We start from the raw sequence: 56,323 nt of genomic DNA, 5'->3' as shown, positions 1-56,323 counted from the left end.
TCGTCATCACCGATCGGGGTTTCCATGGAGATCGGCTCTTTAGCGATCTTCAATACCTTGCGGATCTTGTCCTCAGGCATTTCCATGCGTTCGCCCAGCTCTTCCGGGGTCGGTTCGCGACCCATTTCCTGCAGCATCTGGCGGGAAATGCGGTTGAGCTTGTTGATCGTCTCGATCATGTGCACCGGAATACGGATGGTGCGGGCCTGGTCGGCGATCGAGCGAGTGATCGCCTGACGGATCCACCAGGTGGCATAAGTCGAGAACTTGTAGCCGCGACGGTATTCGAACTTGTCCACCGCTTTCATCAAGCCGATGTTGCCTTCCTGGATCAGATCGAGGAATTGCAGACCACGGTTGGTGTACTTCTTGGCGATCGAGATCACCAGACGCAAGTTGGCTTCAACCATCTCTTTCTTCGCGCGGCGGGCCTTGGCCTCACCGATCGACATGCGACGGTTGATGTCCTTGATTTCAGCGATGGTCAAGCCGGTTTCGGTTTCCAGCGCGGTCAGCTTCTGCTGGCAACGGATGATGTCCGGCTGCAGACGACCAATGGCTTCAGCGTATTTGCCTTTGCCTTTGGCCAGGGCGTCACTCCAGCTTTCGTCGACTTCGTTGCCCGGGAACTGGCGCAGGAAGTCGGCACGCGGCATGCGTGCATCACGAACGCAGAGCTGCATGATTGCGCGCTCTTGCTGACGCAGGCGATCCAGGGCACTGCGAACACGCTCGACCAGGCCTTCGAATTGCTTCGGAACCAGTTTGATCGGCATGAACAGCTCGGCCAGGGCCAACAGCTCGGCAATCGTTGCCTTGTTGTTGCGGCCGTGCTTTTTCAGCGCCTTGCGGGTGATTTCCATCTGATCGGCCACAGCACCGAAGCGCTGTGCAGCGATGATCGGATCCGGACCGCTTTCGGCTTCTTCCTCGTCATCGGAGGCTTCGGCGTCATCGTCCTCGGAGTCGTCATCCGCTTTAGCGGCTTTCGCGTCGATCGGCGGCGGCACTTCTGCCGCAGGCGGCGCGATGCCGTCGTCCGGGTCGATATAACCGCTCAGGACGTCGGACAGGCGGCCACCTTCGGTGGTGACGCGGGTGTACTCGGAGAGAATATGATCAACCGTGCCGGGGAAGTGCGCGATTGCGCTCATCACCTCACGGATGCCCTCTTCAATACGCTTGGCGATTTCGATTTCGCCTTCACGCGTGAGGAGCTCCACCGTACCCATTTCGCGCATGTACATGCGCACCGGGTCGGTAGTGCGACCAATGTCGGTCTCGACCGCAGCCAACGCTGCAGCGGCCTCTTCGGCTGCGGCTTCGTCGGTATCGGCGTCGGCCAGCATAAGGGAATCCTTATCTGGCGCAACCTCGAATACGTTGATCCCCATGTCATTGATCATGCGGATGATGTCTTCCACCTGTTCCGGATCTGAAATATCCTCCGGCAGGTGGTCGTTGACCTCCGCGTAAGTCAGGTAGCCCTGCTCACGACCAAGTGTGATCAACTCTTTGATACGAGACTGCTGTTGCGCTTTTCCGGACATAACACCCTATCCACTGAAGGTCTTGGCGGGCAAAAAACAAGCCGAGGATTATACCTGAGCTATGACCTCACGCGCCAGTTGAGGTCGGGTTTGATGCGGAAACATTGCGACTCAAGAGGTCGCGCAGTTGATTTTTCTCTTCGCTGGTCAATTCGCTTTGACGCGCTTTTCGCAGAAGTTGTTCCAGGTTTCGCTCGCGTTGGCGGGCTGACAAGCTAGTAATGGTGTCGAAAAACTGTTGTTCAAGGTTATCTCCATCAATCAGCCATTCCTTTTCCGCCAGGGCTTTGAGCAAGCGGCCTTGTTCTGTGCCGTGCCAACGCGCAATCAATTGAATTGAGTTTAGCTTGGGATTCTTCTGCACAGCTTCGAGCAGCGCCACCAGCAATTGCGTGTTGGTGTGATCCTCGGCGGCGAAGTGCCCGGCATCCTCGACTTTTTCGGCCAGTTGCGGGTGATGCAGCAACGTGCGCAAGGCGGCGAGGGTCGGCGGTTCTACGGCGGCGGGCACCCGTGGCGCGCGGGGTTGATCACGATCACCGCCCCGTTTGCCATTCTTGTCCCACGGTTTCTTGTCCCATTTCTTGCCTCCTGCACCGGGTTTCTTCGGCGTCCATTCCTGCTGCGGCACATACATTTCCTGTGCCTGCGGCTGATGATAGTCGCTGTAATCGGGCATCGCGTCGTAATCGATGCTCGGGTCGTAGGCGGGCGGTGCTTCTTGCGGGGCGCTTTGTGCCAACTGGCTCACCGCTTCACCGCTCAGGCCGGTGATTTCGCTCAGGCGTTGACGCATCAATATGCGCAGGTTGGCGCCCGGGACTTTGTCGATCAACGGCGCGGCGAGGGTGGCCATGTGAGCCTTGCCCTCAAGCGAACGCGGGTCGGCTTCTTCCGTCAGTTGCTGGAAGAAGTAATCGGCCAGTGGCTGCGCGTGCTGGTTGATGCGTGCGCGGAAGGCATCGGTGCCTTCGGAACGGACCAGGGTGTCCGGGTCCTCGCCTTCGGGCAGGAACAGAAAGCGTGCGCGACGACCGTCCTGCAGGCTAGAAAGTGTCGCCTCCAGCGCCCGCCATGCTGCATTGCGGCCGGCCTGGTCGCCGTCGAAGCAGAACAGCACGTTGGGCACGACGCGAAACAGCCGCTTGAGGTGTTCCTCGCTGGTGGCTGTGCCCAGGGTTGCGACGGCATTGCGCAGGCCTTGCTGGGCCAGGGCAATGACGTCCATGTAGCCCTCGACGACGATGATCTCGTCGAGGTTGCGGTTGGTCTTGCGCGCTTCGTACAGGCCGTAGAGTTCCTGGCCTTTATGGAAAACCGGGGTTTCCGGGGAGTTCAGGTACTTCGGCTTGTCGTCGCCCAATACCCGGCCGCCGAAGGCGATGACGCGCCCACGACTGTCGCGGATCGGAAACATCACGCGGTCGCGGAAGCGGTCGTAGCGTTTGCCGCTTTCGGCGTTTTCGATCAACAGGCCGGCATCGATCATGGCTTTTTGTTGCAGGGTATCGCTGCTCAAGTGCTTGAACAGGTTGTCCCAGCCGGGCGGAGCAAAGCCCAGGCCGAAGTCCCGGGCGATTTCGCCGGTCAGCCCGCGACCTTTCAGGTATTCCACGGCGGCTTTACGTGATGGGTGGCTTTTCAGGGCCTGGCGATAAAAATCGGCAGCGGCACTCAGTAGCGGATACAGCGGCGAATCGGTCGGCTGTCGCGGTTTGTGCGGTCGGCCGCTTTCTTCGCGGGGGATTTCCATGCCGGCGGCTTTGGCCAGTTCTTCGACGGCCTGGACGAAATCCAGGTTGTCGTGGTCCATGATGAAGCCGAGGGCGTTGCCGCCAGCGCCGCAGCCGAAGCAGTAATAGAACTGCTTGTCGGGGCTGACGCTGAACGACGGAGTCTTTTCCTTGTGGAACGGGCAGCAGGCGGTGTGGTTCTTGCCGGCCTTTTTCAATTGCAGGCGCGAGCTGACCACATCGACGATGTCGGTGCGGTTCAGAAGGTCGTCAATGAAGCTCTGGGGAATTAGCCCGGCCATGGCGTTCTCGTCATCTGCGCTGAAAGGATCCCGTAACGTACGGCGACCGAACGGCGGTCATTGTTTGAGGCGCGCAAAGTGTGCGGCTCGACCAGTGTCGTCTGCGTATTCGTTGTCGGGAAGTGTATCTGCCGAAAATCCACTGACGTTAATGCCAATCAGTATCCGACTGTTTGAATGTGTTGCGCTGAATCCGCTACGGCCAATCATAGGCCCCGGATAGCTCATCATCTGGCACGCAAGCAGGTGCCTTGGGCTGATCGTCGTGAGAGGAATCAGTGGGTGTGCTCGTCAGTAGCCTTGAAAGGCTCGTCAGAAAAGACGTGCACCGCTGGCAAAAGAGCCAGGTCTGACGCGGTGAAGCAGATTTGTCTCGGTCGCGTCTGCGGCTTTGACAGTGAAGCATCAAGCGTTTTACGCAAATGCCATAAGCCCGGCTGAGGGCCGGGCTTGGCAGAAGCTTGCTACGATCGTCTGTGTATTAGTACAGACGAACGGCGCGGCGCTGTTCGCGCTGAACTTTCTTGGCGTGACGCTTAACAGCGGCTGCTGCTTTGCGCTTACGCTCAGAAGTTGGCTTCTCGTAAAATTCGCGGCTACGAACTTCAGCCAGTACACCGGCTTTTTCGCAGGAGCGCTTGAAACGACGCAGAGCTACGTCGAAGGGTTCGTTCTCTTTTACTTTGACGGCTGGCATCCAGAGCTACCTTCATTCATTACCGGGGTCAACATCCTCGCGGCAAAAGAGCACTTGAAGACGTCGGTTTTTAAGGGTTGCGGATGTTAACCCCTCATCGCTCGGAATGCAAAGCCTCTGATCGAAAACCGCTGGTCGGGGCATCACGCGACGACTATTATGCGCGCCTTCGAATTCAGCCTAAACAAGGCGCAAACCCATGCTAGTACTGGGATTAGAAACCTCCTGCGACGAAACCGGTGTCGCATTATATGACAGTGAGCGCGGCCTGCTGGCCGACGCGCTGTTCAGTCAGATCGACCTGCATCGCGCCTATGGCGGCGTTGTGCCCGAGCTGGCTTCGCGCGATCACGTCAAACGCATGCTGCCCTTGATTCGTCAGGTGTTGGCCGAGGCCGGCTGCGTGCCGACCGAGATCGATGCGATCGCCTACACCGCGGGTCCTGGCCTGGTCGGTGCCCTGCTGGTAGGGGCTTCCTGCGCCCAGGCGCTGGCCTTTGCCTGGGGCATCCCGGCCCTCGGCGTGCATCACATGGAAGGCCATTTGCTGGCGCCGATGCTGGAGTCGCAACCGCCGGAATTTCCGTTCGTCGCTTTGTTGGTGTCGGGTGGTCATACGCAACTGGTTCAGGTCGACGGAATCGGTCAGTACACGCTCCTGGGCGAGACCCTGGATGATGCCGCCGGCGAAGCTTTCGACAAGACAGCCAAGATGATGGGCCTCAATTATCCGGGCGGGCCGGAGATCGCTCGCCTTGCAGGGCAGGGCGTTGCAGGACGTTTCGTGTTCCCGCGGCCTATGTGCGACCGCCCTGGCCTGGATTTCAGTTTCAGCGGCTTGAAAACCTTCGCCTTGAATACCTGGCAGCAGTGCGTCAGCGCCGGGGACGACAGCGAGCAAGCCCGTTGCGACATCTCGCTGGCGTTCCAGCAGGCCGTGGTGGAGACTTTGACCATCAAGTGCAAGCGTGCCCTCAAGCAGGCAGGAATGAAGCGCCTGGTGATAGCAGGGGGCGTCAGTGCCAACAAGGCGTTGCGCACTTCCCTGGAAAAAATGCTCGGCGACATGAAAGGCGATGTGTTTTATGCGCGCCCTGAGTTCTGCACCGATAATGGCGCAATGATTGCGTTCGCCGGTTGCCAGCGCTTGCAGGCCGGTCAGCAGGAAAGCCTGGCTATCAGCGTGCAGGCACGCTGGCCGATGGAGCAGTTGACCGCATTGTGATGAACGGTGCTTATGTCCGGCCGCTAGAAGTGCCGTTCGCGCCCGGCAAACAGGTCGCGTAGATTGCCGCGATGGCGCCAGACGATCAGGCCTGTGAGTACGCTCATGGGCAACAGGGCGGCCGGTTCCTGCCAAGCCAGCAGCGGCAGGGTCAGTGGTGTGGCGATGAGGGCGGCCAGGGAGCTGGTGCGGGTCAGGTAGAACGTCAAGAGCCAGGCGCAGACCGCCAGAAAGGCTGCGGGCGGGTATAGTCCCAGCAACATGCCGGCTGCGGTGGCGACACCCTTGCCGCCACGAAAGCGGAAGTACAACGGAAACAGATGGCCGATCACGGCATAGACGCCGATCCAGGCCTGATCCTGTAGTGAAAGGCCCGCGATACCGGCGATCAGCACGGGCAGCAGGCCTTTGCAAAGGTCGCCGAGCAGGGTCAGGATGGCGAGTTTCTTGCCGGCCAGGCGCAACATGTTGGTGGCGCCGGCATTACCCGAGCCACTCATTCGCGGATCGGGGTTACCGGTCAGGCGGCTGAGCAAAATGGCAAAGGACAGAGAGCCGAGCAGGTAGGCGAGGATCGCCAATAACCAAAACATGCTAACTATTCCGGGCGAGGAAGCCCTGATTCTAACGGCGCATTGCGCCCTTGTCGTGTAGCGGAGAGAAGTGCTTGGACAGAGTGTTTATCGAGGGCCTGGAAGTCGACACGGTGATTGGTGCCTACGACTGGGAACGAGGCATCCGACAGTGCTTGCGTCTTGATCTGAGCTTCGCCTGGGATAATCGCCCGGCTGCAGCCGGTGATGACCTGACCCTGGCGCTCGACTACGCCAGTGTTTCCTCGCGTATCCAGGCGTTTGCCGAGCAGGCGCAATTCCAGCTGGTGGAAACCTTTGCCGAGCGGCTGGTTGAAGTACTGATGAGCGAATTCAAGATCACCTGGATGCGCCTGAAGCTGACCAAGCCCGGCGCTGTCCCGGCTGCCATCGGCGGTGTGGGCGTGGAGATCGAGCGCGGATGTCGCTGACACAGGTGTACCTCGGGCTCGGTAGCAATATCGAGCGTGAAGCCCATTTGCGGGCGGGGCTCGATGCTTTGGCGGCGTTTCTTGTCGATATCCGCTGTTCGGCGGTGTTCGAAAGTCAGCCGGTGGGCATCAAGAGTGGGCCATTCTTCAATTTCGTGGTGTCGGCGTATACCGATCTGCCGCTTATTGAACTTGATCGTCGATTGAAATTCATCGAGGCGGATAACGGTCGTTACGCACCGGATCGCCGAGGTTTGCCACTGGATATCGACGTGTTGTTGTTCGGTGACCTGGTGGGCAACTTCGACGGCCTGATCTTGCCGCGGGCAGAAATTCTGAAGAATGCGTTTGTTCTGTGGCCGTTGTCGTTGATAGCACCGGATCGCGTGCACCCGGGCGCAGGCAAGAGCTTTGCGACCTTGTGGGCTGAAGCGCAGATTGATCAGGTGTTGGCGCCAGTGGCTTTCGAATGGCGTGGTGGGCAGCTGACACCCTCTGATTTACTGTAAAGCAAAAAGATCGCAGTCTTCGGCAGCTCCTACAAGGATTGATGCGTCCTGTAGGAGCTGCCGAAGGCTGCGATCTTTTATCCTGTTCAGGCTTTTTCTTTGTAGGCCTTCAGCGCCTTGAGTCGCTCACGCTTGATCGCCTCCCCCAGTTCCGGCCCCTTGAAGCCTTTCTCCAGCAGCGGCTGAACCGCCACGCTACGAGCCGCGGTTGCCGCGCCGCGCAAATAATCCGCCTGTGGATAACTTCTTTCTTCCAGCCCTTCGCGCCCACGCGCATCCATCTCACATGCCGCGATGAACTCCTCGAACCGCTGTGGCCGGCGGTAAATGTCGAAGCTTTGCAGCACCTCCAGCAACGTTGATGGCTTCAGCTCAAGGGCGCGATGCCCATGGGTGTGATACTCGCCCACCAGCAGTGCCAGTTCCTGGCAGTCCCTCGGTACCTTGAAGCGTTCATTGATCGCTTTGATCAGCTTCAGGCCTTTGAACTCGTGGGCAATGTGTCGCGGCCATTCTTCCTCGGGCGTCAGGCCCTTGCCCAGGTCGTGCAGCAGGCAGGCCCAGCGCACGGTCAACGGCTGTTTGTGCAGCGCCGCTTGCTGCAACACGCTCAGGGTATGTATGCCTGTATCGATTTCCGGGTGGTGGGCGGGTGGTTGCGGTACGCCAAACAGCGCGTCGACCTCGGGCATCAGGACCTGGAGTGCGCCGCATGCGCGCAAAACCTCCACAAACACCTGTGGCTGATCTTCCATCAGGGCGCGGGAAATTTCCTTCCAGCTGCGTTCCGGGGTCAGTGCTTCAAGTTCGCCTGACTCGCTGAGTTGGCGCATCAGTGCCAGGGTTTCCGGGGCAACGGTAAAACCCAGCGTCGCGTAGCGTGCCGCGAAGCGGGCAACACGCAGGACCCGGAGCGGATCTTCGGCAAATGCCGGGGAAACATGGCGAAGCAGGCGCGCTTCGAGATCGCGCTGGCCGTGGTACGGGTCGGTCAGGTTCTGCTGGTCGTCTTCGGCCATGGCATTGATGGTCAGGTCGCGACGGATCAAGTCTTCTTCGAGGGTGACTTCAGGGCTTGCGTGAAAAGTGAACCCGCCGTAACCGCGCCCGCTTTTGCGCTCGGTGCGGGCCAGGGCGTATTCCTCACCGCTTTTTGGGTGAAGAAACACCGGGAAGTCCGCACCCACCGGGCGAAAGCCCTTGGCGAGCATTTCTTCGGTGGTGGCGCCGACCACGACCCAGTCGATATCGGTTACCGGTTTGCCCAGCAGGCGATCGCGTACCGCGCCGCCGACTTTATAAATACGCATAAAAAACCTCCGTTAGCTCGACAGGATAACCGTTGCATCGAGCTTTCGGAGGCGCAAACCGGATCAAAGATGGATGACGGCCAGGTCCAGGCGGCCGTAATCACCTTCGCTGTGCTCGCTTCTGGGCGGCACATGGTGGGTTTTCATGACCTGATCGCCTTGCAGGGTTTCCAGGTGAATATCGAAGCCCCAGAGGCGGTGCAGGTGTTTGAGCACTTCTTCAGTCGAGTCCCCGAGTGGTTTGCGGTCGTGCTGCTGGTGACGCAGGGTCAGGGATCGATCGCCACGCCGGTCGATGCTGTAGATCTGCACGTTGGGCTCGCGATTACCCAGGTTGTACTGTGCCGCGAGGGTTTCACGGATGATGCGGTAGCCTCCTTCGTCGTGAATGGCGGGCACCAGCAGGTCGTCCTTCTGGTCGTCATCGAGAATGCTGAACAGCTTCAGGTCGCGGATCACCTTGGGCGACAGGTACTGCAGGATGAAGCTCTCGTCCTTGAAGCTGCTCATGGCGAATTTGATGGCTGCCAGCCAGTCGGTACCGGCGATGTCCGGGAACCAGCGGTAATCTTCTTCCGTAGGTTCTTCGCACATGCGACGGATGTCGCGGTACATGGCAAACCCCAGGGCGTAGGGGTTGATGCCGCTGTAGTAAGGGCTGTCGAAACCAGGCTGGAACACCACGCTGGTGTGGGACGTCAGGAACTCCATCATGAAGCCGTCGGTGACCAGGCCCTCGTCGTAGAGGTCGTTCATCAGGGTGTAGTGCCAGAACGTGGCCCAGCCCTCGTTCATCACCTGGGTCTGACGCTGTGGATAAAAATACTGGGCGATCTTGCGCACGATGCGCACGATTTCCCGTTGCCATGGCTCCAGCAGCGGCGCGTGTTTTTCGATGAAGTACAGGATATTTTCCTGAGGTTCGGCGGGGAAGCGCGCGTTGTCCTTGTCGCTGTACTTGTCCGCGCCCTTGGGAATGGTGCGCCACAGATCGTTGATCTGTTTCTGTAGATGTTCTTCCCGGTCCTTTTGCCGGCGACGTTCTTCCTCCGCGGAGATCGGATAAGGGCGTTTGTAGCGGTCGACACCATAGTTCATCAGGGCATGGCAGGAGTCGAGCAGGTCCTCGACCGCGTCGATGCCGTGGCGTTCTTCGCACTGCATGATGTACTGCTTGGCAAACACCAGGTAATCGATGATCGAGCTGGCGTCGGTCCAGGTGCGGAACAGGTAATTGCCTTTGAAAAAGCTGTTGTGCCCGTAGCAGGCATGGGCCACCACCAGCGCCTGCATGCAGATTGTGTTTTCTTCCATCAGGTAGGCGATGCATGGATCGGAGTTGATCACGATTTCGTAGGCCAGCCCCATCTGGCCGCGGGTATAGGACTTTTCGGTGCTGAGGAAGTGCTTGCCGTAGGACCAGTGGTGATAACCCAGCGGCATACCGACCGAGGCGTAGGCGTCCATCATCTGTTCGGCGGTGATCACTTCGATCTGGTTGGGATACGTATCGAGTGCGTAACCGGCCGCAATACGACTGATTTCGCGGTCGTAGGCCTGAATCAGCTCGAACGTCCATTCGGAGCCGGTGGAAATGGGTTGGCGTTTCTGCTCTTTGGCGGTCATGTCACTAACCTGCGCTGGAAGAGTTCACGGAAGACCGGATAGATATCCCCGGCCGAGACCAGTTGTTGCTGGGCAAATGTGTCGGAAAAGGCTTCGGCGATGCGCTCGTACTCGAACCACAGGGCCTGGTGTTCGCGCGGGGTGATCTCAACGTAAGTGTAGTACTGCACGAAAGGCATGATCTGGTTGATCAGGATGTCGCGGCAGATAGGGGAGTCGTCGTTCCAGTTGTCACCGTCGGAGGCCTGGGCGGCGTAGATGTTCCACTCGTTGCTCGGATAACGCTCGGCCATGATCTCCTGCATCAGTTTCAAGGCGCTGGAGACGATGGTGCCGCCGGTTTCACGGGAGTAGAAAAACTCCTCTTCATCCACTTCGCGGGCGCTGGTGTGGTGGCGGATGAACACGACGTCAATCTTGTCGTAGTTACGCTTGAGAAACAGGTACAGCAGGATAAAGAAGCGCTTGGCGATATCCTTGGTCGCCTGGGTCATCGAGCCGGATACGTCCATCAGGCAGAACATCACGGCCTTGGAACTGGGGTTGGGTTGCTTGATGAGCAGGTTGTACTTGAGGTCGAACGTGTCGAGGAACGGGATGCGATGAATGCGCGCACTGAGTTTTTCGATTTCTTCTTCGATTTTCTGAATATCGCCGAAGTTGTCCGGTTCTTCCTGCTTGAGTCGCAGAAGTTCTTCCTTGGCTTCGCGCAGCTTTGCCCGGCTGCTGCCGGACAGGGCGATACGCCGGGCGTGAGCCGAACGCAAGGTGCGGATGATGTTGATCCGCGAGGGGTTACCCTCGTTGCTGATCCCGGCGCGCACGGTCTTGAAGGTGTCGGTGCCGGTCAGGTTGCGCTTGACCAGATTGGGTAGTTCGAGGTCCTCGAACATGAACTCGAGGAACTCTTCCTGGGTGATCTGGAAGACGAATTCGTCCATTCCTTCGCCGGAATTGCCGGCCTTGCCGGGGCCACGGCCACCACCACCTCCCGGTGGGCGGGCGATATGTTCGCCGCTGGTGAATTCCTTGTTGCCCGGGTGCACGACCGTCTGCTTGCCACCGCGACCGTGATGAAGCACCGGCTCGTCGATGTCGCGGCCGGGAATGCTGATTTGTTCGCCGTGTTCCATATCGGTAATGGAGCGCCGGCTGACCGCCTCTTCGACAGCCTTCTTGATGTGATCACGGTAACGCCGCAGAAACCGCTGGCGGTTCACCGTGCTCTTGTTCTTGCCATTGAGACGTCGGTCGATCACATAGCTCATGACTGCTCCTTAGAAGCTGTCCTGAAAGGGGCGAGCGGTGATACAGCATCGAACCGAGAGCCGAGGGATGTTGAACGCTCCCCCAAGCGCTTTGGATGCTGCCTGAACTCGCTACCGACTTTCGAACACCTTCCAGAGGCCTGTGTAACAGAAAAAGCGCACACAGGTCTCTGGCTGACGACAACCGGTCTGACCGGCAGCGGGTTATTGTGATTTTCTGACCCGCAGGTACCACTCGGAGAGCAGTCGTACCTGTTTGTCGGTGTAGCCCCGCTCGACCATCCGTGTGACGAAGTCGTTGTGTTTCTGCTGGTCCTCTTTGCTGGCCTTGGCATTGAAGCTGATGACTGGCAGCAGGTCCTCGGTGTTGGAGAACATTTTCTTCTCGATGACCACCCGCAGTTTTTCGTAGCTGAGCCAGGTCGGGTTCTTGCCGTTGTTGTTGGCCCGGGCGCGCAGTACGAAGTTGACGATTTCGTTGCGGAAATCCTTCGGATTGCTGATGCCGGCCGGTTTTTCGATTTTCTCCAGTTCTTCGTTCAACGCTACGCGGTTGAGGATCTCGCCGGTTTCCGGGTCGCGATACTCCTGGTCCTGGATCCAGAAGTCGGCGTACAGCACATAACGATCGAAGATGTTCTGACCGTACTCGCTGTAAGACTCGAGGTAGGCGGTCTGGATCTCCTTGCCGATGAACTCGATGTAGCGCGGTGCCAGGTACTCCTTGAGGAAGCGCAGATAGCGTTCGCGGGTCTCGGCCTGGAACTGTTCCTGCTCGATCTGTTGTTCAAGCACGTAGAGCAGGTGTACCGGGTTGGCGGCGATTTCGTGCGGATCGAAGTTGAACACCTTAGACAGGATCTTGAATGCGAAGCGGGTCGAAAGACCGTTCATGCCTTCGTCGACGCCCGCATTGTCGCGGTATTCCTGGATCGATTTGGCTTTCGGATCGGTATCCTTGAGGTTCTCGCCGTCGTACACGCGCATCTTCGAGTAGATGTTGGAGTTTTCCGGCTCCTTGAGGCGCGAGAGCACGGTGAACTGGGCCAGCATCTTCAGGGTATCCGGCGCGCAATGCGCCTTGGCCAGCGAACTGTTGAACAGCAGCTTGTCGTAGATCTTGACTTCGTCACTGACCCGCAGGCAGTACGGCACTTTGACGATGTAGATCCGGTCGATGAAGGCTTCGTTGTTCTTGTTATTGCGGAAGGTATGCCACTCCGATTCGTTGGAGTGGGCCAACAGGATCCCGGTGAACGGAATCGCGCCGAGGCCTTCGGTACTGTTGTAGTTGCCCTCCTGGGTGGCGGTCAGCAGTGGGTGCAGCACCTTGATGGGTGCCTTGAACATTTCGACGAATTCCATCAGGCCCTGGTTGGCCCGGCACAGGGCGCCCGAGTAGCTGTAGGCGTCGGCGTCATTCTGCGGGAACTCCTCCAGTTTGCGGATATCGACCTTGCCCACCAGCGCCGAGATGTCCTGGTTGTTTTCGTCGCCAGGTTCGGTCTTGGCCACGGCGATCTGGTTGAGGATCGACGGGTAGAGTTTCACCACGCGGAACTGGCTGATGTCGCCGCCGAATTCGGCCAGGCGCTTGGTCGCCCATGGCGACATGATGGTGTTGAGGTAGCGCCGTGGAATGCCGAAGTCTTCTTCCAGGATCGCTCCATCTTCAGTGGAGTTGAACAGACCCAGGGGCGACTCGAAAACCGGCGAGCCCTTGATGGCATAGAAGGGCACTTTTTCCATCAGTTGCTTGAGCTTCTCGGCCAGGGACGATTTACCGCCACCGACTGGGCCGAGCAGGTAAAGGATCTGTTTCTTCTCTTCCAGGCCCTGCGCGGCATGGCGGAAATACGACACGATCTGGTCGATGCATTCTTCCATCCCGTGGAAGTCTTCAAAGGCCGGATAGCGACGGATGACCTTGTTGGAGAAGATGCGCGACAGTCTCGAGTTGGTCGAGGTGTCGAGCAGTTCCGGTTCACCGATGGCCAGCAGTAGACGCTCGGCGGCGGAAACGTAGGCGCTACGGTCTTTTTTGCACAGTTCCAGATACTCTTGCAGAGAGAGTTCTTCCTGGCGTGTGGACTCGAAGCGTTGTTGGAAGTGGCTAAAGATACTCATGACGTCACCTCGCTCGATACGTGGAGCCGACGCCGGATCACTCAGTCGATGCTGGCAGCAACCGAACAGGCGATTGCTGTTTACCCCCCAGAACTCTCCCGGAGCTGACTACTCCGAAAGCTACTCCCGATGACCCGTGCGCCGGTGTACCGGCTCTCCCCTGTTTTGGATGGCCTGGGCTTAAGGATAGTTGGGAATTCGGGAGGTAAAGGCGAGATACGTAATTAGTTGTGGCAGACCGTTCGTCTGCCACCGCGCCAGCCCGCGGGAGCCGGGGCCTGCAACGTTACAAAAAAATTATTCAGTGGTGCCTTGCGCCGTTTCCGCAGGATACGTCGTACGCCACAACTCAAATCCGCCATCCATGCTGTAGACGTCGGAGAAGCCCTGGCTGATCAGGTAGGCGGCTGCGCCCTGGCTGGAATTGCCGTGATAGCAGACCACCACGGTCGGTGCATCGAGGTCGGCACCCTGGATGAAAGCGTGTAGGGAATGGTTATCCAGGTGCTTGGAGCCTGCGATGTGCAGGGCGGCAAAAGTGGCCGGGTCGCGGACGTCGACCACCACTGCGCCTTGTTCGCGCAGGGCCTGGGCCTGTTCCGGGGGGATACGTTTGAATTCGCTCATGGCGGGCTCCTGTGGCTCGGCTGAATGGGCAGTCTAGCGCGGGGCGCTGGCTGGCGATGTTTGGGGAATGGATGAGGCGACTGGCGGCACGGCATGACCGTGTTCGTCGCATTTGCAGGACAGGCGCTCAAAGCTGTCGACGTTCATCAGGGTCAGGGCGCCGCCCCAGACACAGCCTGTATCGAGTGCCGAAATACCCGGCTCTTCGACGTTGCCTTCCAGCGCTGCCCAGTGACCGAAGATGATCTTCAGGTCCTTGGTCTTGCGTTCCTTGTGCTGGAACCAGGGCTTGTAGCCAGGCGGTGCGGTATCGAGGCCTTCCTTGCTCTTGAGGTCGAGTTTGCCTTCGGCGGTGCAAAAGCGCATGCGCGTGAAATAGTTGGTGATCAACCGCAGGCGCGTCACGCCTTTGAGGTCGTTGTCCCATTTCGCCGGATCGTTGCCGTACATGCCATCGAGGTAGGGCGGCAACAGGTTGTCGTCGCGCAAGGCGGTCTCGACCTCGGCGGCACACTTCAAGGCTTTGCGCAGCGACCACTGCGGTGGAATGCCGGCATGGACCAGTGCAAGGTTGCGCTGTTCGTCGTAGTGCATGAGCTTTTGCTGGCGCAGCCATTCCAGCAGTTCGGCGCTATCGGGCGCTTCAATGATCTCGCGCAGGGTATCGGCCTTTTTCAGTCGCTCGATATTGCGTCCGGCCGCCAGCAGGTGCAGGTCATGGTTGCCGAGCACGCACACCAGCGATTCGCGAATGCTGTAGAGGAAGCGCAAGGTTTCCAGCGACTGCGGGCCGCGGTTGACCAGGTCGCCCACCAGCCACAGGCGATCCCGTTGTGGGTCGAACGCCACTTGTTTGAGCAGGCATTGCAGGGCTTGAAGACAGCCTTGCAGGTCACCGACAGCGTACGTTGCCATCAGTGCAAGGCTCCGGGCACCGCCAGGCGGAAGGGCGCGATGATGGCATCGAAGTGTTTGCCGTCGTCGGACAACATCTGATAGGTGCCTTGCATGGTGCCGACCTTGGTGGTCATGACCGTGCCGCTGCTGTAGGTGTGGCTCTTGCCGGGGTCGATCAGCGGTTGCTGGCCGACGACGCCTGCGCCGCGCACTTCTTCGACATGCCCGTCACCATCGGTGATGACCCAGTGCCGTGAAAGCAGTTTGGCGGGCATTTCACCATTGTTTTGCACGGTGATGGTGTAGGCGAAGGCAAAGCGGTCGTGCTCGGGTTGCGATTGTTCTGCCAGATAGCGAGTGACGACGCTGACGTCGACCTGATAGCGAGGATCGGACATGCAAGGGGCCTTAAAAACGAAGCGGGACGCGGGGCGTAGCTGTTGGGGTTCAGTCTAGGCCAAGTATCGGGTAGTAGACCAGAGTGGCGTCCTACCCGATAGCGCTCATCGCTTGTCAGTCTGCGGCAGGCTTTTGTTCGCTGAGCTTGTCAGCCAGGCGCACGAACGCGGCCAGGTCGAGTTGCTCGGGACGCAGGCTGCCATCGACACCGGCGGCTTCGATTTCAGCATTGCTCAGCAACAGCTTGAGGGTGTTGCGCAGGGTTTTGCGGCGCTGGTTGAACGCTTCGCGCACGACGCGTTCCAGCAGGCGGTGATCCTTGGCCGGGTGTGGCAGTACCGCGTGGGGCACCAGGCGCACGATGGCCGAGTCGACTTTCGGTGGCGGGTTGAACGCGCCAGGGCCGACGTTGAACAGGTGCTCGACCCTGCAGTGGTACTGAACCATGATCGACAAGCGACCCCAGTCACCACCACCAGGGCCGGCAGCCAGGCGCTCGACCACTTCCTTTTGCAGCATGAAGTGCATGTCGCGAATCAGGTGCGAGTTGTGCAGCAGGTGAAAAATCAGCGGGGTGGAGATGTTGTACGGCAGGTTGCCGACCACTCGCAGGCTGCCAGGCGCGGCATTCAGGCTGTTGAAGTCGAACTTCAGCGCATCGCCCTGATGCAGGTTGAAGTTGCTCTTGCCGGCAAACTGCTGGTTGAGGATCGGGATCAGGTCCTTGTCCAGTTCCACCACATCAAGTTGCGCGCCGCTGCTGAGCAGGCCTTGGGTCAGTGCACCCTGGCCCGGGCCGATTTCCAGCAGGCGGTCTTCTGCCTTGGCATGAATGGAGCGCAGGATACGGTCGATAACGCCGGCATCGTGCAGGAAGTTCTGGCCAAAGCGTTTGCGCGCCTTGTGTTGGTAGTGCTCGGTCATAAACGGGTCTCGGCCATCTGGTAGGCGGTTTCCAGGGCGACTTGCAGGCTGCCGGTGTCGATCCTGCCGCTGCCGGCCAGGTCCAGGGCTGTGCCGTGGTCGACCGAGGTGCGGATGATCGGCAAGCCGAGGGTCACGTTGACTGCCGCGCCGAAGCCTTTGTACTTAAGCACCGGCAGGCCCTGGTCGTGGTACATCGCCAGCACCGCATCGCAGTGCTCCAGATATTTGGGGGTAAACAGAGTGTCGGCGGGCAGGGGGCCACGAAGGTCCATGCCCTCGCCGCGCAGGCGCTCTAATGTGGGTTCGATGATATCGATTTCTTCATGGCCCAGGTGTCCGCCTTCGCCGGCATGGGGGTTGAGCCCGCAGACCAGGATGCGTGGCCGGGCGATGCCGAACTTGCTTTTCAGGTCGGCGTGCAGGATTCGCGTGACGCGTTCCAGACGCTCCGGCGTGATTGCATCGGCAATCTCGCGAAGGGGCAGGTGAGTGGTCACCAGGGCCACGCGCAAGCCGCGTGTAGCCAGCATCATCACCACTTGCGCGGTGTGGGTCAGGTCGGCGAGGAATTCCGTGTGCCCGGAAAAGGCGATGCCGGATTCGTTGATGACGCCTTTGTGCACCGGCGCGGTAATCATGCCGGCGAAATGTCCGTCCAGGCAGCCCTGGCCGGCGCGGGTCAGGGTTTCCAGTACGAAGGCAGCGTTGGCCTTGTCCAGTTGCCCGGCGACGACCTTGGCATTGAGCGGTGTATCCCAGACATACAGGCTGTTGGCTGGCGCGGGTGCATCCGGCCAGTTGTCCGGTGTGACCGGTAGCAAATCGACAGCCACACCCAGCTGCGCGGCCCGCTCAATGAGCAGGTCGCGGCTGGTAATGGCAATCAGGGGATGAGGCTGGGCTTGCGAGGCGAGCAGCAGGCACAGGTCGGGACCTATGCCGGCTGGTTCGCCGGGTGTCAGCGCGAAACGTTGGGGTTTCACTGCGCTGCCTGGTCGGCGCCAGGGAGTTTGATTTCCACGTACGCTTCGTCACGGATCTGACGCAGCCAGGTTTGCAGCTCTTCATCGTATTTGCGGTTACGCAAAACGGTCATTGCTTGCTGCTCGCGGGCCTGTGAGGTGCTGTCGGTGGCGCGACGGCCAAGGACTTCCAGGACGTGCCAGCCGTACTGAGTCTGGAACGGCCTGGACAGCTGACCTTGCGGGGTCTTGGCCATCACTTCGCGGAATTCCGGCACCAGTGCGTTCGGGTCGATCCAGTTCAGGTCGCCGCCGTTAAGGGCTGAACCCGGGTCTTCCGAGTAGCTTTTCGCCAGCTCGCCGAAGTCTTCGCCAGACTCGATACGGCTGTAGAGCGACTCAACCAGGGCCTTGGTTTTTGCTTCGTCGCGGATCGGGCTCGGTTTGACCAGGATGTGGCGCACATGCACTTCGTCGCGCATCTGGGTCTGGCCGCCACGCTTTTCGAGGACCTTCAGGATGATGAAGCCGCCCGGGGTGCGCATTGGCTGGGTGACATCACCCACCGGCATGGTGCTCAGCAGGCGATCGAACGGCGGAGGCAATTGAGCGGCTTTACGCCAGCCCATGTCACCACCCTCCAGTGCGGTTTCGCTGGCGGACTTGGCGATTGCCAACTGACCGAAGTCAGCGCCTTGCTTGAGCTGCTGGTAAATCGCATCGGCCTGCTTGGCTGCACTCTGAATCGCATCGGAGTTGGCGCTTTCCGGCGTAGGAATCAGGATGTTGGCCAGGTGGAACTCTTCAGACAGCTGCATTTTGCCCAGGTCGGACGCCAGGAAATTCTTCACTTCCTGCTCGGAGATCTGGATGCGTTCGGCGACCCGACGCTGGCGTACACGGCTGATGACCATTTCGCGGCGAATCTGCTCGCGTGCGTCGTCGTAGGACAGACCGTCGCGAGTCAGGGCGGTGCGGAACTGCTCGACCGACATGTTGTTGCGCTGGGCAATGGTGCCGACAGCCTGGTTCAACTCTTCGTCGGTAATGCGGATGCCGGAGCGCTCGCCGATCTGCAATTGCAGGTTTTCGACGATCAGGCGCTCAAGTACCTGCTGTTCCAGCACGCTGGCCGGCGGCACGGCAGAACCGCGCTTGGCAATGGTTTTTTGAACTTCATGAACCCGTTGGTCCAGTTGGCTCTGCATGACCACGTCGTTGTCGACGATGGCCACCACTTTATCGATGGACTGCACGGCGGCGCTGGCCGCCGTACTCAGGAACAGCGCGCCCAGCATCAGCGGGCGCAGACAATCAGAAAGCTTGGTCTTCACGTTCACGATAACCTTGAATGCCTTTGTCGAGGAAGCTCTCGGCCTTGGAGCCGGTAAGGCCGCCGAGTCCCTTCAGAACAATTTGGAGGAAGACGCCATGGTCGCCTTTTTCGTTTTGCGGTGCTTCCTGGCTGAACTCGTCGTAATCAACGAAGTAACGGTTGATCAGGCGCAGTTTCCAGCAGCAGTTGTCGTACTCGAAACCACCGAATGCATCCAGGGTACGGTTGCGGTTGTAGTCATACTGCCAACGGCTGATAACGCTCCATTGCGGCACGATTGGCCAGATCACCGAGAAGTCGTGCTGTTCGATCTTGTAGTAATCCTTCACGTAGCCAGGCTGGCCAGGGGTGCCGTAGTCACCGCCGCCCACAGTCCATTTACCGGTGTTCTGGTCGTAACGGACCTGGTCATTGCGATAGCGGTAGCCGAAGTTGACGATCTTGTTCGGATTGTCTTCAGGCTGGTAGTGGAACATCGCGCTGCCCGAGCGAGGGCTGCGGCTGTCCGGGTCCCAGTTGTAGTCGGCGGTGGTACGCCAGTCGCGGTTCCAGCGATATTCGTATTCCAGTGCGTACGGCGAAACGCTGGCTTGGGCATCGGCACGGGTTTTTGCATCGATACCCGGCAACTGAACTTCGCGGTCCTTGAAGTACAAGGCCTGGCCGACACTGATGCGCTGACGCTCGAAACCGTCGTCTTCGATCCAGCGGCTGGTCACGCCCAGGGACAGTTTGTTCTCGTCGCCGACACGGTCGGAGCCGGAGAAGCGGTTGTCACGGAACAGCGACGCATAGTTGAAGGTGTATTCGCTGGTGTCGAATACCGGGATGTCTTCCTGGTCGACCTCAGGCACGTACAGGTAGAACAGGCGCGGCTCGAGGGTCTGGCGGTAGTTCTTGCCGAAATACTGGGTATTGCGATCGAAGTACAGGCCGCTGTCGATGCTGGCGATTGGTACGCCGCGGTTCTGGTTGCTGTCGAACGTTCCCAGGAGCTTGTCCTGTTCTGCGGTCTGATTCGCAATCTGACCTTTGCCAGTGCTGTCCAGGTCCAGTTGGTACTGTGTGTACTGGTACTTGAGCTTCGGTGTCAGGAAGCCGTACGTCGTATTCATCGGCAAGCTGATGGCGGGCGCCAGGTTCAGGCGGTCGCCATTGGCACGAGCCAGGCCTTGAACGTTGTTATCGAGGCGGGGAGAGCCGACACCGTCTTCGTCAAAGTATGTTCCGCTCTGCAGATCCCGGTCAAACCGCACGAGTTCGGTGTTGTACGTGAAGTCCAGGCCTTCCGGATGATAAGGCAGCATGCCGTCGAGGGTGAGCTGCGGCAGGCGGTCGTACGGCGTAATGTTCGACACGCTCGCCAGTTCGTAGGCCTGGGCGTTCACGCGAGCGGAATAGCTGTCGCCACGATAGGTGACGGAGCCTTGCTGGTTCACGTAGTCGTTGCTTTTGATGCCAATCTGGTCGGTCTGCAGATCCTGGAAGTAATACGGATCGCTGATCTTGGTGTAGTCGACTTGCGTGAGCACTCGCGAGTCGAGACCGCCCTTGTGCTGCCAGTTGTACATGTAGCGGGTTTTTTCGGCGTCGCTCTGCTTGTCGCGTTCGTTGCTTTCGTCGTTGAGGTACGCCGCACCGAACTGGCCTTCGCTGGACTTGGTCAGGTAGCGGAATTCGCCTTCCATCAACAAGCCGTGCTTTTCCATGTAGCGCGGGTACAACGTGGCATCGTAGTTCGGCGCCAGGTTGAAGTAATACGGGGTGACCAGCATGAAGCCGGTATCGCTGCCGGTGCCGATGGTCGGCGGCAGGAAGCCGGACTGGCGACGGTCGTCGATCGGGAAATAGATGTACGGCGTATACAGGATCGGAATGTCCTTGACCCGCAGCGTCACGTTGGTCGCGGTACCGAAGCCGGTGGCCGGGTTCAGGGTGATGTTGTTGCCCTTGAGCTGCCAGGCGTTGCTGTTCGGTTCGCACGTGGTGTACGTACCATCCTTGAGGCGGATGATCGCGTTCTCGGCACGTTTGGCGTACAGCGCATTACCGCGGATGCGGGATTTGTGCATCACGTATTCGGCGTTGTCGACCTTGGCTTCGCCGGTGTCGAGCTGTACGTCGGCGTGGTCGCCGACGATCAGGGCGCCGTTGTCGCGAATGCGCACGTTGCCGTTCAGGTCGCCACGGCTCTCGGCCTGGTAAAGGTTGGCTTCGTCTGCTTCGACCTGCATGCTGCCCTGGCGCATGACAACGTCGCCGGCCAGGGTCGCGACTTGCTCATCCTGCTTATAGCGGGAGGCTTTTGCGCCGATAAAGGTTGGAGCGTCACTTTTATTGGTCTTGTCATCCATGCCAGGACGAATCGGTTCGATATAGGAACCAGAGCAATAAGGACCGGTTTCGGCCAATTGTGCGGCGGTGAGCTGCTCGCGGGGAACCCAGTCGAGGTGACTGTAGTCTGCGCTACGCGACTTCAGGCCACGGCCTTTGGATTCGGTGACCAGCACCGGCTTGGCGCCGGCGTCTTCGCTGGAACCGTTCTCGGCCGGAGCTTCGCCGGTGGCCGAAACTGCGCTGCCGTCATGGACGGGACGCGGTGGCAATGCAGCCGCCGGCGTCTTTGGCGCACAGTCCCAGGAACCCGAAGCAGAGACTGAGCAGTCATACTGTTCCGCGGCGACCACGTAGGAAGTGGCAAGGGGTTGCAGCGCCAGCAAACTGCCGGTAACCAACAACGGAAATTTTTTACGAAACGCGGGGGATTTCAATGCCATCTTATTAGTCCGGGCTTCCTGCGTGCCATCTGCCCGCGGTGTGGGCCGCACGCCTCTCGATGGTCTGAAAAAGATGCTGGATAATAAAGCATGACCCGCTTGACGGCTAGCGCCGTCGGAGACCCTTGCAATGCCTGATCAAGATGTACGCTTGCAACACCTGAAAGTTTGGCTCGATGAACAATTGGCGACCCTTTTTGCCGAGCAGGGCTGGGGCGTCGTACCCCCGGCCACGTTGACTGCGGCCAGCAGTGACGCGAGTTTCCGGCGGTATTTCCGTTGGCAAGGCGATGGCAAAAGTTTCATTGTGATGGACGCGCCGCCGCCCCAGGAAAACTGCAAACCCTTCGTGGATATCGCTTTTTTGCTGGCGAAATCCGGAATAAATGTGCCGAAAATTTATGCCGAAGACCTCGAGCGCGGTTTTCTTTTGCTCAATGACCTGGGCAACAAGACCTATCTGGACGTCATCGACAGCGAAAACGCCGACAATTTGTTCAAGGATGCCCTGCAGGCGTTGCTGGCTTTCCAGCAGTTGCCAATGGTTGCGCCTTTGCCGAGCTATGACGTGGCCTTGCTGCGTCGCGAGCTGGAACTGTTCCCCGAGTGGTACGTGAAGCGCGAACTGGGCATCGAATTTGACGCGGCACAACAAGTGCTCTGGCAGCAGGTCAGCGAACTGTTGATCGACAGCGCCCTGGCTCAACCGAAAGTCCTGGTGCATCGCGACTACATGCCGCGCAACCTGATGCTCAGCGAACCCAATCCCGGCGTGCTGGATTTCCAGGATGCGGTGTATGGCCCGGTGACCTACGACGTGACCTGCCTGTTCAAGGATGCATTCCTCAGCTGGCCCGAGGAGCGCGTGCACGGCTGGCTCGAAAGCTACTGGCAGCAGGCGGGCGCCCTCGGGATTGCGGTTCAGCCCGACTTCGAGGACTTCCTGCGTGCCAGCGACTTGATGGGCGTGCAACGTCACCTGAAAGTCATCGGCATTTTCGCGCGCATCTGTCATCGCGACGGTAAACCGCGTTATCTGGGGGACGTGCCACGTTTCTTTGCGTACATAGAAGCAGTGATCGCTCGTCGCCCTGAGCTGGCCGAACTGGATGTGCTGCTGGCCAGTCTGCGTGCCGGAGTGAAAGCATGAAGGCAATGATTCTGGCCGCGGGTAAAGGCGAGCGCATGCGCCCGCTGACCCTGACCACGCCAAAACCGCTGGTGCGTGCAGGCGGCGTGCCGCTGATCGAGTATCACCTGCGAGCGCTGGCAGCCGCCGGGTTCACCGACATCGTGATCAATCACGCCTGGCTCGGTCAGCAGATCGAAGACTATCTGGGCGATGGTTCGCGTTATGGCGTGAGCATTCAGTACTCGGCCGAAGGTGAGCCCCTGGAAACCGGCGGCGGGATTTTCCGCGCGTTGCCGTTGCTGGGGGATGAAGCGTTTGTCGTGGTCAATGGCGACATCTGGACCGATTACGATTTCAGCGTGCTGCATCAACCCATCAACGGCCTGGCGCACCTGGTGCTGGCCAGTAACCCGGCCCATCATCCGGCCGGGGACTTCAGCCTGGTCGAAACGCAGGTCCGCGACGGTCAGCCAGAGATTGGCACCCTGACCTACAGCGGTATCGCCGTGTTGCATCCGCAGTTGTTCGACGGTTGCACCGCCGAGGCCTTCAAGCTCGCGCCGCTGTTACGCAAAGCCATGGCTGACGGTCAGGTGACTGGCGAGCAGTTGAAGGGGGACTGGGTCGATGTCGGTACTCACGAGCGTCTGGCCGAAGTTGAAACATTAATAGAAGCGAGGCGCTGACATGTTGTGGCCAGGGACTCTGATCGGAGCCGGAGCAGGCTATGCCATAGCCAGTATTCCGGGGGCCATTCTCGGGGCGTTGTTGGGGCAGGCGCTGGACCGGCGCTTGCACCTGCAGAGCTGGGGGCACTTGCGGGAAAAACTGGGCGGTCGCCCAGTGCTGCGTAACGATGAATTGCTGTTTGTCCTGTTAGGGCGACTGGCCAAGTGTGACGGCCAGGTGATGGCCGGGCACATCGAACAGGCCCGGGCGGAAATGCGCTCGCTGGAGATGTCCGAGTCGGCCCAGCGTCGTGCGATTGCCGCGTTCAATCGCGGCAAGTCGGGCAACGACCGCCTGCGCGGTTATTTGCGTCGCCTGAGTGCCCAGCCCCATGCGGCGGAAGGTGTGTTGCGCGCCTGTTGGCGAATGGTCTGGGCCGATGGTCGTGCCGGCAGCAGTGAACGTCAATTGATCGGCCAATGGGGCAAGTGGTTGGGCTGGACATCCCATCAGGTGCAGGCGTTGGCCCACGATTATGAACCGCAGAAACGGCCCTTGGGCAAAAGTGTGCCCAGTTATCAGGACGCGCTGAGGCTTTTGGGGGTGTCGGCCACCACTGAGCCGGCGCAGATCAAACGTGCTTATCGGCGCCTGCTCAGTCGCCATCATCCGGACAAGATTGCCGGCACTGGCGCGACGGCCACGCAGGTGCGTGAGGCCACCGAACGAACGCGTGAACTGCATAACGCCTACACGCTGATTCGGGAGCGGCGGGATTTTCGCTAGCCAGTGATACCGCTATCGCGAGCAAGCTCGCTCCCACAGGTTTTGTGTCGTTCGCAATTTTCTGATCGGCAAAAAACCTGTGGGAGCGTGGCTTGCCCGCGATGATCGCGCCTCGGTCTGTCAGCCCGCCGGGTTCTGCGGATTCAACCAACCTCGCACCCGACGAAACAGCTGCTCCTGTTCGGCCTTGTTATCCGGCAACGCCTTGAGTGCGACCTGGCTGAATGCCGATGATTTCTGGCGTTTGCTGGCCTGCAGGCGCTCCAATGCTGCATCGCGATCCAGCGCTTTGTCCTTGTAGAAAATATCTGCGGTCGGCAGTTTCAGGGTCGGGGTCAGCTCGGCCAGCCCGGGCGTGGCCGCCACAGGTGTCCGGGCGGCAACCATCAGCAGTTTTTCGACCTGCGATGGCTGCTTTTCGCTCAGGTAGCGCGCGGCCCAATAGGCGCCCGAACCATGCCCCAACACCACGATGCTGCGGGCGCTTTGCTGTTCGGCGAAGGCGATCGCGGCATCGATTCGGGCAAAGATCCGCTCGGCATCTGCCTTGGACTGTTCCTCGGTGGTTTCGGCGAAGGGCTTGTCGGCCACATCGGCCTCGCCACCGGCGACCTGTTCGATAGGGGCCGCGGTGGTCGAGTCTTTACTGCCGGTTTCGGCGGGTTTGGGTGTCGGCGCTGCTTCGACGATTCGTGGCGCAATGGCATCGCTTTGCAGGTCCGGCAAGGTGATACTCAGGCTGCTCCACTCGGCATCCGGCAATTTGCGCCGCAAAGGGCCTACTGCTTGCGGCCAGTCAACGGTTTCGCCGGCGCCGGGGATGATAATCACCGCGCCTTTGGGTTCGGCGGTATTGGCCGGTTTCCACAAGGCCAGAAACGTGTCGGTGCCTGCTTGCAGTTGTTGCTGTTCCTGAGCCGGGATCTTTCGCTCAAGTGCAGTCGCTTCTTCCTGACTACGCTCAGGCAGCGGCTGACGTTCGAGTGGTTTTTCTTCGGCGGTTTTTTCCTCCGCGGCGGGCGTCGGGTCGGCCGCCTTGACGGAAAAAGCGCAAGGCAGGATCAGCGACAGGCACAATGCTGGCAGTGCCAGGCGGTAGACAGGGGGCATCGGATATTCCAGGCCAGAAGATGTTCCGGCAGCCTAATGGGTTGGTCTGTATTTGTCAGGGTGTGAGAGTTCAATGATGCGTTTTCGCTGCCTGTGGGTTATCGGCTGTTTGTGGTTTCCCTTGATGGGCTGGGCGGCCGCCGCGCCTCCGGCGCCCGTTGCCCAACTGTCCCCGAAACAGCAGCACTGGCTGGCGCAGCAGGGCGAGTTGCGGGTCGGCGTGGTGTTGCAGGCGCCCTATGCGCAATACGACCGCCGCTTGCAGCGCTTGTCCGGGGTGAACATCGAGTTGATGAAGTGGTTGGCTAAAAACCTCAATGTCGAACTGAGCTGGCGCAATTTTCCCGACCTTGAACAATTGGAAGCCGCGGCCCGCGAGGGCGAAATCGACATCGCTCCGGGCCTGACCCAGACCCCTGGCGGGCTGCGTCTCTGGCAGTTTTCCGACCCCTACATGCGGGTGCCGCAATTGGTGGTCAGCGACCAGAAAAGCGCTGGCGCGGTCGAGTTGGAAAAACTCGACAGCCAGACCCGCGTCGCCGTGCGCATGCCCAGTGCCATCGCCGATTACCTGCGTGGCAACTACCCGCACCTGAATCTGCAAGGCGTACCGATGGAGCGCCAGGCATTGCAATTACTGGTTGGCCAGCAGGCAACTTATGCGGTGATCGATGAGGCGCAACTGGGACGCTTGTCGGTCGAGACGGAGTTCGCCGGGTTGGTGGTGGTGGGGGATGTCGGCCTGCCGCAACTGCTGCGGGTGGCCACGCGGCGCGACAAGCCGGAACTGGCGGGCATCGTCGAAAGTGCATTGCGGGCGATCCCGGCCAAGGATCTGGAGCAACTGCACAATCAATGGCTGCAACCCAAGTATCCGCGGCTCACCGAGTCTCCGGGGTTTTGGCAAAACCTCTGCCTTCTGCTGGCCGTGCTGGCGTCCAGTTGCATGGCCATTGTGGTCTGGCAGCGTCGCCAGCAGCACCTCCTGGAGCAGCGTCTGCTGGCCGCGCAGGAAGACATTGCCTTGCGCGCCGCCAGCGAAGAGGCCCTGCGGCTCACCCAGTTTTCCATCGATCAGAGCACCGTCGGTATCCTCTGGGTCAACTGGGACAGCCATGTGCGCTACGCCAACCGCGCGGCGGAAAGCATGCTGGGCTATCCGGCCGGCGGGATCATCGATCGGCCCCTGATCGATTTCGAGCCTGGCCTGCACATGGACCGTTGGCTGAACCTGTGGAAGCGCGCGCGGGCCAGTGAAGACGGCCCGCAAAGCTTTGAATCCAATTGCGTGCGGGCCGATGGCAGCATCCTGCCGGCCGATGTCTCGTTGAGTTTTCTGCGCTTTCGCGATGGCGAATACCTGGTGGTTTACCTCAACGATGTCACCGAGAGGCGTCGCGCCCTGGCGGCCTTGCAGGAAAGCGAGGCGCGCCTGCAAGGCATCGCCGCCAACGTTCCGGGGCTGGTTTTCCGCCTGGAGCGGGCGCCGGTGACCGGTCAGATCGACTTTGCCTACATCAGTGAAGGCAGCGAAAGTCTGGTGGGTTACTCGCCGGCCACGCTGGCGCATCGCGATAAAGGCCTGCGCAGCCTGGTGCATCCGGATGACAAGGCCAGCTATCACCAGACCCAGGATCATGCGCTGGATACCGACAGCGACTGGTCGTGGCAGGGGCGAATCCTCACGCGTCAGGGCGAGCAGCGCTGGGCGGAAATCAAGGCCATCACCCGCCGGCTGGATGACGGTGCCTATGTCTGGGACGGAATCGTCTGGGACATCAGCGAAAGCAAGCGCATCGAGCTTGAGCTGGCCAGCTCCCGGGAGCAGTTGCGTGAGTTGTCCGCACACCTGGAAAGCGTGCGCGAAGAAGAAAAGGCGCGCATTGCCCGGGAAGTTCACGACGAGTTGGGTCAGATGCTCACCGTGTTGAAGCTGGAAACGTCCATGTGCGAACTGGCTTACGCGCAGCTTGATCCGGGTCTGAACGAGCGCTTGAACAGCATGAAGCGCTTGATCGCTCAGTTGTTTCAGCTGGTTCGTGATGTGGCCACGGCATTGCGACCGCCGATTCTCGACGCGGGCATCGCCTCGGCCATTGAGTGGCAGGCCCGTCGATTCGAGGCGCGCACGCAGATCCCGTGTCTGGTGCAGGTGCCGGACAACTTGCCGGTGCTCAGCGATGCGAAGGCAATCGGTTTGTTCCGGATCCTTCAGGAAGCGCTGACCAATGTCATGCGGCACGCCCAGGCGCATACTGTTGAATTGACACTGGCGCTGGAAGGCGACGAGTTGTGTCTGACGGTCAGCGATGATGGCGTAGGATTTGTCGCCGCAGCTGGCAGGCCGACATCCTTTGGGGTGGTCGGCATGCGCGAGCGGGTGTTGATCATGGGCGGTGAGTTGTCGCTTGAGAGTGAGCCGGGTGAAGGCACGACTCTGAGTGTGCGAGTGCCGCTGGATGCAGCCTGATGTTTATCTATTGTTTGCTCTGACGTCATCGTCGGAACGCTCGCGATAGATCTTGACCCTGGAGAAGAACGTGATCCGTGTACTGGTAGCCGAAGACCACACCATTGTCCGCGAAGGCATCAAGCAGTTGATCGGCCTGGCCAAGGACTTGCTGGTAGTGGGGGAGGCGAGCAATGGTGAGCAGTTGCTCGACACCTTGCGTCATGTGCCCTGCGAAGTGGTGTTGCTGGATATCTCCATGCCGGGCGTCAACGGCCTGGAAGCGATTCCGCGGATTCGCGCCCTGAACAATCCACCCGCGATCCTGGTGCTGTCGATGCATGACGAAGCGCAAATGGCCGCCCGGGCGTTGAAGGTGGGCGCTGCGGGTTATGCGACCAAGGACAGCGACCCGGCGCTCTTGCTGACGGCCATTCGCAAAGTGGCGTCAGGCGGGCGTTATATCGACCCGGAACTGGCCGATCGCATGGTTTTCGAAGTCGGTCTTACCGACTCGCGTCCATTGCACTCGTTGCTCTCCGAGCGCGAATTCTCCGTGTTCGAACGCCTGGCCCAGGGCGCCAACGTCAATGACATCGCCCAGCAACTGGCGCTGAGCAGCAAGACCATCAGCACCCACAAGGCGCGGCTGATGCAGAAGCTCAACATCACCTCGCTGGCGGAACTGGTGAAGTACGCGATGGAACACAAGCTCCTCTAAAACACACCGAAATTCAGTGTGGTCCAGTGGTGGCATATCCATTTACGACAGCTCCAGATATCGCATGGGCTTATTCTTGTGGCTTATAGCTGACCCCTTGCCACTACATTTGCCCAAACGCGCCATCCTTGTAGGGCAATCCCTACCCCCAACCTTCCATCCGGCTGAGGCCAATCTCTCTTGCCCCCCGATTTGCGCGGTCCCCAGCGTCCACTAGGCTTAGTCCCACAGCAGTCATCAATAACAAAGGTGTGGGTATGAGCCAGGTCGATTCAAGCGCAGGGGCCAATGATGTTCTGGTCAGCTTTCGTGGAGTGCAGAAGAGCTACGACGGCGAGAACCTGATCGTCAAGGACCTCAACCTGGACATTCGCAAAGGCGAATTCCTCACATTGCTCGGGCCGTCCGGTTCCGGCAAGACCACCAGCCTGATGATGCTCGCCGGCTTCGAAACGCCGACCGCGGGCGAAATCCTGTTGGGCGGGCGCGCCATCAACAACGTGCCGCCGCACAAGCGCGACATCGGCATGGTGTTCCAGAACTACGCATTGTTCCCGCACATGACGGTGGCGGAGAACCTGGCGTTCCCGCTGACCGTACGCGGCATGAACAAGAGCGACGTCAGTGCCCGGGTCAAGCGCGTGCTGAGCATGGTCCAGCTCGATGCCTTCGCCCAGCGCTACCCGGCGCAGCTTTCCGGTGGTCAGCAACAGCGTGTGGCATTGGCCCGCGCGCTGGTGTTCGAGCCGCAACTGGTGCTGATGGACGAACCCCTCGGCGCACTCGATAAACAACTGCGTGAACACATGCAGATGGAGATCAAGCACCTGCACCAGCGCCTGGGCGTCACCGTGGTCTACGTGACCCACGATCAGGGCGAAGCCTTGACCATGTCCGACCGTGTGGCGGTGTTCCACCAGGGCGAAATCCAGCAGATCGCGCCGCCGCGCACCCTCTATGAAGAGCCGAAAAACACCTTCGTCGCCAACTTCATCGGCGAGAACAACCGCCTCAATGGCCGCCTGCACAGCCAGACCGGCGACCGTTGCATTGTCGAGCTCGGGCGGGGTGAGAAGGTAGAGGCCTTGGCGGTCAACGTCGGCCAGACCGGCGAGCCGGTGACCCTGTCCATTCGTCCGGAGCGAGTGAGCCTCAATGGCTCCAGCGACCAATGCGTCAACCGCTTCTCCGGGCGAGTCGAGGAATTCATCTATCTGGGCGACCACGTCCGGGTTCGCATGGAAGTCTGCGGCAAGACCGACTTCTTCGTGAAACAGCCGATTGCCGAGCTAGATCCCTCGCTCGCCGTCGGCGACGTGGTACCGCTTGGCTGGCAGGTCGAACACGTTCGCGCGCTCGATCCACTTCTAGAGGCGCATTGATCGCCCCGGCAACACCAACACCAACCCTGCACGTGGAGAGAACAATAAATGTTGAGATCCCTGAAATTCACCGCTTTGGCACTGGGCATGATGGGCGCGGCACACGCAATGGCGGCCGGCCCGGACCTGACCGTGGTGTCCTTTGGCGGCGCGAACAAGGCGGCTCAGGTCAAAGCCTTCTACGCACCGTGGGAAGCGGCAGGCAACGGCAAGATCGTGGCCGGCGAGTACAACGGCGAAATGGCCAAGGTCAAGGCCATGGTCGACACCAAGAGCGTGTCCTGGGATCTGGTAGAGGTTGAATCGCCGGAGCTGTCCCGTGGTTGCGACGAAGACATGTTCGAGCAGCTTGATCCGAAGTTGTTCGGCAAGACCGAAGACTACGTCAAGGGCGCCATCCAGCCTTGCGGCGTAGGTTTCTTCGTGTGGTCGACCGTGCTGGCGTACAACGCCGACAAGCTGAAAACCGCACCGACCAGTTGGGTGGATTTCTGGGACACCAAGCAGTTCCCGGGCAAGCGTGGCCTGCGTAAAGGCGCCAAGTACACCCTGGAATTCGCACTGATGGCCGACGGCGTTGCGCCCAAAGACGTCTACAAAGTGCTGGCCGGCAAGGACGGTCAGGACCGCGCGTTCAAGAAGCTCGATGAGCTCAAGCCAAACATCCAGTGGTGGGAAGCCGGCGCACAACCGCCGCAATACCTCGCTTCGGGTGACGTGGTGATGAGCTCGGCCTACAACGGCCGTATCGCTGCCGTGCAGAAAGAAAGCAACCTGAAAGTCGTGTGGAACGGCGGCATCTACGACTTCGACGCATGGGCCATTCCAAAAGGTCTGGATGCCAAGCGCGCTGAAGCGGCGAAGAAGTTCATCGCCTTCTCGGTAATGCCGCAGCAGCAGAAGACCTACTCGGAAAACATCGCCTACGGCCCGGCCAACACCCAGGCCGTACCGCTGCTGGCCAAGGATGTCCTGAAGGACATGCCGACCACCCCGGAAAACATCGCCAACCAGGTGCAGATCGACGTCAGTTTCTGGGCTGACAACGGCGAGCAACTGGAACAGCGCTTCAACGCCTGGGCTGCCAAGTAGGAGCTGCCGAAGGCTGCGATCTTTTGATCTTGCTCTTCAGCGGCCTTGAATACGCCAAAAGATCGCAGGCTGCGCCAGCTCCTACAGGGACTGGCGTGTTTCATGAGTGTTGATGTAATGCGGCATCACCGTGGGTGGTGCCGCCCATTCAAAGATTCCCGGAGTACGTCATGGCTATCGCCGTTCCCCTGAACGAGGGCACCAGCCCCACCTTGAAGCAGCGGCTCAAGCACGCCGAGCGGGTCAATCGCTGGAAGGCCCAGGCGTTGATCGCGCCACTGGTGCTGTTTCTGTTGCTGGTGTTCCTGGTGCCGATCGTGGCGCTGCTCTACAAAAGCGTTGGCAACCCGGAAGTGGTCGGCGGCATGCCCCGCACAGTGACCGCCATCGCCAGTTGGGACGGCCGCGGCCTGCCCGCTGAACCGGTTTACAAAGCAGCGGCCGAAGACCTCGCCGAGGCTCGCAAGAATCAGACCCTGGGTGATCTGTCCAAACGCCTGAACATGGAACTGGCCGGCTACCGCAGCCTGCTGACCAAAACCGCCCGCGCCTTGCCGCTCACAACCGAGCCGGCTTCTTATAAAGAAGCGCTGGAAGGTCTCGATGAGCGTTGGGGCGACCCGGCCTACTGGCAAGCGGTACGTCGCAACACCAGCAGCATCACCCCGTATTATCTGCTGGCGGCCGTCGATCACCGCATCGACGACCTCGGCGAAATCGCCCCGGCCACCCCGGATCAGGCGATCTACCTCGACATCTTCGCCCGTACCTTCTGGATGGGCCTGGTCATCACCGTGATCTGCCTGGTGCTGGCGTATCCACTGGCTTATCTGCTGGCGAACCTGCCGTCGCGTCAGAGCAACCTGCTGATGATCCTGGTGCTGCTGCCGTTCTGGACTTCGATCCTGGTACGGGTCGCGGCGTGGATCGTGTTGCTGCAATCGGGTGGCCTGATCAACAGCGGCCTGATGGCCATGGGCATTATCGATAAGCCGATCGAGCTGGTGTTCAACCGCGTCGGTGTCTACATCTCCATGGTGCACATCCTGCTGCCGTTCATGATCCTGCCGATCTACAGCGTGATGAAAGGGATCTCGCCGACCTACATGCGCGCCGCGATTTCCCTCGGCTGCCATCCGTTCGCCAGCTTCTGGCGGGTGTATTTCCCGCAGACCTATGCCGGTGTCGGCGCCGGTTGCCTGTTGGTGTTCATCCTCGCCATCGGCTACTACATCACCCCGGCATTGTTGGGCAGCCCGAACGACCAGATGGTCAGCTACTTCGTCGCCTTCTACACCAACACCAGCATCAACTGGGGCATGGCGACCGCACTCGGTGGGCTGCTGTTGCTCGCGACGGTCGTGCTTTATCTGATTTACAGCTGGCTGGTAGGCGCAAGCCGCCTGCGCCTGAGCTAAGGGGAGAACGAAATGCTGAGTCCTTATATGTCGCCCATCGAACGGGTGTGGTTCTACAGCTTGCGGATTCTCTGCGGCTTGATTCTGTTGTTCCTGATCCTGCCGGTGCTGGTGATCATTCCACTGTCGTTCAACTCCGGCAGCTTCCTGGTGTACCCGCTGCAGGGCTTCTCATTGCAGTGGTATCACGATTTCTTCGCCTCGGCGGAATGGATGCGCGCCCTGAAGAACAGCATCATCGTCGCCCCGGCAGCCACGGTGCTGGCCATGGTCTTCGGTACGCTGGCGGCGATCGGCCTGACCCGGGGCGACTTCCCCGGCAAGGCGCTGGTAATGGCTCTGGTGATTTCACCGATGGTGGTGCCGGTGGTGATCATCGGTGTGGCCAGTTACCTGTTCTTTGCTCCGTTGGGATTGGGTAACAGCTTCTTCTCGCTGATCGTGGTGCATGCGGTGTTGGGTGTGCCGTTCGTGATCATTACCGTGTCGGCGACCTTGCAGGGGTTCAACCATAACCTGGTGCGGGCCGCCGCGAGCCTGGGTGCTTCGCCGCTGACCACGTTCCGCCGGGTGACCTTGCCGCTGATTGCGCCGGGCGTGATCTCCGGGGCGCTGTTTGCCTTTGCGACGTCGTTCGATGAGGTGGTGGTGACGCTGTTCCTCGCCGGCCCCGAACAAGCGACCCTGCCACGGCAGATGTTCAGCGGCATCCGCGAGAACCTCAGCCCGACCATCGCCGCCGCCGCGACGCTGCTGATTGCTTTCTCGGTGATCCTGCTGCTGACCCTGGAATGGCTGCGAGGGCGTAGCGAGAAACTGCGTACTGCGCAGGTCTGACGAATCACCTCATTCCCTGTGGGAGCGAGCTTGCTCGCGATGACGGACTATCAGTCGACATCTTTATCGACTGGAACTACCTCATCGCGAGCAAGCTCGCTCCCACAGGGATTTTTGGCGTTTTCGAGGTCCTCGGTCATTCACGACCTGAATAGAAGACAACCTCTAATCCCCAGCTACTATTGTGCCCAGCTCCCCTACCTATAAGAGGCTGCGCACATGAGTCTTTCCTCTTTCAAAATCGCTCACAAATTGATCACCGGCGCAGGTGCCATCGAGCAACTGTCTGCCGAACTGGCGCGTCTGGACATAGACAACCCACTGATCGTTACTGATGCCGCTTTGGTGAAATCCGGCACGGTAGAACTGGCACTGGCGCAGCTGGGCGAACGCAGTTACGAGATTTTCGACCGGGTGCTGCCGGACCCGGAAATAGCCATCGTCGAAGATTGCATGCAGGCCTATCGTGACGGTGGGCATGACGGCTTGATCGGCCTCGGTGGCGGTAGTGCCATCGACATTGCCAAGAGCGTGGCGGCCTACGCCGGGTACCACGGTGCGCTGGCGGATCTGTTCGGCATCGATCAGGTCCCGCGCAAAGGCCCGCCGCTGATCGCCATCCCGACCACCGCCGGCACCGGCTCGGAGGTGACCAACGTCGCCATCCTTTCCGACAAGGTCGCGCAACTGAAGAAGGGCATTGTCAGCGACTTTCTGTTGCCGGATGTGGCGCTGGTCAGTCCGCAAATGACCCTGACCTGTCCGCGCAGCGTCACGGCGGCCAGCGGCGTCGATGCGCTGGTGCATGCCATCGAGTCCTATCTGTCGGTCAACGCCTCGCCGATTACCGATGCCCTGGCCATCGGCGCCATCAAGTTGATCGCCAAGGCTTTGCCCAAGGCGTATGCCAATCCGTCGAACCTGCAAGCCCGGGAAGACATGGCCACTGCCAGCCTGATGGCCGGCATGGCGTTCGGCAATGCCGGGGTTGGCGCGGTGCACGCGCTGGCGTATCCGCTGGGCGGGCGCTTCAACATTGCCCATGGGGTCAGTAATGCCTTGCTACTGCCCCATGTCATGACCTGGAACAAGATGGCCTGTATCGAACGCATGCAGGATATCGCCGAGGCCATGGGCGTGAAGACCGCTCGCTTGAGCATCAACGAAGCGGCTGACAAAGCCGTGCAAGCCATGACCGAACTGTGTGCCGCGGTGGAAATTCCCCAGGGCCTGCGTAGTTTCGGTGTGCCCGAGGACGCCATTCCTTCCATGGCCGTGGAAGCAGCGGGGATCGAGCGCTTGATGCGCAACAATCCGCGTAAGTTGAGTGCCGTCGATATCGAAAAGATCTATCGCGCGGCGTACTAGGACCCCAGCCGTCGATGGATGATGGCAAGGTCCAATCATCGCGCTCACGGTGCGCGCTTCAAAGCATGAGGTATACAATGCGCGCCATCGTGATTCTGCTCAGAAAAGGTGCGTCATGCAGCCCTTCGTAATTGCTCCGTCGATTCTCTCCGCCGACTTCGCCCGCCTGGGTGAAGAAGTGGACAACGTCCTGGCCGCCGGCGCCGACTTCGTGCACTTCGATGTCATGGACAATCATTACGTACCGAACCTGACCATCGGCCCGATGGTCTGCGCGGCACTGCGCAAGTATGGCGTGACCGCGCCGATCGACGCGCACCTGATGGTCAGCCCGGTGGACCGCATCGTGGGCGACTTCATCGAAGCCGGCGCGACCTACATCACCTTCCACCCGGAAGCGAGCCAGCACGTCGACCGCTCTCTGCAACTGATCCGCGAAGGCGGCTGCAAGTCGGGCCTGGTGTTCAACCCGGCGACCCCGCTGGACGTGCTCAAGTACGTGATGGACAAGGTCGACATGATCCTGCTGATGAGCGTCAACCCGGGCTTCGGCGGGCAGAAGTTCATCCCCGGCACCCTCGACAAACTGCGCGAAGCGCGGGCACTGATCGATGCGTCGGGCCGTGACATCCGCCTGGAAATCGACGGCGGCGTGAACGTGAACAACATTCGCGAAATCGCCGCGGCTGGCGCTGACACCTTCGTCGCCGGCTCGGCCATCTTCAATGCGCCGAACTATCAGGAAGTCATCGAGAAGATGCGTTCCGAACTGGCGCTGGCTCGCCCATGAGTGGATTTGAGCAGTTGTTCCCGGGGCAACTGCCGCGGCTGGTGATGTTCGATCTGGACGGTACCTTGATCGACTCGGTCCCGGACCTGGCAGTGGCTGTGGACAAGATGCTGCTCAAACTCGGTCGCAAGCCCGCCGGTCTGGAAGCGGTACGCGAATGGGTCGGCAACGGCGCGCCGGTACTGGTGCGTCGTGCGCTGGCTGGCGCTATCGATCATTCGGCGGTCGATGACCACGAAGCCGAACGGGCGCTGGAGCATTTCATGCAGGCTTATGGCGAGAGCCATGAGTTGACCGTGGTTTACCCCGGCGTGCGCGACACCCTCAAATGGCTGCAAAAGCAGGGCGTCGAGATGGCGCTGATCACCAACAAGCCGGAGCGTTTCGTCGCGCCGCTGCTGGATCAGATGAAAATCGGCCGTTATTTCCGCTGGATCATCGGCGGCGACACCCTGCCACAAAAAAAGCCCGATCCGGCCGCACTGTTTTTCGTGATGAAAATGGCCAACATTCCGGCTTCGCAGTCTTTGTTCGTCGGCGATTCGCGCAGCGATGTGCTGGCGGCGAAAGCGGCGGGGGTCAAGTGCGTGGCCCTGAGCTACGGCTATAACCACGGTCGGCCGATCGCGGAAGAATCGCCGGCACTGGTGATCGACGACCTGCGCAAGCTAATTCCCGGTTGCCTGGATCCGGCCGCTGAGATAACGTTGGCCGACGCTGTCAAACCCCCTTCTGGAAACGCCATCGTGGTGGTCACTCGCAAACTCTGGATGAAAGTCATGAAGGCCCTGGCCCGCTGGCGTTGGCGCGCCTGACTTGATCCTGGCCGGTTTCCGGCGCGTTTGCATACCTGACTGTTCGACCCTCAAGCCACGAGGCACCTCATGATCCGCGAAGAATTCCTGCGCTTGGCCGCTGCCGGCTACAACCGCATTCCGCTTGCCTGCGAAACCCTGGCCGACTTCGACACGCCGCTGTCGATCTACCTGAAGCTGGCCGACGAGCCCAATTCCTACTTGCTGGAGTCCGTACAGGGCGGCGAGAAATGGGGGCGTTACTCGATCATCGGCCTGCCGTGCCGAACCGTGCTGCGGGTTCATGATCATCACGTCAGCGTGACCGTCGATGGCGTCGAGACCGAAAGCCACGACGTGGAAGATCCGCTGGCCTTCGTCGAAGCCTTCAAGGCGCGCTACAACGTGCCGACCATTGCTGGCCTGCCGCGTTTCAACGGCGGCCTGGTGGGCTACTTCGGTTATGACTGCGTGCGTTATGTGGAGAAGCGCTTGGGCAAATGCCCGAACCCGGACCCGCTGGGCGTACCGGACATTCTGCTGATGGTGTCCGACGCCGTGGTGGTGTTCGACAACCTGGCCGGCAAGATGCACGCCATCGTCCTGGCCGACCCGGCGCAGGAAGACGCCTTTGAACAAGGTCGCGCGCGCCTGGAAGAGCTGCTGGAAAAACTCCGACAGCCGATCACCCCGCGCCGTGGCCTGGACTTCAGCAAGCAACAATCGGCTGACCCGGTGTTTCGCTCCAGCTTCACCCAGAACGATTACGAAAAAGCCGTCGACACCATCAAGGAATACATCCTGGCCGGTGACTGCATGCAGGTCGTGCCATCCCAGCGCATGTCGATCGACTTCAAGGCGGCCCCCATCGATCTGTATCGCGCACTGCGCTGCTTCAACCCGACGCCTTACATGTACTTCTTCAACTTCGGCGACTTCCACGTCGTTGGCAGTTCGCCGGAAGTACTGGTGCGGGTCGAAGACAACCTGATCACCGTGCGCCCGATTGCCGGCACCCGTCCGCGGGGCGCCAACGAAGAGGCTGACCTGGCGCTGGAAAAAGACCTGCTGTCGGACGACAAGGAAATCGCCGAGCATTTGATGCTGATCGACCTGGGGCGTAACGACACCGGTCGCGTTTCGGAAATCGGCTCGGTGAAACTGACTGAGAAGATGGTCATCGAGCGTTACTCCAACGTGATGCATATCGTGTCCAACGTCACCGGGCAACTGAAAGCCGGGCTGACGGCCATGGATGCACTGCGGGCGATTCTGCCGGCGGGCACCTTGTCCGGCGCACCGAAGATTCGCGCGATGGAAATCATCGACGAACTGGAGCCGGTCAAACGTGGCGTCTACGGCGGTGCGGTCGGTTACTTCGCCTGGAACGGCAACATGGACACCGCCATTGCGATCCGCACGGCGGTGATCAAGAACGGCGAGCTGCATGTGCAGGCCGGTGGCGGCATCGTTGCCGACTCGGTGCCGGCGCTGGAATGGGAAGAAACCCTGAACAAGCGCCGCGCGATGTTCCGCGCCGTTGCCCTGGCGGAACAAACACCGAACGCCTGAGTTTGCGAAAAAACCTGTGGGAGCGAGCTTGCTCGCGATGGGGCCATCACTGCCACATTGATGTTGTCTGACCCACCGCTATCGCGAGCAAGCTCGCTCCCACAATGATCTCATCGCCAAAAAAACGCGGCGCCTGTGAGGGCGCCGCGTTTTTTATTGGTTGCACATCAGAAGTCCAGCGCAACACCTACATTGATGCCCTGTTGGGTGAAGTCGTCGTCCTTGCGGATGTTGTAGCTGGCGCGCAGTGCCAGGTCCTTGGTGAGGTTGTGGCTCACCCCCAGGTTCACATGTTGCAAGTGACTTTGCGGGGTGTAGCCTTCCAGCGTGAACTGGTTGTTTGGCAGGCTGTTGAGGTTGATGTCCACGTCCTGGGTATCGTCGTTGTACTCACGCTCGATTGCCGCTTCGCCGAACACCTGGGTTTGCGGGGTGATCTGGTATTTGCCCTGCAGGCCAGCGCCCAGGCGCCGGGAAATACGCTCCTGATCGGCGAAGGTCAGCGCCGTGGAATTGTTTCCGTCCTCCGAGTAACCATCGACTTGTACCTTGGCGAAGTCGGCGCTGACAAACGGCGACAGGTGCCAAGGACTGCTGGCTTGTTGCGCAATGTCGTAGCCCACGCGTGCGCTGAAGGCTTCGACGTAGCCGCTGGTATCGCCTTTTTCGCCGCGTTCGTTGACGCCCAGCTGGAATTTGCGCTTGAGGCTGTCGTAATCCAGATGCCCGGCCGTCAACGCCGCGTCGGCCCACACACGGTTTTGCTGGTACTGGGCGAATGCCGTGCCCAGGTAAGTGTTGAGCTTGTAGTCGGAGTCGTTGTTGCCGGCTTCGAGTTCCTGGTTATAGAAACCGGCCACCAGACCAACTCGCCAGGCATCGTCGAGACGATAGCTGCCACCGATGTTCAGGTTGGCTCCGTTGCCGTCGGCGCTTGCCACGCTGTCCTGGCCGTCAAAGTCCTGATGCTGTCCGCCGGCGGAAACGATGGCTCGCCATTGGCCGACGCCTTGCCAGTTTTCCCAATCGGCCAGCCACTGGTTGCGCAACTCATCCTGATGCGCACGCACGGTGCCCTGGGCCATTTCCGGCAGCAGGGTCAGCTCCCATGGTGCGGCCAGCAGGGAATAGGCGTAATCGGCGATCAGGCGTTGCCCGGCTTCGGTGGGGTGCACCGAGTCGTTGTAGATCAGCTTGGTCGGGTCCGGCGTGGCGCTGTTGATGCCGTAGCGGGCATTCTCGGTACAACCGTTGCCGCTGAAGCAGGTGGTGATGAGGTTCTGGTCGGTGGCCAGGCCAAACTGTGCCGGGTTGGCGAAAGTCTCTTTGAGCAGTACCGGAATGTTCAGCGGGATGACTTCGGCATTGATGTTTTGCAGTCGGCTTACCAGTTCAGTGTTGAACTGGGCGCTGAGTTGAGATGTGAACGCTTGCAGCGGGGTGCCGTTGAACGCCGGGGTAAAGCCGATATCGGGCAGCAACCAGACCATGACGTATCTGGCGCCAGCGGTTTGCAGGGTCTGCACGCTGTCGGCCAGGCGGTCGGCGGCGGCACTGGCTTGGGGCAGGCTGGTGACGCGTCCTTGCAGGAAGTCGTTACCGCCGCCCGACAGGTAATACAGTGCGTTCGGGTCGGCACGGAAGTTATTGGATGGAAGATAGCCGGACCGGGTGCGTTCGCCGGTGGCGGAGATGCTGGTAATCGAATCAAGAATCTGGTCGGTACGGTAGCCGCCTACAGCCCAGTTGTTACCATCAGGCAGGCCTTCGTTGGCGCGAACTGCTGAAGTAGAAGATGCCGTCTGGTCCGGTGAAAACCCCAGTTTCCCACCCAGGATCTGTGTGGAGTTGAGCGAGCGGACTTCGCCGCTGCCATCCAGGTACACCGGTCCCGTCCGGTTGGTGAAGCGCTGTGTCGCTCCGGCAGGCCCGCCCGTGTCGGCAAAGGTCCCTGCATCGTTGAGACTGTCCCCGAAGACAACGAAATTTGTATAAGGATTGGGTGCGGCGTTCGCCTGGGCGCATGCGATCGCGAGCAAGCATCCTGCGAGCGGTACAAACAACGACTGTTTGATCATGAGCAAGTCCGTTTATTTATTGTTTTAGTGAACGAAACGACAGTACCAAAAACTTTCGGCCTTTTGCCATCTGTCGCGAAGCCTTTGATAGATTCGCGGGCAGTGCCTCCGGCGATATTGCGCGCTCTGCCCAGCTAAGTTACTGTGCCGGGACGTACGAACGAGACCTTCCCCGTGTTGATCATCAGTAAACTCCTGGATCAAGTCATCAAGGCACACGCCCGCTGGCGTTGGCGCGCCTGAATTCTTTTGCCGGCTTCGCCGGACCTGTACCGCTTTGCCTTCTTTACCTGTTTGAAATGCCGCTTTGCTGGCGCTACGTCGGCACCTGACAAAGCGCAGCGCCCTGCGGGTCAATCATTCGAAGGCCATCTTTAAAGTCAGTGAGTTCAAGAGGTTCTATACGCCATGTTGCTGATGATCGATAACTACGACTCCTTTACCTACAACGTTGTGCAGTACCTGGGCGAGCTCGGCTCCCAGGTCAAGGTCGTGCGCAACGATGAACTGACCATCGCTGAAATCGAAGCCCTCAACCCTGAGCGCATCGTTGTGTCCCCCGGTCCTTGCACCCCGACCGAGGCCGGAATTTCGATTGAAGCGATCAAGCATTTCGCCGGCAAACTGCCGATTCTTGGCGTCTGCCTCGGCCACCAGTCCATCGGCCAGGCCTTTGGCGGTGATGTGGTGCGCGCCCGTCAAGTGATGCACGGTAAGACTAGCCCGGTATTTCACGAGGACAAGGGTGTATTCGAAGGCCTGAATCGTCCGCTGACGGTGACCCGCTATCATTCTTTGATCGTCAAGCGCGAAACCCTGCCAGATTGCCTGGAGCTGACCGCCTGGACTCAGCTCGAAGACGGCTCGGTCGACGAGATCATGGGCCTGCGTCACAAGACTCTGAACATCGAAGGCGTGCAGTTCCACCCTGAGTCGATCCTCACCGAACAGGGCCATGAACTGTTCGCCAACTTCCTCAAACAAACCGGCGGCACGCGCTAAGGACTTTTCATGAACATCAAGACAGCCCTGAGCCGTATCGTCGATCACCTTGACCTCAGCACCGATGAAATGCGCGATGTGATGCGCGAAATCATGACCGGGCAATGCTCGGACGCACAGATTGGCGCGTTCATGATGGCCATGCGCATGAAGAGCGAAAGCATCGACGAAATCGTCGGTGCCGTGTCGGTGATGCGTGAACTGGCGGACAAGGTCGAACTCAAGACCCTCGACGGTGTGGTCGATGTAGTGGGCACCGGCGGCGACGGCGCCAATATCTTCAACGTGTCGACCGCTGCTGCGTTCGTGGTTTCCGCTGCTGGCTGCACCGTGGCCAAGCACGGCAACCGTGCAGTCTCGGGCAAGAGCGGCAGTGCCGATCTGCTGGAGGCGGCCGGTATCTACCTGAACCTGACACCCGTGCAAGTGGCGCGCTGCATTGACAACGTTGGTATTGGTTTCATGTTTGCCCAGACCCATCACTCTGCGATGAAATACGCTGCAAGCCCGCGCCGCGAACTGGGTCTGCGGACCTTGTTCAACATGCTCGGCCCGCTTACGAATCCGGCCGGCGTGAAGCATCAGGTAGTAGGCGTATTCACCCAGGCCTTGTGCCGGCCGCTGGCGGAAGTGTTGCAGCGTCTGGGCAGCAAGCATGTGCTGGTGGTGCATTCGAAGGATGGCCTGGACGAGTTCAGCCTGGCAGCACCGACCTTCGTGGCAGAGCTGAAAAACGACCAGATCACCGAGTATTGGGTCGAGCCGGAAGACCTGGGCATGAAGAGCCAGAGTCTGCATGGCCTGGCGGTGGAAAGCCCGGCGGCTTCACTTGAGCTGATTCGCGATGCCCTGGGCAAGCGCAAGACCGAGAACGGTCAGAAAGCGGCCGAGATGATCATGCTCAATGCCGGTGCCGCGCTGTACGCCGCCGATCATGCCAGCAGTTTGAAAGAGGGAGTTGCACTTGCGCACGATGCGCTGCACACCGGCCTCGCTCGGGAAAAGCTCGAGGAGCTGGGTGCGTTTACCGCGGTATTCAGAGTGGAGAATGAGGGATGAGTGTACCGACGGTTCTGGAAAAGATTCTGGCGCGCAAGGTCGAGGAAGTCGCCGAGCGTAGCGCTCGCGTCAGCCTCTGCGAGCTGGAAAGCCTGGCCAAGGCGGCCGATGCGCCCCGTGGCTTTGCCAGGGCCTTGCTGGCTCAGGCCAAGCTGAAGCAGCCGGCAGTCATTGCCGAAATCAAGAAAGCCTCGCCGAGCAAGGGCGTGATCCGCGAGAACTTCGTTCCCGCCGACATCGCCAGAAGCTATGAGAAGGGCGGCGCGACCTGCCTGTCGGTACTCACCGACATCGACTACTTCCAGGGCGCGGATGCGTACCTGCAGCAGGCCCGCGCGGCGTGCCAGCTGCCGGTGATCCGCAAGGACTTCATGATCGATCCATACCAGATCGTCGAAGCCCGTGCCTTGGGTGCCGACTGCGTGCTGTTGATCGTCTCCGCGCTGGATGACGTGAAAATGGCCGAACTGGCAGCCGTGGCCAAAAGCGTCAACCTCGATGTGCTGGTGGAAGTCCATGACGGCGATGAGCTGGAGCGAGCGTTGAAAACCCTCGATACTCCGCTGGTTGGCGTGAACAACCGCAACCTGCACACCTTCGATGTCAGCCTGGAAACCACCCTCGACCTGTTGCCGCGTATTCCGCGAGATCGTCTGGTCATCACCGAGAGTGGCATTCTCAATCGCGCCGATGTCGAACTGATGGAAATCAGCGACGTCTACGCATTCCTGGTCGGCGAGGCGTTCATGCGCGCCGAAAGCCCGGGTACCGAGTTGCAGCGTCTGTTCTTCCCTGAGCGCGGTATTCCCGTCAGCGGCTCGACCCTCGACTGAATACATCTTCACAGGCAATCCGCTTCCACTGTGGGAGCGGGCTTGCCCGCGAAGAGGCCCGCAAATCCCCTGAAGACCTCTGGTCTGTCGGAGCCTTCCATGTCGCTGCCAACCTCCCTCACCATCGAAGCCGGCCTGCAAGCCGAACAGGACTTGCTGGCATCGGTCTGTTCCGGCGACGCGGAGTTCGGCCTGCTGTTCTGGCAGCCGAGCGATCGGGCGCTGGTTATGCCACGCCGTTTGAGCCGCTTGTCGGGTTTCGAGGCTGCATGTGAAGTGTCGGCGGTGGCCGGTTGGCCAGTACTGTTGCGTGAAACCGGTGGCGAGCCGGTGCCGCAATCGGCCTCAACGATCAACATCGCGCTGGTTTACGCACCGCCGCGCAGCGAAGGGGATCTGAATCGCATCGAAACCGGTTACCACCGTTTGTGCGATCCCATTTGTCAGCTGCTGGATGAGTTGGGCGGCACGTCGTCCCTTGGCGAAATCGAGGGGGCGTTCTGTGATGGTCGCTTCAACGTCAACCTCGATGGTCGCAAGATGGTTGGCACCGCCCAGCGCTGGCGTCAGAGCCTGGGTGGGCAGCGTCCGGTAGGACTGGTGCACGGAGCGATGCTGATCGATAACGAGCGAGAGTCTATGGTCGCCGCGGTCAATCGTTTCAACGAGGCTTGCGGTCTGGAGCAACGAGTGCGCGCCGAAAGCCACATCGCGCTGCATGAGAAGTTCACGGCACCCAATGCACTGGCACGCCTCGACGAACTCTACCGGTTGATGCTCGTGCAGATGTTCAGCGGCTAGGTTTTCGAGCTTATCGCGTACCGAAGACCACCATGGTCTTGCCTTTGACGTCCACCAGGTTGCGTTCCTCCAGATCCTTGAGCACGCGACCGACCATCTCCCGTGAACAACCGACAATTCGACCGATTTCCTGACGGGTCACCTTGATTTGCATGCCATCGGGGTGCGTCATGGCGTCTGGCTGTTTGCACAGCTCCAGCAGGCAGCGGGCGACTCGACCGGTTACATCAAAGAATGCCAGGTCACCGACCTTGCGCGTGGTGTTGCGCAGGCGCTGTGCGATTTGTCCGCTAAGGACGTAAAGAATGTCCGGGTCCTGCAGGGACAATTCGCGGAATTTCGCGTAGCTGATTTCCGCGACATCGCATTCAACCTTGGCCCGCACCCAGGCGCTGCGCTCCTGCTCCAGGCCGGCTTGCTCAAACAGACCCAGCTCGCCGAAAAAGTCCCCGGCGTTCAGGTAGGAAATGATCATTTCCCGGCCGTCATCATCTTCGATCAGGATGGTGACTGAGCCTTTGATGATGAAGAACAGCGTTTCCGAGCGGTCGCCGGCACAAATGATGTTGCTCTTGGCCTGATAACGGCGGCGCTGGCAATGCATCAACAGCTTGTCGAGGTTCTTGATCTTGGAGTTGGGGGCAATAGCAACCATGGTTGTATCCCGAAAAAACTGCACGGTATGTTTGGTTTTTATAAATAGTGAACGCTGGAGTAAGGCTGGCTGTGCGCCATAGAATTGGCGTCAGCTTAACAGACACTTCCTGCAATATTCGAGCATTTACCTACAAGGCAGTGGGATATGTCCCAGGACGCCGGGCGCTGTCAATCACGGGGCCTGTGCTAAGCTGGCGACCCTTTTTTATACAGTGGAGTCTTGGCGATGAAGGCACGCATCCAATGGGCTGGCGAAGCCATGTTCCTCGGCGAATCCGGTAGCGGTCATGTCGTGGTCATGGACGGTCCGCCCGATGCCGGCGGACGTAACCTGGGTGTCCGGCCGATGGAAATGCTGCTGCTGGGTGTTGGCGGTTGCAGCAATTTCGATGTGGTCAGCATCCTCAAGAAGTCCCGCCAGGCAGTGGAAAGCTGTGAAGCCTTCCTCGAAGCCGAGCGTGCGACCGAAGATCCAAAGGTGTTCACCAAGATCCACATGCACTTTGTGGTCAAGGGCCGCGGGCTGAAAGAAGCCCAGGTCAAACGTGCCATCGAACTGTCTGCCGAGAAGTATTGCTCGGCCTCGATCATGCTCGGCGCGGCTGGCGTGGCAATTACCCACGACTACGAGATCATCGAGCTCGGTTGAATCGACATTCAACTATCATAAAAGCAGTGCAGACTCTGGCGAACACAAGCTGACGTCTGCATAATGCGCCACTTTTTTCAGGGTAGTGGCCCGTCAGCCGACAGGCCTCAAACCCGAAACAGACAACCAAAATCGCCATCGCGAAGAGGTGTTAACCGTCCTACGCAGGTGCGTTGTTCGCATCTGACGGGCATGCTTGATCACGCGGCCGGGCCGCAAACACATAGAGAGTTTTTAACGGTGAAAAGCAAACTCAAGCTCCACGGGTTCAATAACCTGACAAAGACCTTGAGCTTCAACATCTATGACATCTGCTACGCGGAAACCCCGCAAGACCAGCAGGCTTACGTCGAGTACATCAATAAAGAGTACAACGCGAAACGCCTGACGCAGATCCTCACGGAAGTTGTCGATATCATTGGTGCCAACATCCTGAACATTGCCAGTCAGGACTATGAGCCGCAGGGCGCCAGCGTCACGATCCTGATCTCGGAGGAACCGGTAACCCCGACCGACAGTCAGATCGAAGAGTCCCCGGGCCCGCTGCCCGAAATCATTCTGGCCCACCTCGACAAGAGCCACATCACGGTGCACACCTACCCGGAAATCCATCCGGTCAGCGGTATTGCAACCTTCCGTGTGGACATCGACGTGTCGACTTGCGGGGTCATTTCACCGCTTAAAGCGCTCAACTTCCTGATTCACCAGTTCGATTCGGACATTGTGACCGTGGATTACCGAGTGCGCGGCTTCACCCGTGACGTTGAAGGCAAAAAGCACTTCATCGACCACGAGATCAATTCGATCCAGAACTACCTCTCCGACGACACTTACGACGCGTACCAGATGACCGACGTGAACGTGTACCAGGAAAACCTGTTCCACACCAAGATGCTGCTGAAGAACTTCGAACTGGATAACTATCTGTTCGGCGACGCCACCAGCAACCTGTCCTCTGAGCAACGCGCCCAGGTGACCGAACGGGTGAAACACGAAATGCTCGAAATCTTCTACGCGCGCAATATGGCGTAAGTTTTTCGAACACAAAAAAGGCGACTCCCTCACGGCAGTCGCCTTTTTTTATTTTGGCGCTGGCTCCTACAAAAAAACGGAGTCAGATCCGATAAGTACTCTTTGTCATCACCTTGGCCATCAGACTCATCCCGAACTTCACCGGTGCCGGAAAGCGGAAGCCGCCAGCCTCCAGCGCGCTTTCGGCGTGCTGTTCTTCATCGATGCGCATCTGCTGAAGAATTGCCCGGGATTTTTCGTCCTCGGCCGGCAATTGTTCCAGATGCTCGTTCAGGTGTTTGCACACCTGGTCTTCCGTTGCCGCAACGAAACCGAGGCTGACTTTGTCGCTGATCAGGCCGGCCACTGCGCCAATCCCGAACGACATGCCATAGAACAGCGGATTGAGGATGCTGGTGTGGCTACCCAGTTGATGGATGCGTTGTTCGCACCAGACCAGGTGGTCGATTTCTTCTTCGGCGGCATGCTCCATCGCAGCGCGCACTTGCGGCAGCCTGGCGGTCAGCGCCTGCCCCTGGTACAGCGCCTGGGCGCAGACTTCGCCGGTATGGTTGATGCGCATCAGGCCGGCAACGTGGCGCGTATCTTCGTCGCTCATTTTCGCATCCGGCTGCACGATGGCAGGCGACGGACGGTACGGCTGGCCGCTGAAGGGCAGCAAGGTGCGCATCGCGGCATCGGCTTGCAGCAGCAGGCGGTCAATCGGCGAGTAGTGACGTTGGGTAGTCATGCTGACCTCCGGGGGGAATTTCGGCGGCCAGTTTAACCCAATCGGCCGGGGAAGGTTTGCGCTGGGTCATTGTGATGCAGGTGCTGTGACATTGTTGTGATGCCTTGTGTGGAGGCGGCAATGCACCGCTTCCACAGGGTTTGGCGCAATCAGCCCGGCGGCCAGTGCATCTGGCGCTGACCCAGCACGTGCATATGAATGTGGTAGACGGTTTGCCCGCCTTCTTCATTGCAGTTCATGACGACGCGGAAACCTTTTTCACAGCCCAGTTCCAGTGCCAGGCGCTGGGCGGTGAACAGTATGTGCCCGGCCAATGTCTTGTCGTCCTCGGTCAGGTCGTTCAAGGTGCGAACCGGTTTTTTCGGGATCACCAGGAAATGTACTGGCGCCTGTGGGGCAATGTCGTGGAAGGCCAGTACCTGGTCGTCCTCGTAAATGATCTTCGCCGGGATTTCCCGGTTGATGATCTTGGTGAACAGAGTATCCACAGCTGTTTTCTCCGTTGTTTGGGCTGGCCTGAGTGTACTCATGGTGTATGCCAGCGCCCAGCCTTTTACCTTGGGTTGGATCAGCGCGGGCAGTAGGCCTTGTTGATCATGCCGGCGATTGTGCGAGTCAGCCACCGCGAGCCGAGTCGCGGCAGGAAGGCGAACCAGCGGTTGCGCCGCCCGGGAATGATGATCGCCTTGTTCTTTTCCAGTGCGCGCACGGTGTAGAGCGCCACTTCCTCAGGGCTCATCAGCAGTTTGCTGTTGGTCAGTTTTTCGCTGTCGAGTTGCGCGGTACGGAAAAATGCCGTTCGGGTCGGCCCGGGGCAGAGCACCGAAACCTTGATCGCACATTTTTTCAGCTCGACGCGCAATCCTTCGGAAAAGTGCAGCACATACGCCTTGCTGGCGTAATAGGTGCTCATCCACGGCCCGGGCTGAAACGCCGCCACCGAGGCCACATTCAGAATCTGTCCGCCGCCTTGCAGGGCCATGCTGTTGCCGATGGCATGGCACAGGCGGGTGAGGGCGAGGATGTTCACTTCGATCAGGTCTTGCTCGGTCATCCAGTCCTGGGCCAGAAACGGGCCGCATGTACCGATACCGGCACAATTGACCAGCAGATCGATCTGCCGGTCGCCTTCTTCCAGCTCCAGCAGGAACCCGGACAGGCGCAGCGGTTCGCCCAGGTCACAGGCACGGAACAACACCTCCACGCCGAACCTCTGGGTCAGTTCAATCGCAATACTTTCCAGCTGATCACGTTGTCGGGCCACCAGAATCAGGCTGCGGCCACGCCGGGCCAGCGCTTCGGCCATTGCCAGGCCGATGCCGCTGGAGGCGCCAGTGATCAGAGCGTAACGGGTCATGCAGTTCTCCATCGCAACAGCTCCGCGCCGCGACGCAGGTGTCACGGGCCAGGAGCGCTGTTCATTCTTTCGCAGAGTCTACAGGGGGCTGGGCCTCTTCGGCTGCATCGTCGGTGGAATTTGGCACCGGTTCGACCTCGACTTCGATTTCATCGGTGGTGACCGAACTGCTTTCGTAGCTGCTCTGGGCGGCGCTTTTGTATTCTTCCCGTATCGCCGTGAGACCACCGGCCAGCGAGCCGAACAGAACCAGCGCGATAACCACCAGCCACAGCGAAGACAATACCTTGACCGCAGTACTGTTCGGCGGAGGCGGCGGGCCGTAGCGGTTCGCGGTGTCGTTGCCCGGCACAACCATGATCACGAACGGAAAGAAACTGCCAACGAACGGCACCAGGTTCAGCAGCCACAACCAGCCGGACCAACCGACATCGTGCAAGCGTTGAACAGTGATCTGGATGCTGACGAATATAAAGCCGACGAACAGGATCAAGGCCAGCAAGCTGCCCAATATCAGGCCGCCGGTCGAATCCGCGCCGATGAGAGCCAGGGCGACCAAGGCAAGCACCCCGCAAACGGCCAAGAGCACAGTTGACAGCACCAGCGTCCAGGCGAGGTAACGCAAGCGGCCGATACGGCCATCGAAACTGAATGGCTTGAGCGTAGCGAATTCCGCCACGGCTTCGCCGACGGGCGCGCGAGGCGGCGCGTAAGGGGATTGCGGGTCTGCCAATGGCTCCTGGCTGTTGGCCGGAGCATGCTCATGCACGTCGGCGAGGTTCAGTTCGATCGGCGTTTCGGCTTCGATGCGGGCGTCGATACCGGTTTTGCTCAGCGCCTGGAGATAGGTATGGGCGTCGGCTTGCGACAGGTTGCGTTTGAGCGCTACCGGACGCCCGGCGAACAAGCGCTCGATGGCTGTGACATCGCTTTTGAACAAGTCGGCGAGATTGAGCTTTGCCGTGGTGATGTCGACACCGGGTAGCAAGGCGCCTTCGAATACGATCTTGAAACGATTTTCGCCCATGTGCGAGGCATCCTTGTCGCGAGAGGTTGAAAGAAGAAGCTTGTGCCCGGGTGAATGTAGGGCCAGCCGGGCAAGACTGGCCAAGATTTGCTGTCAGCGCGGCCAGCGTTTTGGCAACTGGGCGGCATGCTCCAGGGCCTGGCGGTACTCCGCGTCGAGACGTGCAATCAACTGCTCGACACTCGGCAAGTCTTCGATTTCTCCCACACCCTGGCCTGCAGACCAAACGGTCTTCCAGGCCTTGGCCTCATCGCTCACGGGTTTGAGCTTGGAACCGAAGTTGATCTCGCCTTTGCCTTGCAAGGCGGCCATGTCAAAACCGGCGGCCTCCAGGCTCTGGCGCATGAAACTCGCGGGTACACCTGACACGGCTGGAGTATGGATGATGTCTGCCGCTTTGGATGTCAGCAGCATTTCTTTGTAGGCGTCAGGCGCGTGACTTTCGGTCGTGCCGATAAATCGTGTGCCAAAGTAGGCCAAATCCGCGCCGAGCAATTGAGCGGCAAGAATTTCGTGGCCGTGGTTCAAGCAACCGGCCAGCAACAAGGTCTTGTCGAAGAACTGGCGGATTTCGGCAATCAGCGAGAACGGGCTCCAGGTCCCGGCGTGTCCACCGGCGCCGGCAGCCACGGCGATCAAGCCATCCACGCCGGCTTCGGCCGCTTTCTCGGCATGACGACGAGTTGTCACATCATGGAACACCAGGCCGCCGTAGCTGTGCACCGCGTCGACCAGTTCTTTCACGGCACCGAGACTGGTGATCACGATCGGCACTTTGTGTTCGACGCAGATCTCAAGATCCGCCTGTAAACGAGGATTGCTGTTATGGACGATCAGGTTCACGGCATAAGGCGCGGGGTTTTCCATTGTCGCCAGCCCGGCTTCGATTTCTTCCAGCCAGGCTTTGAAACCGCTGCTTTCGCGCTGGTTCAGCGCCGGGAAGCTGCCGACCACGCCCTGGCGACAGCAGGCGAGTACCAATTGCGGATTGGAAATCAGGAACATCGGCGCCGCCACCACGGGCAGACGCAAACGTTCTTCGAGCAGAGCGGGCAGCGACATTGGAAGTACCCCGGTAAGTTGTGCCTGGTGGATTTAGAACGGCCGAACGACGACCAGAATTACGATAGCCAGCAATATCAGAACCGGCACTTCATTGAACCAGCGATAAAAGACATGGCTGCGGGTGTTCTCGCCACGGGCAAAACGTTTTACCTGGGCGCCGCACATGTGGTGGTAGCCGATCAGCAATACGACCAGGGTCAGTTTGGCGTGTATCCAGCCACCCTGGCTGAAGATGCCTGGGTTGAGGTAGATGAGCCAGCCGCCGAAAATCAGCGTGGCGATCATCGCCGGGCCCATGATGCCCCGGTACAGCTTGCGCTCCATGATGCTGAAGCGTTCCTTGCTGATCGTGTCTTCACTTTGTGCGTGATAAACGAACAGCCGTGGCAGGTAGAACAGGCCGGCAAACCAGCACACGACGCTGACGATATGAAACGCTTTGAGCCACAGATAGAGCATTTTTAGTTATTCCCCAATTCACGGTAACCCGAATAGTAGAGAAAGAGTCCTGTCTCGGACATAACTGTTCAATTTTGACGGTGTCTTTTGTCGCCATACTGCGTTGCCGCTCCTCGCCATAGCGGGCTATGACTCGTCGCGGCGCCTTGTCTGGCAACAAAATCCACTCGCCAAAACTTGAACGTATGCCCGAGACGGGACTCGTGAGCGTCCGCACGTCACCTTGACGGTTGTCGCAGGGGCGCGCGGCCCCTATTATCGACGGCTTTCCAGTGGGTTCGTTGAGGGCAGGTTTATGGTCAAGGTCGGTATCGTCGGCGGCACGGGTTACACCGGTGTCGAACTGCTGCGTCTGTTGGCGCAACATCCGCAAGCTGAGGTGGTTGTCATCACTTCCCGATCCGAGGCTGGCCTGGCCGTGGCCGACATGTACCCGAACCTGCGAGGCCATTACGACGGCCTGGCGTTCAGCGTTCCGGACATCAAGACCCTGGGTGCCTGCGATGTGGTGTTCTTCGCCACGCCGCACGGTGTTGCCCATGCCTTGGCGGGTGAACTGCTGGCGGCCGGGACCAAGGTCATCGACCTGTCGGCCGACTTCCGTCTGCAAGACGCGGATGAATGGGCCAAGTGGTACGGCCAGCCGCACGGTGCACCGGAGTTGCTGGACGAGGCGGTCTACGGCTTGCCGGAAGTCAATCGCGAGCAGATCAAGAAGGCGCGCCTGATTGCCGTGCCGGGCTGCTACCCGACTGCAACGCAATTGGGTTTCCTGCCATTGCTCGAAGCCGGCCTGGCCGATGCCGCGCATCTGATTGCTGACTGCAAGTCCGGCGTCAGCGGTGCCGGTCGTGGTGCTTCCGTAGGCTCGCTGTACTCCGAAACGTCGGAAAGCATGAAGGCTTATGCGGTCAAGGGTCACCGCCACCTGCCGGAGATTCGCCAGGGGCTGCGTCGCGCAGCAGGCAAGGACGTCGGCCTGACCTTCGTTCCGCACCTGACCCCGATGATTCGTGGCATTCACTCCACGCTCTACGCAACCGTTGTTGATCGCTCGGTGGACCTGCAGGCGTTGTTTGAAAAGCGTTATGCCAACGAACCGTTCGTCGATGTGATGCCGGCCGGCAGCCATCCGGAGACTCGTAGCGTACGGGGTGCCAACGTCTGCCGTATCGCGGTGCATCGCCCGCAGGATGGCGATCTGGTGGTTGTGCTGTCGGTGATCGACAACCTGGTCAAAGGCGCTTCGGGTCAGGCGGTGCAGAACATGAACATTCTGTTCGGGCTGGATGAGCGTCTGGGCCTGTCCCACGCCGGCATGCTGCCATAAGCTTTATGGCGTACAGCAAAAGGCCCGTCAGACGGGCCTTTTTGCATTCCGGGCCGGCGATTGGATTGGTTGATATACCATAACAATAGTTGACCGCTTTTCTAGGAGAAGCGGATAATGCGCGTCATCACGCAATATGACGGCGTAACGCCGGGAGATAGTCAGCATGAGCGTCGAATCCTTCACCCCCACGGCTTTGCAATTCACCCACGGTGCCGCGCACAAGGTGAAGAGCCTGGTCGATGAAGAGGGGAATGATCGCTTGAAGCTGCGCGTATTCGTTACGGGCGGCGGTTGTTCAGGTTTTCAGTACGGCTTCACCTTCGATGAAGAAGTGGCCGATGACGACACCATCGTCGAGCGCGAAGGTGTGAGTCTGGTTGTCGATCCGATGAGTTTCCAGTACCTGGCAGGTGCCGAGGTGGACTACCAGGAAGGTCTGGAAGGTTCGCGTTTCGTCATCAAGAACCCGAATGCGACCACCACCTGTGGCTGCGGTTCTTCGTTCTCGATCTGATCAGCGCACCAGTTTCACAGAACGCCGCACGGCCTCAGGGCCTTGCGGCGTTTTGCTGTGTGGAGGATTTATGCGGGATAGATGGCACCCAGTACGCGCAAGCCGCGGGCACCGGTGACGCTCGGACGGTTGGCTGCGATGCCTTCGAGACAGCAATGAGCCAGCCATGCGAAGGCCATGGCTTCGACCCAGTCGGGGTCTACACCGTAAGTAGTGGTGCTGCTGACGCTTGCGTTTGGCAGCAAGCTGGCCAAGCGGTTCATCAAGGCAGTGTTGTGGGCGCCGCCGCCGCAGACCAGCAGTTCTTGCGTGTCTTGCTGGGCGCTTTGCAGTGATTCGATGATGGTCAGCGCGGTCAGCTCAAGCAGCGTCGCCTGAACATCTTCGGTGGCGAAGGCTGGCAGTTGTGCCAGATGCCGTGTCAGCCATGGCAGATTGAACACTTCCCGGCCGGTACTCTTCGGGCCTTTGGTCACAAAGAACGGATCGCTGAGCAGGGCATTCAATAGCACCGGTTCTACCTTGCCGCTGGCAGCCCATTGGCCGTCACGGTCAAAGTGGTCGCCGCGTTGTTGGTGAATCCAGGCATCCAGCAGCACATTGCCCGGGCCACAGTCGAAACCGGCGACCGGCTTGCCGGGCTCGATAAGGCTGAGGTTGCTGAAGCCGCCAACGTTCAGCACTGCGCGATTGCCGGCCTGCTCTTCAAACAAGGCTTCGTGAAAAGCGGGAACCAGTGGTGCGCCTTGTCCGCCGGCAGCGACATCGCGGCTGCGAAAGTCGCTGACCACGGTGATACCGGTCAGCTCGGTCAGCAGGGCCGGGTTGCCGATCTGCACAGTGAAGCCGCGTGCCGGTTCATGGCGGATGGTCTGGCCATGACTGCCAATCGCACGAATGTCGTCAGGCTTCAGTTGCTCTTGGGCGAGTACGGCATGAATCCCTTGGGCTGCCAGTTTCACCCAGTTCTGCTGGGCGATGGCGGAACGAGCGATTTCGTCCGGGCCGCTGGCGCACAAACCGAGCAGCTCGGCGCGCAGGGAGTCGGGCATCGGGATGTAGTGGGAGGCGATCAGTCTGATCGCCGGGGCTTGCTCGATCAGTGCGATATCCAGGCCATCAAGGCTGGTTCCGGACATCACACCTATATAGAGCGCCATGGCCTAGCGCTTGCTCGAAGCCAGCAGAGTGGCTTTTTCCTGTTCCATGCGCGCCATCAGTGGCTGGCTTTGGGCGAGGAAGCGTGCGCGTTCAGCCTTGGCAATCGGATCGGCCATTGGCAGTTTCTGGCCCAGCGGATCGACGTGTACACCGTTGACCTGGAACTCGTAGTGCAGGTGTGGCCCGGTGGAGAGACCGGTGGTGCCGATATAGCCAATCACCTGGCCCTGTTTCACCGTGCCGCCAGTCTTCACGCCTTTGGCGAAGCCTTGCATGTGGCCGTAGAGCGTGGTGTAGGTATTGCCGTGCTGGAGGACCACGGTATTGCCGTAGCCACCACGGCGGCCGGCCAGCAGGATCTTGCCATCACCGGCAGCTTTGATCGGGGTACCGCGCGGTGCTGCGTAGTCAACGCCTTTGTGGGCGCGGATCTTGTTCAGGATCGGGTGTTTGCGGCCCATGGAAAATTTCGAGCTGATGCGGGCGAAGTCCACCGGTGTGCGGATGAACGCCTTGCGCATGCTGTTACCGTCAGCGGTGTAGTAGCTGCTGTTGCCTTGTTTGTTGGTGTAGCGCACGGCGGTGTAGGTCTTGCCGCGGTTGGTGAAGCGCGCCGACAGGATCGGGCCAGTGCCGACGGCCTTGCCGTTGACGACTTTTTGTTCGTAGATCACGTCGAACTCGTCGCCCTGGCGAATATCCTGGGCGAAGTCCACGTCGTAGCCAAACACACTGGCCATGTCCATGGTCAGGCTGTGAGACAGGCCGGCCCGGGCTGCGGACTGCGACAGCGAGCTGTTGATCACGCCGTGTACATAGGCAGAGCGCACGGTCGGTTTCGCGGTAATGCGATTGAAGGTGTAGCCCTTGTCGTTCTTGGTCAGGCTGATGCTTTCGAGGTCGTTGAGCTTGCTGTGCAGGTTGGTCAACTGGCCGTCAGGGCTCAGTTCGAACTCGAGTTTTTGCCCGTGCTTGAGCTGGCTGAACTGCTTGGCCTGCTTGTCGCTGGCCAGCACGTCATGCACTGAAGTGGCCGGGAGGCCGACCTTCTCGAACAGTGTAGAGAGGGTGTCACCCTTGGTGACGATCACTTCCCTGTGGCTTGCCGGCTTCTTTTCTTCGACGACTGGTGCAGGTGCAGGTGCAGGTTCGGCCTGAGCGGTTTCCTGAGTGTCTTCGGCGCTGTTGTCGATCTGCGCGAAGGGGGAGGTTGCTGGTTCATTTGTGGCTTGAACGGCGTCAGCAGCGTCTTGATCTTGTGTCAGTTGTTCAGCAGGGCTTTCCAGTTCAAGACTCAGGGTTGTCTTTTTGGCTTCGACATCGCTGGAAGGGAATACCAGGAGCGCCAGACTGAGAAGGGCAGCGATGCCACTTGCGGCAAGCAAGTGGGTCTTCGGGTAAAGCGGCGGCGCTTTAGACGATTCTGTGGTCATAAGTGGTTTTGACTTTGAAAAAGATGAATTGGAAAAGATGAATGACATGATGAAGATGAAATAACTGTATAAAATATAACCAAATCATCTCTGAAGCAAGTCCGCAGACGTTCTGTCTATGGATTGGCTTCCGTGCGCCGGGCAAACCTTGTATTTGACGCGCGATCTTGTATGGTTGGTTCCCTTTGAATCTGAGCCTTGCGGGTCTGTTATGAAGTCGGTTGAAGAGCAGCTAGCGCTGATCAAACGTGGTGCGGAAGAACTGTTGGTCGAGTCCGAGCTGATTGAAAAGCTCAAGCGTGGCCAGCCGCTACGTATTAAGGCGGGCTTCGATCCAACGGCTCCGGACCTGCACCTGGGTCACACCGTGCTTATTAATAAGCTGCGCCAGTTCCAGGATCTGGGGCATCAGGTGATCTTCCTGATTGGTGACTTCACCGGGATGATCGGCGATCCGAGTGGCAAGAGTGCCACGCGCCCTCCGCTCACTCGCGAGCAGGTCCTCGAGAATGCCGAGACCTACAAGACTCAAGTGTTCAAGATTCTCGATCCGGCAAAAACCGAAGTGGCATTCAACTCCACCTGGATGGATCGGATGGGGCCAGCCGACTTCATTCGCCTGACTTCGCAGTACACCGTGGCTCGCATGCTCGAGCGCGATGACTTCGACAAGCGCTACACAACCAATCAGCCAATCGCCATCCATGAGTTCCTTTATCCGCTGGTTCAGGGGTACGACTCGGTAGCTCTGCGTGCGGACGTGGAGCTCGGCGGCACCGATCAGAAGTTCAACTTGCTGATGGGGCGTGAGCTGCAGCGTGGTTATGGTCAGGAAGCCCAGTGCATTTTGACCATGCCGCTGCTTGAAGGTCTGGATGGTGTGAAGAAGATGTCCAAGTCCCTGGGCAACTACGTCGGTATCCAGGAAGCGCCGGGAGTGATGTACGGCAAGCTGGTCTCCATTCCGGATGCGCTGATGTGGCGCTACTTCGAGTTGCTCAGCTTCCGCTCCATGGATGAGATCAATGCGTTCCGCGCTGATGTGGAGGCGGGTGCCAATCCGCGCGACATCAAGATCAAGCTGGCTGAAGAGATCGTTGCGCGCTTCCATGGTGAGGAGGCTGCGGCCAATGCCCACCGTGCCGCCGGTAACCGTATGAAGGATGGCGAGCTGCCGGATGATTTGCCGGAAATCGAATTGACTGCTGCCGAGGATATGCCGATCGCTGCCGTCCTTAATAAGGCGGGGCTGGTCAAGAACTCGGCTGTGGCTCGAGATCTGCTTGGTTCCGGTGGTGTACGTATAGATGGTGAGGTTGTCGATCGCACCTTTATATATGCACTGGGCGCGACCCATGTTTGTCAGGCAGGCAAGAAGGCATTTGCGCGTATTACGCTCAAATCCGAATAAAGCTGAAATAGGGGGTTGACGGCGAGTTTTAGAAGCCTATAATTCGCCCCACTTCCGGCGCAGTCGAAACGGAAAACTCCTTGGTAAACAATGAGTTACGCAGTTTTCGGCAGCGGGTTGCTTCAGTTCATCGAAGCCGAAAGGGAGTTGAAAAAGAGGTGTTGACAGCAGCGTGTAACGCTGTAGAATTCGCCTCCCGCTGACGAGAGATCTGAAGCGCAAGTGGTTGAAGTTGTTAAGGATTTCCAAGCGAAACTTTGAAAACTTCTGAAAATAACCACTTGACAGCAAATGAGGCTGCTGTAG

General features: G+C 59.6%; 51 protein-coding genes (1 of these 51 cut by a window edge). 25 read left to right on the top strand and 26 right to left on the bottom strand.

Translation table 11 applies throughout. From position 1 onward, the window contains the following. The 3 genes from rpoD to rpsU all read right to left on the bottom strand — a co-directional run. Positions 1-1,550 carry the 5' portion of an RNA polymerase sigma factor RpoD gene (rpoD, locus tag ACMDB8_RS25340; protein ID WP_150725191.1) on the bottom strand. It extends 298 nt beyond the left edge of the window, so 1,550 of the gene's 1,848 nt are visible here — the first part of the coding sequence; its start codon is at positions 1,548-1,550; its stop codon lies off the left edge, out of view. A 67-nt stretch (positions 1,551-1,617) separates the two neighbouring features. Beyond that, on the bottom strand, positions 1,618-3,585 hold the full coding sequence (gene dnaG, locus ACMDB8_RS25335; RefSeq protein ID WP_056726633.1) for a DNA primase: 1,968 nt from the start codon (positions 3,583-3,585) through the stop codon (positions 1,618-1,620). 481 nt (positions 3,586-4,066) lie between these two features. After that, positions 4,067-4,282, bottom strand: a complete 216-nt coding sequence (gene rpsU / locus ACMDB8_RS25330; RefSeq protein ID WP_002551877.1) for a 30S ribosomal protein S21 — start codon at positions 4,280-4,282, stop codon at positions 4,067-4,069. 199 nt (positions 4,283-4,481) lie between these two features. Here rpsU and tsaD point away from each other — a divergent pair, with 199 nt between their 5' ends. Then, positions 4,482-5,507, top strand: coding sequence for a tRNA (adenosine(37)-N6)-threonylcarbamoyltransferase complex transferase subunit TsaD (gene tsaD / locus ACMDB8_RS25325; protein WP_056726635.1), 1,026 nt, complete (start codon positions 4,482-4,484; stop codon positions 5,505-5,507). Positions 5,508-5,530: 23 nt separating this feature from the next. Here tsaD and plsY read toward each other — a convergent pair whose 3' ends face one another. Further along, entirely contained in the window at positions 5,531-6,100 is a 570-nt protein-coding gene (gene plsY / locus ACMDB8_RS25320; RefSeq protein ID WP_056726636.1) for a glycerol-3-phosphate 1-O-acyltransferase PlsY, read from the bottom strand. A 74-nt stretch (positions 6,101-6,174) separates the two neighbouring features. Here plsY and folB point away from each other — a divergent pair, with 74 nt between their 5' ends. Further along, complete coding sequence (folB, locus tag ACMDB8_RS25315) at positions 6,175-6,531, top strand: dihydroneopterin aldolase (RefSeq protein WP_056726637.1); 357 nt, start codon at positions 6,175-6,177, stop codon at positions 6,529-6,531. Next, entirely contained in the window at positions 6,522-7,040 is a 519-nt protein-coding gene (folK, locus tag ACMDB8_RS25310; RefSeq protein ID WP_223541849.1) for a 2-amino-4-hydroxy-6-hydroxymethyldihydropteridine diphosphokinase, read from the top strand. The genes folB and folK overlap by 10 nt, the downstream gene beginning before the upstream one ends. Positions 7,041-7,126: 86 nt before the next feature. Here folK and ACMDB8_RS25305 read toward each other — a convergent pair whose 3' ends face one another. The 11 genes from ACMDB8_RS25305 to ACMDB8_RS25255 all read right to left on the bottom strand — a co-directional run bounded on the left by ACMDB8_RS25305 (position 7,127) and on the right by ACMDB8_RS25255 (position 21,296). Beyond that, positions 7,127-8,350, bottom strand: a complete 1,224-nt coding sequence (locus ACMDB8_RS25305; RefSeq protein WP_056726639.1) for a multifunctional CCA addition/repair protein — start codon at positions 8,348-8,350, stop codon at positions 7,127-7,129. Between the two features lie 63 nt (positions 8,351-8,413). Then, on the bottom strand, positions 8,414-9,976 hold the full coding sequence (locus tag ACMDB8_RS25300) for a SpoVR family protein (RefSeq protein WP_056726640.1): 1,563 nt from the start codon (positions 9,974-9,976) through the stop codon (positions 8,414-8,416). Next, positions 9,973-11,244 (bottom strand): YeaH/YhbH family protein, encoded by a 1,272-nt coding sequence (locus ACMDB8_RS25295; RefSeq protein WP_056726641.1) that lies wholly within the window; start codon positions 11,242-11,244, stop codon positions 9,973-9,975. Before ACMDB8_RS25295 ends, ACMDB8_RS25300 begins: the two co-directional genes overlap by 4 nt. Positions 11,245-11,448: 204 nt before the next feature. Beyond that, positions 11,449-13,371 (bottom strand): PrkA family serine protein kinase, encoded by a 1,923-nt coding sequence (locus ACMDB8_RS25290; RefSeq protein ID WP_007980217.1) that lies wholly within the window; start codon positions 13,369-13,371, stop codon positions 11,449-11,451. A 297-nt stretch (positions 13,372-13,668) separates the two neighbouring features. Next, positions 13,669-13,998, bottom strand: a complete 330-nt coding sequence (glpE, locus tag ACMDB8_RS25285) for a thiosulfate sulfurtransferase GlpE (RefSeq protein WP_008051614.1) — start codon at positions 13,996-13,998, stop codon at positions 13,669-13,671. Positions 13,999-14,031: 33 nt separating this feature from the next. Further along, positions 14,032-14,913, bottom strand: a complete 882-nt coding sequence (locus tag ACMDB8_RS25280; RefSeq protein ID WP_056726642.1) for a symmetrical bis(5'-nucleosyl)-tetraphosphatase — start codon at positions 14,911-14,913, stop codon at positions 14,032-14,034. Next, on the bottom strand, positions 14,913-15,293 hold the full coding sequence (gene apaG / locus ACMDB8_RS25275) for a Co2+/Mg2+ efflux protein ApaG (protein ID WP_007980214.1): 381 nt from the start codon (positions 15,291-15,293) through the stop codon (positions 14,913-14,915). Before apaG ends, ACMDB8_RS25280 begins: the two co-directional genes overlap by 1 nt. A gap of 115 nt (positions 15,294-15,408) precedes the next feature. After that, entirely contained in the window at positions 15,409-16,218 is an 810-nt protein-coding gene (gene rsmA, locus ACMDB8_RS25270) for a 16S rRNA (adenine(1518)-N(6)/adenine(1519)-N(6))-dimethyltransferase RsmA (RefSeq protein ID WP_046039480.1), read from the bottom strand. Continuing rightward, positions 16,215-17,204: a 4-hydroxythreonine-4-phosphate dehydrogenase PdxA gene (gene pdxA, locus ACMDB8_RS25265; RefSeq protein ID WP_056726643.1), complete on the bottom strand. Its 990-nt coding sequence runs from the start codon at positions 17,202-17,204 to the stop codon at positions 16,215-16,217. Before pdxA ends, rsmA begins: the two co-directional genes overlap by 4 nt. After that, complete coding sequence (gene surA, locus ACMDB8_RS25260) at positions 17,201-18,517, bottom strand: peptidylprolyl isomerase SurA (RefSeq protein ID WP_156385820.1); 1,317 nt, start codon at positions 18,515-18,517, stop codon at positions 17,201-17,203. The genes pdxA and surA overlap by 4 nt, the downstream gene beginning before the upstream one ends. After that, positions 18,498-21,296, bottom strand: a complete 2,799-nt coding sequence (locus tag ACMDB8_RS25255; RefSeq protein ID WP_056726645.1) for an LPS-assembly protein LptD — start codon at positions 21,294-21,296, stop codon at positions 18,498-18,500. Before ACMDB8_RS25255 ends, surA begins: the two co-directional genes overlap by 20 nt. A gap of 130 nt (positions 21,297-21,426) precedes the next feature. On the opposite strand from ACMDB8_RS25255, the gene ACMDB8_RS25250 reads away from it, so the two are divergent. Genes ACMDB8_RS25250 through ACMDB8_RS25240 form a run of 3 tightly spaced genes read left to right on the top strand, consistent with a single transcriptional unit; the run spans position 21,427 to position 23,883 of the window. Beyond that, on the top strand, positions 21,427-22,446 hold the full coding sequence (locus tag ACMDB8_RS25250; protein ID WP_056726646.1) for an aminoglycoside phosphotransferase family protein: 1,020 nt from the start codon (positions 21,427-21,429) through the stop codon (positions 22,444-22,446). Next, the gene (gene murU, locus ACMDB8_RS25245; protein WP_056726647.1) at positions 22,443-23,114 is read left to right on the top strand and encodes an N-acetylmuramate alpha-1-phosphate uridylyltransferase MurU; all 672 of its coding nucleotides are present in this window, start codon (positions 22,443-22,445) and stop codon (positions 23,112-23,114) included. Before ACMDB8_RS25250 ends, murU begins: the two co-directional genes overlap by 4 nt. A gap of 1 nt (position 23,115) precedes the next feature. Beyond that, on the top strand, positions 23,116-23,883 hold the full coding sequence (locus ACMDB8_RS25240; RefSeq protein ID WP_056726648.1) for a TerB family tellurite resistance protein: 768 nt from the start codon (positions 23,116-23,118) through the stop codon (positions 23,881-23,883). A gap of 120 nt (positions 23,884-24,003) precedes the next feature. Here ACMDB8_RS25240 and ACMDB8_RS25235 read toward each other — a convergent pair whose 3' ends face one another. Beyond that, the gene (locus tag ACMDB8_RS25235; RefSeq protein ID WP_056726649.1) at positions 24,004-24,993 is read right to left on the bottom strand and encodes an alpha/beta hydrolase family protein; all 990 of its coding nucleotides are present in this window, start codon (positions 24,991-24,993) and stop codon (positions 24,004-24,006) included. Positions 24,994-25,066: 73 nt separating this feature from the next. Here ACMDB8_RS25235 and ACMDB8_RS25230 point away from each other — a divergent pair, with 73 nt between their 5' ends. From ACMDB8_RS25230 to trpE, 10 genes are all read left to right on the top strand, one after another. Further along, positions 25,067-27,463, top strand: coding sequence for a PAS domain-containing sensor histidine kinase (locus ACMDB8_RS25230; RefSeq protein ID WP_223541851.1), 2,397 nt, complete (start codon positions 25,067-25,069; stop codon positions 27,461-27,463). A gap of 70 nt (positions 27,464-27,533) precedes the next feature. After that, positions 27,534-28,163 carry a response regulator gene (locus tag ACMDB8_RS25225; protein ID WP_008051638.1) on the top strand — a complete coding sequence of 210 codons (630 nt, stop codon included), beginning with the start codon at positions 27,534-27,536 and terminating at the stop codon, positions 28,161-28,163. A gap of 257 nt (positions 28,164-28,420) precedes the next feature. Further along, entirely contained in the window at positions 28,421-29,545 is a 1,125-nt protein-coding gene (locus tag ACMDB8_RS25220) for an ABC transporter ATP-binding protein (protein WP_056726651.1), read from the top strand. Positions 29,546-29,593: 48 nt separating this feature from the next. Beyond that, positions 29,594-30,637, top strand: a complete 1,044-nt coding sequence (locus ACMDB8_RS25215) for an ABC transporter substrate-binding protein (protein WP_056726652.1) — start codon at positions 29,594-29,596, stop codon at positions 30,635-30,637. 170 nt (positions 30,638-30,807) lie between these two features. Then, a complete protein-coding gene (locus ACMDB8_RS25210; RefSeq protein ID WP_056726653.1) occupies positions 30,808-32,055 on the top strand; it encodes an ABC transporter permease in 1,248 nt (415 codons plus the stop codon). A gap of 12 nt (positions 32,056-32,067) precedes the next feature. Further along, on the top strand, positions 32,068-32,892 hold the full coding sequence (locus tag ACMDB8_RS25205; RefSeq protein WP_007980200.1) for an ABC transporter permease: 825 nt from the start codon (positions 32,068-32,070) through the stop codon (positions 32,890-32,892). A gap of 219 nt (positions 32,893-33,111) precedes the next feature. Beyond that, positions 33,112-34,260 (top strand): iron-containing alcohol dehydrogenase, encoded by a 1,149-nt coding sequence (locus ACMDB8_RS25200; RefSeq protein ID WP_409078126.1) that lies wholly within the window; start codon positions 33,112-33,114, stop codon positions 34,258-34,260. A 115-nt stretch (positions 34,261-34,375) separates the two neighbouring features. Beyond that, positions 34,376-35,050 carry a ribulose-phosphate 3-epimerase gene (gene rpe / locus ACMDB8_RS25195; RefSeq protein WP_008027088.1) on the top strand — a complete coding sequence of 225 codons (675 nt, stop codon included), beginning with the start codon at positions 34,376-34,378 and terminating at the stop codon, positions 35,048-35,050. Beyond that, a complete protein-coding gene (locus ACMDB8_RS25190) occupies positions 35,047-35,865 on the top strand; it encodes a phosphoglycolate phosphatase (protein ID WP_056726655.1) in 819 nt (272 codons plus the stop codon). Before rpe ends, ACMDB8_RS25190 begins: the two co-directional genes overlap by 4 nt. A 69-nt stretch (positions 35,866-35,934) precedes the next feature. After that, on the top strand, positions 35,935-37,416 hold the full coding sequence (gene trpE, locus ACMDB8_RS25185) for an anthranilate synthase component I (protein ID WP_056726656.1): 1,482 nt from the start codon (positions 35,935-35,937) through the stop codon (positions 37,414-37,416). 167 nt (positions 37,417-37,583) lie between these two features. Here the strand turns inward: trpE and estP are convergent, their stop codons facing one another. Then, positions 37,584-39,494, bottom strand: a complete 1,911-nt coding sequence (estP, locus tag ACMDB8_RS25180) for an esterase EstP (protein ID WP_223541852.1) — start codon at positions 39,492-39,494, stop codon at positions 37,584-37,586. 408 nt (positions 39,495-39,902) lie between these two features. Here estP and ACMDB8_RS25175 point away from each other — a divergent pair, with 408 nt between their 5' ends. The 4 genes from ACMDB8_RS25175 to ACMDB8_RS25160 all read left to right on the top strand — a co-directional run bounded on the left by ACMDB8_RS25175 (position 39,903) and on the right by ACMDB8_RS25160 (position 43,189). Then, entirely contained in the window at positions 39,903-40,496 is a 594-nt protein-coding gene (locus ACMDB8_RS25175; protein ID WP_007906885.1) for an aminodeoxychorismate/anthranilate synthase component II, read from the top strand. 9 nt (positions 40,497-40,505) lie between these two features. Beyond that, a complete protein-coding gene (gene trpD / locus ACMDB8_RS25170) occupies positions 40,506-41,555 on the top strand; it encodes an anthranilate phosphoribosyltransferase (protein WP_056726658.1) in 1,050 nt (349 codons plus the stop codon). Continuing rightward, positions 41,552-42,388 carry an indole-3-glycerol phosphate synthase TrpC gene (trpC, locus tag ACMDB8_RS25165; protein ID WP_056726659.1) on the top strand — a complete coding sequence of 279 codons (837 nt, stop codon included), beginning with the start codon at positions 41,552-41,554 and terminating at the stop codon, positions 42,386-42,388. Before trpD ends, trpC begins: the two co-directional genes overlap by 4 nt. 99 nt (positions 42,389-42,487) lie before the next feature. Continuing rightward, on the top strand, positions 42,488-43,189 hold the full coding sequence (locus ACMDB8_RS25160; RefSeq protein ID WP_056726660.1) for a lipoate--protein ligase family protein: 702 nt from the start codon (positions 42,488-42,490) through the stop codon (positions 43,187-43,189). Between the two features lie 10 nt (positions 43,190-43,199). On the opposite strand, the gene crp is transcribed toward ACMDB8_RS25160, so the two are convergent. Further along, positions 43,200-43,844: a cAMP-activated global transcriptional regulator CRP gene (gene crp / locus ACMDB8_RS25155; protein ID WP_056726661.1), complete on the bottom strand. Its 645-nt coding sequence runs from the start codon at positions 43,842-43,844 to the stop codon at positions 43,200-43,202. Between the two features lie 228 nt (positions 43,845-44,072). Here crp and ACMDB8_RS25150 point away from each other — a divergent pair, with 228 nt between their 5' ends. After that, positions 44,073-44,495 carry an OsmC family protein gene (locus tag ACMDB8_RS25150; protein WP_007941657.1) on the top strand — a complete coding sequence of 141 codons (423 nt, stop codon included), beginning with the start codon at positions 44,073-44,075 and terminating at the stop codon, positions 44,493-44,495. Between the two features lie 240 nt (positions 44,496-44,735). Next, positions 44,736-45,527, top strand: coding sequence for an adenosylmethionine decarboxylase (gene speD, locus ACMDB8_RS25145; protein WP_007986012.1), 792 nt, complete (start codon positions 44,736-44,738; stop codon positions 45,525-45,527). Positions 45,528-45,609: 82 nt separating this feature from the next. Here the strand turns inward: speD and coq7 are convergent, their stop codons facing one another. From coq7 to hemJ, 6 genes are all read right to left on the bottom strand, one after another. After that, on the bottom strand, positions 45,610-46,257 hold the full coding sequence (gene coq7 / locus ACMDB8_RS25140; RefSeq protein WP_056726662.1) for a 2-polyprenyl-3-methyl-6-methoxy-1,4-benzoquinone monooxygenase: 648 nt from the start codon (positions 46,255-46,257) through the stop codon (positions 45,610-45,612). Positions 46,258-46,406: 149 nt separating this feature from the next. After that, positions 46,407-46,745 carry a histidine triad nucleotide-binding protein gene (locus ACMDB8_RS25135; RefSeq protein ID WP_056726663.1) on the bottom strand — a complete coding sequence of 113 codons (339 nt, stop codon included), beginning with the start codon at positions 46,743-46,745 and terminating at the stop codon, positions 46,407-46,409. Positions 46,746-46,825: 80 nt separating this feature from the next. Further along, positions 46,826-47,614 (bottom strand): SDR family NAD(P)-dependent oxidoreductase, encoded by a 789-nt coding sequence (locus ACMDB8_RS25130; protein ID WP_056726664.1) that lies wholly within the window; start codon positions 47,612-47,614, stop codon positions 46,826-46,828. A gap of 61 nt (positions 47,615-47,675) precedes the next feature. Further along, positions 47,676-48,641 carry a DUF805 domain-containing protein gene (locus tag ACMDB8_RS25125; protein ID WP_056726665.1) on the bottom strand — a complete coding sequence of 322 codons (966 nt, stop codon included), beginning with the start codon at positions 48,639-48,641 and terminating at the stop codon, positions 47,676-47,678. Between the two features lie 93 nt (positions 48,642-48,734). Then, on the bottom strand, positions 48,735-49,703 hold the full coding sequence (locus tag ACMDB8_RS25120) for an NAD(P)H-dependent flavin oxidoreductase (RefSeq protein WP_056726666.1): 969 nt from the start codon (positions 49,701-49,703) through the stop codon (positions 48,735-48,737). A gap of 33 nt (positions 49,704-49,736) precedes the next feature. Next, positions 49,737-50,165: a protoporphyrinogen oxidase HemJ gene (hemJ, locus tag ACMDB8_RS25115; RefSeq protein WP_056726667.1), complete on the bottom strand. Its 429-nt coding sequence runs from the start codon at positions 50,163-50,165 to the stop codon at positions 49,737-49,739. 295 nt (positions 50,166-50,460) lie between these two features. On the opposite strand from hemJ, the gene argC reads away from it, so the two are divergent. After that, entirely contained in the window at positions 50,461-51,495 is a 1,035-nt protein-coding gene (argC, locus tag ACMDB8_RS25110; RefSeq protein WP_007980174.1) for an N-acetyl-gamma-glutamyl-phosphate reductase, read from the top strand. 166 nt (positions 51,496-51,661) lie between these two features. Beyond that, the gene (gene erpA / locus ACMDB8_RS25105; protein WP_007906865.1) at positions 51,662-52,012 is read left to right on the top strand and encodes an iron-sulfur cluster insertion protein ErpA; all 351 of its coding nucleotides are present in this window, start codon (positions 51,662-51,664) and stop codon (positions 52,010-52,012) included. A 68-nt stretch (positions 52,013-52,080) separates the two neighbouring features. Here the strand turns inward: erpA and ACMDB8_RS25100 are convergent, their stop codons facing one another. Together ACMDB8_RS25100 and ACMDB8_RS25095 are read right to left on the bottom strand one after the other, a co-directional pair. Continuing rightward, a complete protein-coding gene (locus ACMDB8_RS25100; protein ID WP_409078125.1) occupies positions 52,081-53,172 on the bottom strand; it encodes an anhydro-N-acetylmuramic acid kinase in 1,092 nt (363 codons plus the stop codon). A gap of 3 nt (positions 53,173-53,175) precedes the next feature. Then, the gene (locus ACMDB8_RS25095) at positions 53,176-54,606 is read right to left on the bottom strand and encodes a peptidoglycan DD-metalloendopeptidase family protein (protein ID WP_409078124.1); all 1,431 of its coding nucleotides are present in this window, start codon (positions 54,604-54,606) and stop codon (positions 53,176-53,178) included. 211 nt (positions 54,607-54,817) lie between these two features. On the opposite strand from ACMDB8_RS25095, the gene tyrS reads away from it, so the two are divergent. Further along, the gene (gene tyrS, locus ACMDB8_RS25090) at positions 54,818-56,017 is read left to right on the top strand and encodes a tyrosine--tRNA ligase (protein ID WP_223541855.1); all 1,200 of its coding nucleotides are present in this window, start codon (positions 54,818-54,820) and stop codon (positions 56,015-56,017) included. Positions 56,018-56,323 lie beyond the last annotated feature (306 nt).

It is taken from the genome of Pseudomonas monachiensis (assembly GCF_047345015.1).
Lineage (GTDB): Bacteria > Pseudomonadota > Gammaproteobacteria > Pseudomonadales > Pseudomonadaceae > Aquipseudomonas > Aquipseudomonas monachiensis.
This window is presented reverse-complemented; position numbering and strand designations above follow the sequence as displayed.

Excerpts from the sequence above, each read along its gene's own strand:
- dnaG (WP_056726633.1), bottom strand. The coding sequence starts at position 3,585 with ATGGCCGGGCTAATTCCCCAGAGCTTCATTGACGACCTTCTGAACCGC.
- rpsU (WP_002551877.1), bottom strand. The coding sequence starts at position 4,282 with ATGCCAGCCGTCAAAGTAAAAGAGAACGAACCCTTCGACGTAGCTCTG.
- tsaD (WP_056726635.1), top strand. The coding sequence starts at position 4,482 with ATGCTAGTACTGGGATTAGAAACCTCCTGCGACGAAACCGGTGTCGCA.
- plsY (WP_056726636.1), bottom strand. The coding sequence starts at position 6,100 with ATGTTTTGGTTATTGGCGATCCTCGCCTACCTGCTCGGCTCTCTGTCC.
- folK (WP_223541849.1), top strand. The coding sequence starts at position 6,522 with ATGTCGCTGACACAGGTGTACCTCGGGCTCGGTAGCAATATCGAGCGT.
- ACMDB8_RS25305 (WP_056726639.1), bottom strand. The coding sequence starts at position 8,350 with ATGCGTATTTATAAAGTCGGCGGCGCGGTACGCGATCGCCTGCTGGGC.
- ACMDB8_RS25300 (WP_056726640.1), bottom strand. The coding sequence starts at position 9,976 with ATGACCGCCAAAGAGCAGAAACGCCAACCCATTTCCACCGGCTCCGAA.
- ACMDB8_RS25295 (WP_056726641.1), bottom strand. The coding sequence starts at position 11,244 with ATGAGCTATGTGATCGACCGACGTCTCAATGGCAAGAACAAGAGCACG.
- ACMDB8_RS25290 (WP_007980217.1), bottom strand. The coding sequence starts at position 13,371 with ATGAGTATCTTTAGCCACTTCCAACAACGCTTCGAGTCCACACGCCAG.
- glpE (WP_008051614.1), bottom strand. The coding sequence starts at position 13,998 with ATGAGCGAATTCAAACGTATCCCCCCGGAACAGGCCCAGGCCCTGCGC.
- ACMDB8_RS25280 (WP_056726642.1), bottom strand. The coding sequence starts at position 14,913 with ATGGCAACGTACGCTGTCGGTGACCTGCAAGGCTGTCTTCAAGCCCTG.
- apaG (WP_007980214.1), bottom strand. The coding sequence starts at position 15,293 with ATGTCCGATCCTCGCTATCAGGTCGACGTCAGCGTCGTCACTCGCTAT.
- rsmA (WP_046039480.1), bottom strand. The coding sequence starts at position 16,218 with ATGACCGAGCACTACCAACACAAGGCGCGCAAACGCTTTGGCCAGAAC.
- ACMDB8_RS25255 (WP_056726645.1), bottom strand. The coding sequence starts at position 21,296 with ATGGCATTGAAATCCCCCGCGTTTCGTAAAAAATTTCCGTTGTTGGTT.
- ACMDB8_RS25250 (WP_056726646.1), top strand. The coding sequence starts at position 21,427 with ATGCCTGATCAAGATGTACGCTTGCAACACCTGAAAGTTTGGCTCGAT.
- murU (WP_056726647.1), top strand. The coding sequence starts at position 22,443 with ATGAAGGCAATGATTCTGGCCGCGGGTAAAGGCGAGCGCATGCGCCCG.
- ACMDB8_RS25240 (WP_056726648.1), top strand. The coding sequence starts at position 23,116 with ATGTTGTGGCCAGGGACTCTGATCGGAGCCGGAGCAGGCTATGCCATA.
- ACMDB8_RS25235 (WP_056726649.1), bottom strand. The coding sequence starts at position 24,993 with ATGCCCCCTGTCTACCGCCTGGCACTGCCAGCATTGTGCCTGTCGCTG.
- ACMDB8_RS25230 (WP_223541851.1), top strand. The coding sequence starts at position 25,067 with ATGATGCGTTTTCGCTGCCTGTGGGTTATCGGCTGTTTGTGGTTTCCC.
- ACMDB8_RS25220 (WP_056726651.1), top strand. The coding sequence starts at position 28,421 with ATGAGCCAGGTCGATTCAAGCGCAGGGGCCAATGATGTTCTGGTCAGC.
- ACMDB8_RS25215 (WP_056726652.1), top strand. The coding sequence starts at position 29,594 with ATGTTGAGATCCCTGAAATTCACCGCTTTGGCACTGGGCATGATGGGC.
- ACMDB8_RS25210 (WP_056726653.1), top strand. The coding sequence starts at position 30,808 with ATGGCTATCGCCGTTCCCCTGAACGAGGGCACCAGCCCCACCTTGAAG.
- ACMDB8_RS25205 (WP_007980200.1), top strand. The coding sequence starts at position 32,068 with ATGCTGAGTCCTTATATGTCGCCCATCGAACGGGTGTGGTTCTACAGC.
- ACMDB8_RS25200 (WP_409078126.1), top strand. The coding sequence starts at position 33,112 with ATGAGTCTTTCCTCTTTCAAAATCGCTCACAAATTGATCACCGGCGCA.
- rpe (WP_008027088.1), top strand. The coding sequence starts at position 34,376 with ATGCAGCCCTTCGTAATTGCTCCGTCGATTCTCTCCGCCGACTTCGCC.
- ACMDB8_RS25190 (WP_056726655.1), top strand. The coding sequence starts at position 35,047 with ATGAGTGGATTTGAGCAGTTGTTCCCGGGGCAACTGCCGCGGCTGGTG.
- trpE (WP_056726656.1), top strand. The coding sequence starts at position 35,935 with ATGATCCGCGAAGAATTCCTGCGCTTGGCCGCTGCCGGCTACAACCGC.
- estP (WP_223541852.1), bottom strand. The coding sequence starts at position 39,494 with ATGATCAAACAGTCGTTGTTTGTACCGCTCGCAGGATGCTTGCTCGCG.
- ACMDB8_RS25175 (WP_007906885.1), top strand. The coding sequence starts at position 39,903 with ATGTTGCTGATGATCGATAACTACGACTCCTTTACCTACAACGTTGTG.
- trpD (WP_056726658.1), top strand. The coding sequence starts at position 40,506 with ATGAACATCAAGACAGCCCTGAGCCGTATCGTCGATCACCTTGACCTC.
- trpC (WP_056726659.1), top strand. The coding sequence starts at position 41,552 with ATGAGTGTACCGACGGTTCTGGAAAAGATTCTGGCGCGCAAGGTCGAG.
- ACMDB8_RS25160 (WP_056726660.1), top strand. The coding sequence starts at position 42,488 with ATGTCGCTGCCAACCTCCCTCACCATCGAAGCCGGCCTGCAAGCCGAA.
- crp (WP_056726661.1), bottom strand. The coding sequence starts at position 43,844 with ATGGTTGCTATTGCCCCCAACTCCAAGATCAAGAACCTCGACAAGCTG.
- ACMDB8_RS25150 (WP_007941657.1), top strand. The coding sequence starts at position 44,073 with ATGAAGGCACGCATCCAATGGGCTGGCGAAGCCATGTTCCTCGGCGAA.
- coq7 (WP_056726662.1), bottom strand. The coding sequence starts at position 46,257 with ATGACTACCCAACGTCACTACTCGCCGATTGACCGCCTGCTGCTGCAA.
- ACMDB8_RS25130 (WP_056726664.1), bottom strand. The coding sequence starts at position 47,614 with ATGACCCGTTACGCTCTGATCACTGGCGCCTCCAGCGGCATCGGCCTG.
- ACMDB8_RS25125 (WP_056726665.1), bottom strand. The coding sequence starts at position 48,641 with ATGGGCGAAAATCGTTTCAAGATCGTATTCGAAGGCGCCTTGCTACCC.
- ACMDB8_RS25120 (WP_056726666.1), bottom strand. The coding sequence starts at position 49,703 with ATGTCGCTGCCCGCTCTGCTCGAAGAACGTTTGCGTCTGCCCGTGGTG.
- hemJ (WP_056726667.1), bottom strand. The coding sequence starts at position 50,165 with ATGCTCTATCTGTGGCTCAAAGCGTTTCATATCGTCAGCGTCGTGTGC.
- argC (WP_007980174.1), top strand. The coding sequence starts at position 50,461 with ATGGTCAAGGTCGGTATCGTCGGCGGCACGGGTTACACCGGTGTCGAA.
- erpA (WP_007906865.1), top strand. The coding sequence starts at position 51,662 with ATGAGCGTCGAATCCTTCACCCCCACGGCTTTGCAATTCACCCACGGT.
- ACMDB8_RS25100 (WP_409078125.1), bottom strand. The coding sequence starts at position 53,172 with ATGGCGCTCTATATAGGTGTGATGTCCGGAACCAGCCTTGATGGCCTG.
- ACMDB8_RS25095 (WP_409078124.1), bottom strand. The coding sequence starts at position 54,606 with ATGACCACAGAATCGTCTAAAGCGCCGCCGCTTTACCCGAAGACCCAC.
- tyrS (WP_223541855.1), top strand. The coding sequence starts at position 54,818 with ATGAAGTCGGTTGAAGAGCAGCTAGCGCTGATCAAACGTGGTGCGGAA.